Source organism: Vibrio sp. 10N.261.51.F11, assembly GCF_041471665.1.
GTDB lineage: Bacteria > Pseudomonadota > Gammaproteobacteria > Enterobacterales > Vibrionaceae > Vibrio > Vibrio crassostreae_C.
Genome location: NZ_JBFROW010000099.1, coordinates 1 through 41,068 on the forward strand (window position 1 = coordinate 1; position 41,068 = coordinate 41,068).

At 44.6% G+C, this 41,068-nt stretch carries 39 protein-coding genes, 3 pseudogenes and 1 riboswitch; of the genes and pseudogenes, 11 read left to right on the forward strand and 31 right to left on the reverse strand.

Annotated features, from left to right (window positions below; all coding sequences use genetic code 11):
- Positions 1 to 186, forward strand: a 186-nt coding sequence (locus tag AB4351_RS21590) for a transposase (protein ID WP_372127134.1), incomplete at its 5' end; no start/stop codon positions are given.
- Between the two features lie 582 nt (positions 187 to 768).
- Positions 769 to 1,944, forward strand: a complete 1,176-nt coding sequence (locus AB4351_RS21595) for a threonine/serine exporter family protein (RefSeq protein ID WP_017064690.1) — start codon at positions 769 to 771, stop codon at positions 1,942 to 1,944.
- A 312-nt stretch (positions 1,945 to 2,256) separates the two neighbouring features.
- On the opposite strand, the gene AB4351_RS21600 is transcribed toward AB4351_RS21595, so the two are convergent.
- From AB4351_RS21600 to AB4351_RS21695, 20 genes and pseudogenes are all read right to left on the reverse strand, one after another.
- A complete protein-coding gene (locus AB4351_RS21600) occupies positions 2,257 to 3,240 on the reverse strand; it encodes a GTP-binding protein (RefSeq protein WP_108202790.1) in 984 nt (327 codons plus the stop codon).
- 92 nt (positions 3,241 to 3,332) lie between these two features.
- Entirely contained in the window at positions 3,333 to 5,009 is a 1,677-nt protein-coding gene (locus AB4351_RS21605; RefSeq protein WP_017062008.1) for an amidohydrolase family protein, read from the reverse strand.
- Positions 5,010 to 5,118: 109 nt separating this feature from the next.
- The gene (locus AB4351_RS21610) at positions 5,119 to 5,754 is read right to left on the reverse strand and encodes a hypothetical protein (RefSeq protein WP_017064692.1); all 636 of its coding nucleotides are present in this window, start codon (positions 5,752 to 5,754) and stop codon (positions 5,119 to 5,121) included.
- Positions 5,714 to 5,836, reverse strand: a pseudogene (locus AB4351_RS21615) (carboxylesterase family protein); the annotation flags it as partial. The gene AB4351_RS21610 and the pseudogene AB4351_RS21615, both read right to left, overlap by 41 nt.
- A gap of 44 nt (positions 5,837 to 5,880) precedes the next feature.
- The gene (locus AB4351_RS21620; protein WP_017062010.1) at positions 5,881 to 6,165 is read right to left on the reverse strand and encodes a hypothetical protein; all 285 of its coding nucleotides are present in this window, start codon (positions 6,163 to 6,165) and stop codon (positions 5,881 to 5,883) included.
- 377 nt (positions 6,166 to 6,542) lie between these two features.
- On the reverse strand, positions 6,543 to 6,665 hold the full coding sequence (locus tag AB4351_RS21625) for a hypothetical protein (protein ID WP_372127136.1): 123 nt from the start codon (positions 6,663 to 6,665) through the stop codon (positions 6,543 to 6,545).
- Between the two features lie 18 nt (positions 6,666 to 6,683).
- A pseudogene (locus AB4351_RS21630) lies at positions 6,684 to 6,869 on the reverse strand (transposase); the annotation flags it as partial.
- A gap of 111 nt (positions 6,870 to 6,980) precedes the next feature.
- Complete coding sequence (locus AB4351_RS21635; protein ID WP_372127163.1) at positions 6,981 to 7,115, reverse strand: hypothetical protein; 135 nt, start codon at positions 7,113 to 7,115, stop codon at positions 6,981 to 6,983.
- The gene (locus AB4351_RS21640) at positions 7,084 to 7,227 is read right to left on the reverse strand and encodes a transposase (RefSeq protein ID WP_372127138.1); all 144 of its coding nucleotides are present in this window, start codon (positions 7,225 to 7,227) and stop codon (positions 7,084 to 7,086) included. The genes AB4351_RS21635 and AB4351_RS21640 overlap by 32 nt, the downstream gene beginning before the upstream one ends.
- Positions 7,206 to 7,460, reverse strand: coding sequence for a transposase (locus tag AB4351_RS21645; protein WP_083190239.1), 255 nt, complete (start codon positions 7,458 to 7,460; stop codon positions 7,206 to 7,208). Before AB4351_RS21645 ends, AB4351_RS21640 begins: the two co-directional genes overlap by 22 nt.
- On the reverse strand, positions 7,403 to 8,143 hold the full coding sequence (yegS, locus tag AB4351_RS21650; RefSeq protein ID WP_108111935.1) for a lipid kinase YegS: 741 nt from the start codon (positions 8,141 to 8,143) through the stop codon (positions 7,403 to 7,405). The genes AB4351_RS21645 and yegS overlap by 58 nt, the downstream gene beginning before the upstream one ends.
- Before the next feature lie 19 nt (positions 8,144 to 8,162).
- Positions 8,163 to 9,068, reverse strand: a complete 906-nt coding sequence (locus AB4351_RS21655; protein ID WP_017064697.1) for a LysR family transcriptional regulator — start codon at positions 9,066 to 9,068, stop codon at positions 8,163 to 8,165.
- Between the two features lie 78 nt (positions 9,069 to 9,146).
- A complete protein-coding gene (locus tag AB4351_RS21660; protein ID WP_171733652.1) occupies positions 9,147 to 10,529 on the reverse strand; it encodes a BatD family protein in 1,383 nt (460 codons plus the stop codon).
- Positions 10,526 to 12,232 (reverse strand): VWA domain-containing protein, encoded by a 1,707-nt coding sequence (locus AB4351_RS21665; protein ID WP_372118153.1) that lies wholly within the window; start codon positions 12,230 to 12,232, stop codon positions 10,526 to 10,528. Before AB4351_RS21665 ends, AB4351_RS21660 begins: the two co-directional genes overlap by 4 nt.
- Complete coding sequence (locus AB4351_RS21670; RefSeq protein ID WP_102332862.1) at positions 12,225 to 13,304, reverse strand: VWA domain-containing protein; 1,080 nt, start codon at positions 13,302 to 13,304, stop codon at positions 12,225 to 12,227. The genes AB4351_RS21665 and AB4351_RS21670 overlap by 8 nt, the downstream gene beginning before the upstream one ends.
- Complete coding sequence (locus tag AB4351_RS21675; protein ID WP_372127141.1) at positions 13,297 to 13,839, reverse strand: DUF4381 domain-containing protein; 543 nt, start codon at positions 13,837 to 13,839, stop codon at positions 13,297 to 13,299. The genes AB4351_RS21670 and AB4351_RS21675 overlap by 8 nt, the downstream gene beginning before the upstream one ends.
- The gene (locus AB4351_RS21680; RefSeq protein WP_372127143.1) at positions 13,840 to 14,802 is read right to left on the reverse strand and encodes a DUF58 domain-containing protein; all 963 of its coding nucleotides are present in this window, start codon (positions 14,800 to 14,802) and stop codon (positions 13,840 to 13,842) included.
- Positions 14,803 to 14,814: 12 nt separating this feature from the next.
- Complete coding sequence (locus AB4351_RS21685) at positions 14,815 to 15,798, reverse strand: AAA family ATPase (protein WP_372127145.1); 984 nt, start codon at positions 15,796 to 15,798, stop codon at positions 14,815 to 14,817.
- Positions 15,799 to 15,928: 130 nt separating this feature from the next.
- Positions 15,929 to 18,337: a tetratricopeptide repeat protein gene (locus tag AB4351_RS21690; RefSeq protein ID WP_372127147.1), complete on the reverse strand. Its 2,409-nt coding sequence runs from the start codon at positions 18,335 to 18,337 to the stop codon at positions 15,929 to 15,931.
- 192 nt (positions 18,338 to 18,529) lie between these two features.
- A complete protein-coding gene (locus tag AB4351_RS21695) occupies positions 18,530 to 20,077 on the reverse strand; it encodes an arylsulfatase (protein WP_372127149.1) in 1,548 nt (515 codons plus the stop codon).
- 346 nt (positions 20,078 to 20,423) lie between these two features.
- Here AB4351_RS21695 and AB4351_RS21700 point away from each other — a divergent pair, with 346 nt between their 5' ends.
- Together AB4351_RS21700 and AB4351_RS21705 are read left to right on the forward strand one after the other, a co-directional pair.
- The gene (locus AB4351_RS21700) at positions 20,424 to 21,986 is read left to right on the forward strand and encodes an arylsulfatase (protein ID WP_372127151.1); all 1,563 of its coding nucleotides are present in this window, start codon (positions 20,424 to 20,426) and stop codon (positions 21,984 to 21,986) included.
- A gap of 293 nt (positions 21,987 to 22,279) precedes the next feature.
- Positions 22,280 to 22,945, forward strand: coding sequence for a DUF2057 family protein (locus AB4351_RS21705; RefSeq protein ID WP_102320967.1), 666 nt, complete (start codon positions 22,280 to 22,282; stop codon positions 22,943 to 22,945).
- Between the two features lie 179 nt (positions 22,946 to 23,124).
- Here the strand turns inward: AB4351_RS21705 and AB4351_RS21710 are convergent, their stop codons facing one another.
- From AB4351_RS21710 to AB4351_RS21720, 3 genes and pseudogenes are all read right to left on the reverse strand, one after another.
- Positions 23,125 to 24,147 (reverse strand): adenosine deaminase, encoded by a 1,023-nt coding sequence (locus tag AB4351_RS21710; RefSeq protein WP_102428306.1) that lies wholly within the window; start codon positions 24,145 to 24,147, stop codon positions 23,125 to 23,127.
- 90 nt (positions 24,148 to 24,237) lie between these two features.
- Positions 24,238 to 24,337: riboswitch (purine riboswitch) on the reverse strand.
- 75 nt (positions 24,338 to 24,412) lie between these two features.
- Entirely contained in the window at positions 24,413 to 24,907 is a 495-nt protein-coding gene (locus tag AB4351_RS21715) for a GNAT family N-acetyltransferase (protein WP_017060016.1), read from the reverse strand.
- Between the two features lie 166 nt (positions 24,908 to 25,073).
- Positions 25,074 to 26,057 (reverse strand): annotated as a pseudogene (locus AB4351_RS21720) (DUF2860 family protein).
- 204 nt (positions 26,058 to 26,261) lie between these two features.
- On the opposite strand from AB4351_RS21720, the gene AB4351_RS21725 reads away from it, so the two are divergent.
- Entirely contained in the window at positions 26,262 to 26,759 is a 498-nt protein-coding gene (locus tag AB4351_RS21725; protein WP_017064709.1) for a fasciclin domain-containing protein, read from the forward strand.
- Between the two features lie 127 nt (positions 26,760 to 26,886).
- Here AB4351_RS21725 and AB4351_RS21730 read toward each other — a convergent pair whose 3' ends face one another.
- The 6 genes from AB4351_RS21730 to AB4351_RS21755 form a co-directional block, all read right to left on the reverse strand.
- On the reverse strand, positions 26,887 to 27,183 hold the full coding sequence (locus AB4351_RS21730; RefSeq protein ID WP_017064710.1) for a hypothetical protein: 297 nt from the start codon (positions 27,181 to 27,183) through the stop codon (positions 26,887 to 26,889).
- Positions 27,184 to 27,314: 131 nt separating this feature from the next.
- Positions 27,315 to 27,572, reverse strand: a complete 258-nt coding sequence (locus AB4351_RS21735; protein WP_017060020.1) for a hypothetical protein — start codon at positions 27,570 to 27,572, stop codon at positions 27,315 to 27,317.
- A gap of 165 nt (positions 27,573 to 27,737) precedes the next feature.
- On the reverse strand, positions 27,738 to 28,220 hold the full coding sequence (locus AB4351_RS21740; protein WP_372127153.1) for a GNAT family N-acetyltransferase: 483 nt from the start codon (positions 28,218 to 28,220) through the stop codon (positions 27,738 to 27,740).
- Positions 28,221 to 28,318: 98 nt separating this feature from the next.
- Positions 28,319 to 28,633, reverse strand: a complete 315-nt coding sequence (locus tag AB4351_RS21745) for a cupin domain-containing protein (protein ID WP_102332873.1) — start codon at positions 28,631 to 28,633, stop codon at positions 28,319 to 28,321.
- A gap of 61 nt (positions 28,634 to 28,694) precedes the next feature.
- Positions 28,695 to 29,198, reverse strand: coding sequence for a YgjV family protein (locus AB4351_RS21750; RefSeq protein ID WP_372127155.1), 504 nt, complete (start codon positions 29,196 to 29,198; stop codon positions 28,695 to 28,697).
- 123 nt (positions 29,199 to 29,321) lie between these two features.
- The gene (locus AB4351_RS21755; protein WP_065584627.1) at positions 29,322 to 30,122 is read right to left on the reverse strand and encodes a PhzF family phenazine biosynthesis protein; all 801 of its coding nucleotides are present in this window, start codon (positions 30,120 to 30,122) and stop codon (positions 29,322 to 29,324) included.
- Positions 30,123 to 30,697: 575 nt separating this feature from the next.
- Between AB4351_RS21755 and AB4351_RS21760 the strand changes: the two genes are divergently transcribed.
- The gene (locus AB4351_RS21760; protein ID WP_017060025.1) at positions 30,698 to 31,729 is read left to right on the forward strand and encodes a PotD/PotF family extracellular solute-binding protein; all 1,032 of its coding nucleotides are present in this window, start codon (positions 30,698 to 30,700) and stop codon (positions 31,727 to 31,729) included.
- A 3-nt stretch (positions 31,730 to 31,732) separates the two neighbouring features.
- Positions 31,733 to 34,165, forward strand: coding sequence for a putative bifunctional diguanylate cyclase/phosphodiesterase (locus tag AB4351_RS21765; RefSeq protein ID WP_372127157.1), 2,433 nt, complete (start codon positions 31,733 to 31,735; stop codon positions 34,163 to 34,165).
- A gap of 230 nt (positions 34,166 to 34,395) precedes the next feature.
- Here the strand turns inward: AB4351_RS21765 and AB4351_RS21770 are convergent, their stop codons facing one another.
- The gene (locus AB4351_RS21770; protein ID WP_372127159.1) at positions 34,396 to 35,421 is read right to left on the reverse strand and encodes a GGDEF domain-containing protein; all 1,026 of its coding nucleotides are present in this window, start codon (positions 35,419 to 35,421) and stop codon (positions 34,396 to 34,398) included.
- 9 nt (positions 35,422 to 35,430) lie between these two features.
- Positions 35,431 to 35,886 (reverse strand): hypothetical protein, encoded by a 456-nt coding sequence (locus AB4351_RS21775; RefSeq protein WP_372058255.1) that lies wholly within the window; start codon positions 35,884 to 35,886, stop codon positions 35,431 to 35,433.
- Positions 35,887 to 36,347: 461 nt separating this feature from the next.
- On the opposite strand from AB4351_RS21775, the gene AB4351_RS21780 reads away from it, so the two are divergent.
- From AB4351_RS21780 to AB4351_RS21795, 4 genes are read left to right on the forward strand one after another with little or no spacing between them, the layout of a single operon-like run.
- Positions 36,348 to 36,722 carry a cytochrome c gene (locus tag AB4351_RS21780; RefSeq protein ID WP_029235248.1) on the forward strand — a complete coding sequence of 125 codons (375 nt, stop codon included), beginning with the start codon at positions 36,348 to 36,350 and terminating at the stop codon, positions 36,720 to 36,722.
- 37 nt (positions 36,723 to 36,759) lie between these two features.
- Positions 36,760 to 38,184 (forward strand): cytochrome-c oxidase, cbb3-type subunit I, encoded by a 1,425-nt coding sequence (gene ccoN / locus AB4351_RS21785; RefSeq protein WP_371721761.1) that lies wholly within the window; start codon positions 36,760 to 36,762, stop codon positions 38,182 to 38,184.
- Positions 38,185 to 38,799, forward strand: a complete 615-nt coding sequence (locus AB4351_RS21790) for a cbb3-type cytochrome c oxidase subunit II (RefSeq protein WP_017064719.1) — start codon at positions 38,185 to 38,187, stop codon at positions 38,797 to 38,799. It begins immediately after the preceding gene.
- Positions 38,796 to 40,952, forward strand: coding sequence for a c-type cytochrome (locus tag AB4351_RS21795; RefSeq protein WP_372127161.1), 2,157 nt, complete (start codon positions 38,796 to 38,798; stop codon positions 40,950 to 40,952). Before AB4351_RS21790 ends, AB4351_RS21795 begins: the two co-directional genes overlap by 4 nt.
- The last annotated feature ends 116 nt before the right edge of the window (positions 40,953 to 41,068 follow it).

The window sequence follows — 41,068 nt, forward strand, 5'->3', positions numbered from 1 at the left end:
ACCCTAGAAGGGATAAACAACAAGATAAAGCTAATCAAGCGAATGGGGTATGGGTATCGAGATACCGACTACTTCTTGGAAAGCCGCGATGAACCACAAATAAGCGGCTCTTTTTTAACCCAATTTTCTGCTCTTAAACCTTATCGACTGTATCCGCCCCATGAACCCACGGGACGATATTGTTAATACGTGAGCGCCGCAATCACACTGTTAGCGCTAAGGAACCTTTGAAACCGTCATCAAAGCTCACTCATAATAAGCTATTATTTACAGTAGATTTCGGTTAATTTTCCAAAGGCCATTATGAAAAACAAACTGAGTTTAGCAATTCAAGCATACTGCAACTGGATTGATTCAAACATTATTGAAATTGCTTATGTCGGTTCCATTCTAGTTGTGATTCTAACGCTCATCATCAATCTTATTTAGGCTTCCATTTCCTAAATATTAGTTTCCTTTACTCATTACCGAGCTTTTCTAAAAGCCTCAGAGTTAAATCAATCACCTCATGGATTTGGAGTTTTACGCCTTCAAATAGCTGCGTGAGCGGATCTATTTTTGAGGTTGCAGCTTCAACAATGACTGATTTACCTCAACGATAAACTGATAACCTCTCATTCAATGAATCCTATCTTTTTAACCATTGCCTTGTTCGTTTGTAGGGGCCCGTCCTCTATACACGACTATTGGTTACGCTTGAATGAGGATACTATTGAATTAGAATGCCCCTCAAACATATATCGCCTTGGTGATTGAGAAACAAACAGAATGAAACAAACAAATCATATCGAACAATGCCAGCAAGAAATTTTGAGCTTTTCGGACCGATTACATCAATCTGGTTGTGCGCCTTACTCGGTAGCTCAATACACTCAAGCTTATGCAAAACGCCAGAACATTGATGTCTCTATTGATGTGACCCCGACAAAAGTCATCACTATTTTTGAGCAACCCACGCAAAAAGTCGTGATGGAAAACAAAAAACCACCCTCGGTTAACTTACGTGATTTAGTCGCAACGCTTAAAGGGTTTTCGACTCATTCCCATTACGAAGGTTCAGAAACCTACTCGAATCGTACCTTGTGCTTTGCCAATTTATTGCTTCCGCCATGTTATTTAATGTTAGTTGGCAGTACTTATCTGGCGGTCGGTTTATCCATTATTCTGGGCGCTATAGCCTGGCTAGCACAAATTTTCCTGACTGGGCCAAGAAGCATTCTTGTCGAGTTCTTTGTCGCCTTAGTAGCCAGTTTTTTAACCGGTATGATAGCGGCACAGGTTCCCGGCTTACCAACATTGGCACTGTGCATTTCTTCCATTGTCCTTTTTATTCCTGGGTTAACCGTCACCAACGGCTTAGCCAGTCTTGCTCTCAATGACTTTCGGTCAGGTATCGAACTGCTTGCACAAAGCGCACTCATAGTAATGAAAATATTCATCGGCATTGTTATGGGGTTAGGCTTAGCCAACATAATCAATCAACCATTATCGGTACCGGTATTTATTGATGAAATCCCATTCGTTCTTCATGTCACCGCACTGATCGGGATTTCTGTCGCTATTGGCCTTATTTTCAACGCAAGTATGACAGAAATTCTCTTAGGCCTTCCTGTCGCGGCAATTGGCATGTGGGGGCCACATTGGTTTACTTCCGATTGGGTTGTAGGTACATGGGTAAGCACAATACTCATTACGCTTTACGGGTTGGGGATGGGAAAATTGCGTCACGTTCCACCACTCATATACATTATTCAAGGGATCATCATTCTTGTCCCCGGTAGTCGAATCATTGTCGGAGCAAGTGAGTCCTTCTTTGCGACCTCCATTTTACCCATTCCGAATATTGGTCTGTCCGCCTTGCTGATGTTTGGCGCGATTATGGCGGGACAAATCATGGTTTATTCTATATTTAGTCGTCATTTTGATTCCATCATTGAGGACTAACCATCGAGCTAACAATCGCTGATCAACACGCCCCAATAACCCACGATTGAGTCTTTATCTGCTTTTTGACGTTAACCGATTCTGAGAAGGTACTGATGAACAGAGTCTCGAAAATCGATAAGACTATTTTGTTTCAGATGGCGAGGGGAATGAGCAATATGGATTTGGAAAAACCGAATAGAATCGAAAGTAGCCAATAATTCAATAAGATAAGGATGCTTAGGATGAGTCAATGCAAAGTAGGCAGAGGTAAGCTAGGTATAGGCAAGCGCTAGGTTGATAGGCTTGCCATCTACTCCATTTCCGCTCTAACTACGCCACCAGTGCGTTCAGTTTTTTACGCATACTCTCTTTATCAAGGCCACCTTTAGGTCCAATGAAGACTAACCGTGACGAACGAGATTCATCATCTTCCCATGCATCTCCAACCGTCACATTGGCTCGCTGGCCCGTGCACTGAAATACACAGCGATGATCAGGACGATCGGTTAAATTTAAAATACCTTTCATGCGATAAGCATCAATTGAAAACTGTTGCAGTAGAGGATACAAACTTTGTAGATTAAGCGGTTGATCAGTTTCAAAGCTGAATGTTTCGAAATCATGGTTCACGTGATGACAGTGCTCATCATGACAATCATGGTGCTGGCATTCCCTTTGATCACCCGCTATTTTGTTAGTGACAAAGCGCGTACTTTCAGGGGCATCAAATAAGATAGGTAAATCCACTTCGCCGAATGAAATATCAATCAATTTAGCAAACGGAGCTTGTACTCGGCACCATGCTTTGACTTGCTCTAGTTTATCAGCATCGACTAGGTCAACTTTATTAACCAGAACAATGTCAGCCACTTGAATTTGCTGCTTCGACAACGTCTCCATTGGGCCTTCTAGCCCTAAAATGTTTTCCGCATCGATCGTCGTCACGATTGCATTTAAAGGTGCGTGTGCTTGCAGCTCCGGATCTTCAAATTGAAGTGCCACTTCTTTGGGTTCTGCGATACCTGAAGTTTCAACAATAATATGGTCTGGGCGTTCCTCTAATGCGAGTAAACGCATTACCGAAACGACTAGTCCTTCTGCAAGGTTACAACAGATACAGCCATTCTCTAGGCTGATCATATTTTCACTTTCAGATTTAACTAACTCCGCATCAACATTGATTGATCCAAAATCATTGACGATCACAGCCATGCGCATTCCATTTGCATTGGTTAATATATGGTTTAGTAGGGTCGTTTTCCCTGCTCCTAAAAATCCGGCTAAAATTGTTACTGGAATAGGCTTCTTGCTCATAGCATGCTCTCTTTCGATTTTCGTTGTCTATATTTACTCGGTAAGCAATAAAAAAGGTTGAGCTAATGCCCAACCTTTTAAGTCAGGATAACTTAGCCAGTAACTTTGTTGCGAACCGCTTCACCTGGGTTTGAATCTAACAACATTTCACCAGCTTCAATGATAGGTGTCCCGTTTACAAGTACGTATTTCATGCCTGTAGAAAGGGCATTTGGTTTATCAAATGTTGCAACGGCTTTTACTTCATCAAGTTTGAAAATAGCTAAATCAGCATCTTTACCTACTTGAATACGACCTTTATTTGCCATTTGTGGCACAGCATCCTCAAGAATACGACATGCGTTTAAGCTAGTTCTTTCCATCGCTTCTACTAGTGTTACCGCTTTGTATTCCTCGACATATTTTTCAATAAAACGAGAGAAACAAGCAAGTGAGCGAGGGTGAGCTATTGCGTTGCTTGGAAGTGGCCATACATCACCTTCAATTAATACGCCTTTATCATCCATCCAAGGCATTGCATCTGAAGCGATAGCTGCACCTGGGAATAATACTGAACGGTCCATTTTAGCGCGATCTTCTTTGTTCTCATCGGGTTTTAAGAAGTGCATGACAACCACGGTACCGGGCGCTGATGCTTGTAGTTCAGTGACTTTTTCTTGGTTTAGTGCTTTACCATTCGCTTCCATGTAGCTAGCGCTTGGTACACCCCAACGTTGTAACCAATCGTCACCACGGAAAACTTCTGCGCCAATAACGGAAGAGCCAGCACCATAAGGATAAGCTTCAGTAGTAACGGCTAAACCTTGATCAATGGCGGATTGAACTAAATCGGCACAATCTTCGATATCTTGTACTGACGTGCTGTTGAGGTGACAAATGTGCATGTGTGCACCCGTTGTCGCCGACAGGCTAATGAGTTCTTGGTATGCTTCAAAGCTTGATTGTGGCTCTGCGCTGTTTAGGTAACGAACGTGAGTGTAGGTTGGTACTTCATAGCGTTTTGCTAGTTTAGCAAGATCATAGTACTCTTTGTGGCCATAACCTGGTGCGTAACCCGCGTTAATACCAATGCCTAAGCCCCCCTCTTTAAGACCTTGCTCAACCGAGCCCAGAATTTGTTTTAATTCATCTGGGGTTGCTAGGGTATTTTGCCAATTGTTTTTAGAAAAAGCTTTCTGGAACCAAACAATCGTACCATCAGGAGCAGGCATCGTAGGTTCTTTTGCTTGAATACGAGCGTAAGTCCATGCTACAGAAGCGCCGTAATTAATCGGGCGACCTTCAGCAGCAGTAATATCGTAGTACGTTCCGATTGGGAATAGACCAGATTCCATCTCAAGAGCGGTGGTTACGCCATCGAATGCTTGAGCACGGGCAGCAGGAAGTTGTTGTCCGTGAGCGTGCATATCGATAAAGCCAGGTGCAACCACGAGACCTTCAGCATCGATGATTGTTTTGCCTTGCAGCTTTTTGTCTGAGATTGCAGCAATACGCTTACCTTTAATACCGACGTGACGAATTGCGTCGAGTCCAGTTTCAGGATCAACAACACGGCCATTTTCGATAACGATATCAAATGGCCCTTTCTCGTTAGGCATCAGTTTGATGTTTTGGCCAACCAGTTTTTCAGGGGCTGCATGTAAAACAGAGGCAAAAGGCAGTGCCGCAGCCCCAACCGCTAACTTAGTCAAAGTCGAACGTTTATCTGTATCAACACCATCAAGTAATACTTGCGTAGCGTCCAATTCATTTGGGTCGTAATTTTTCATATTGATACCTGTTATGTTTGTTGTAAAAGAATATTAGTTCATGATTGCTATGAAAACTATGCTGCATGTAGAAAAATCAATCGATTGACTAACACCCACCTTTCCATCATTAGAATCCACTGCCAACCGTTATATAAAACGCGCTGTCAACGTCACTAAAAGCGAGGTCTACCCCCATGTGTAACCCATATCGGCAAGCTATCTGATAGCGAAATCCAGCACCATACGCATCGACACTTTCATCGTCTGACAGACTGCCCTCTACTGTCGCTTTACCCAGTCCATAAAACGCAGAAACGGTCCAACGATTATCAATCGCATTATCGTATTCCGCGACAACACCCAGCCCAGAGGTCACCGAGCTTTCGCCCATAAAATATTGAATAACGCCATTGATAGCGTTATTCACATCTTCATTACTGGTCTCAAACTCTACCGAGCTCTGGCCAATAATCTGTTTCACACCCAGCATCAATGGTGTGTTTGCCACTCGAAACTGGAGCTGCTGAAGCGCAGCGACTCCCGAGTTTTTTGTGCCGAATTGAATCGTTTTGTTGTACGACGCACCTATACTGAACTCTTTGAAAATATCGAGGTTCGCCTTTCCAGCGCCAACGCCACCCGTATATCGAATGGTATCTTTTAGCCACGACGGTATCACCGTTAATGTCGGTATCAGAACCTGCGCCATATTCAAAGTCCCCACCATGAATAAAGACATACACGGGTAATGACTCTGAACCATTGATCTCCGAAGGACGCCAAATATTAAGATTCAAGCAATCTTCAGATTGCTCTTGCTGGGTTATTTTAAGCTGTGGGCACACGGCGCCAAATTGTGTCGCATCTATAGCGCTATCAGCATTGTGTTCTAATTGACGGAGTGACTGTGCTGAAAACGTTGTTGATCGGCGTAAGTGATTCCTTTAAACGCTTCAATGGATACGCGTTGCTCGTCACCTGCTAAGGTATTGATCACAACAGACTCTCTATTTGCGAAAAGAGTCGCGTCCCCGATGGATACTGAAACCTGCTCTGTTGGTAATGTCTGAAGCGGTTCTGGCTTAATAGGACGTGAGCTGGTTTCATCACTACCCCACGCAGAAAGAGCAACAGTGATAGCGATAACCATGAGTGAGCGATGCGTTAAATTCATGGTTGTACCCATAAATGTGTTCGGCCATCTGACCTGATATTGGTATCATCAAACCTGAGAATCCCTATGCTCAGCCATGCTCATTTCTGGAGTATTTGAAGTATTTTTTCTTTATGGTGCGATATTAATTCACTCTTTAAATTTGAATAAATCGCTTATGCAGGACGTGATCCTACATATATTCACTACCGTGAGTGGATGTCGCTTTTTATTTATCACAAAGACTTCTTGTTGTACCTTCTTTGGCTGACTATCTAGGGTTGATAAAATTTCAACGGGTTCTTGAAACAGCTCTATAGGGGGTTGCTGTGACTCTCCTTCTGAAGCTTCAAACTCATCAAAGAACCCAAATATGTTATTAGAGTCCGATGGCATAGTTAGCACCAAACGTAAGTTTCGAGGCCAAAGCCAATATTGTTGGGGTCTGTTTTGACTTGACCCGAAGAGGTCCAAGGTAGAAGTGCGTCGATATCAGGCTCTGCTTTCGCGAGCTCTTTCATGCACTTGACCATGTAGTCTTAGAGGATAAGACCGTTGGCTTTTGCAGTCTCGACGATACTGTAAAGCATCGCGCTCGCCTCAGCACCGTTTGTGTGTTGGAGAATAGCCAATTTTCCCTGCCAAATAACCAGCGGTTTAATTGCGCGTTCAGCGCGATTATTATCGATAGATAAGTGACCATCGTCGATATAACGAATGAGTTTAGGCCATTGCCCGAGCTAGTACTTTATTGCTTTGCCTAGTGGGCTAGAGCCTATCACCTTCTGGGTTGTCATCCATTGGTAAAGCTCATCCAGTATCGGCTTGGCATACGCTTAACGCTCTGCTTTGCGTTCTTCGGCAGGCGCACCTTTTAAGCGTGATTCTATCCCGTAGAGCTTTTGGGGTTTAGCCAGCACTTTATCAGCCTTGCCCGATTTACCTTCCCCTTGAAGCTTCTTCGCGTCCATGAACTTGCGTTAAGCACCCCACATTAGTGACGTGATGCAGACCATGATAAGCCGTGTAGCCATCGGTTTGTAGATAACCGTTGTAGTCACCTAAAAAGTCCACGGGGCACACCCTCGCGCGACTGTTTTGATAGTCGTACAAGGCGATTTTTTCACATTCGGCAGTGCCGCTTCGGGCGAGTCAGCGCCTGAGCAGTAAAGCCACATATAACACTGCTTCTCTTCTTTGAGCACATTGAGCGGCGTTTCATCCGCCTGAACCACCACTTGTTGAAGTAGGTTCTCCTTCAAGGCCACATACAGCGGGGCGAACTTCTCACTGACTTGGATAACCCACCTTGCCATGGTGGCGCGTGATAGCTCGATACCCGACTGGGTAAACAGCGATCATCAATCAATGCATTGGGTGCTAACTCTTGTCCTCCACCCGCTAAGCGACCATTACAAAAAGCACCAACAAGGATCTCGCCGGTAAAGCTGCCTTTGTCTATGGGCAACGTGCCACTGTAGGGCTTAAAGCCAAGTGCTTTCACCACACCTGTTAGTGTATACGCACCGCCACCGAGAAAATCTTTAAGCTCGACTGGCGTTTCAGCTGTGACTTCAGCACCAAAACCCGCCGCAGCGACATTCATAAAATAGCGGTCATTCGCACGCGCGCTATCCACCGCAAACGCCTTGCCTTCCAGCGCTAGTTCAAAAGCACCCGAAATATCGTTAGGTATTCCCGTTGCGGTAGCAAAATCATTCGCAGTGCCCATTGGGATAAGCGCCAGTTGTGGTCTTTCACTGGCACGGAACTGGTTGAGCGCGTTAACGGCTTCATTCACCGTTCCATCGCCACCGACAACAATCAGACGCTTAACACCATCGCATATTGCCTCGCTTACCAAACGAAACATGTCCGACGATTCCCAAGTCACTCTAACTTGCAGGTCAATATCATTGTCCCTCGCCGCAAAGATGGCTTGCCTTAATTCCGGGATATTGGCTTTCTTTCCGTTTAAAATCACGCGAATGCTGTCCATGGCTATGTCCTTGTATAGGCTAACTTGATAACTCTTTTGCTGCCGCTTTGATCTTAGCTCGTAACCACTTATGGCTTGGTTCATTAGTACGGCTTGGATGCCAAATCATACACATATCGAGGTCTTCCAACTCGAAGGGCAATGGCAGTGTTTTTACCGCGTACTTTTCAGCAAAACAACGCACTGATGAAATAGGCATTACTCCGATGTACTCAGAGCCTTCGATAACAGGAAGCATCTCTACAACGCCCGCTGCGCGATACACGATTCTACGTTTCTCAAGGTCACTATAGTGCTCAGAGCTTAATAAGCTTTTGCGCGCATGCCACCTAGAGACCACCACATGCTCGAGTGCTAAGAACTGTTCCATATCGATGGTATCGCCAACCGTAGGATGATCACTACTACACACCACCACCAGCTCTTCTGTAGAAATCACCTCGTGCTTAAGCATGGTTCTTCCTTTAGGCGTCATATCAACAATCACGTCGTGTCTTTGCAGCCTTAAATCAGACTCATAGTCTTCGGTAAACAGAGGATGAACCTCTAACGCGATACCTGGTGCGACTTGGCTGATTAACCGCATGACTTTTGGCATCATTTCGTAGCTCGCCGCCGAGACGCAGGCAATGGAAAACACGCGGCCTGAGGTTTTAGGATCGAAGTCTCTTGATGCGGATAAGGTAGAAGTAAAGTTTTTAAGTGCAGCGGCCATTGCAGGATAGATATCAATAGCAAATGTGGTTGGCTCTACGCCTGATGTGGTGCGATGAAACAGTGGCTCATCATAGATATCTCTCAACCTTGCAAGTGCTTTACTCACTGCTGGTTGGCTTATATCCATGCGATTAGCAGCTCTAGATAAGTTCTGCTCTTCATAGATAGCAACAAATATAGGAATTAGATTTAGTTCGGTACTTTTCATACAGTTCCATATTAAAGAAGCAGGTTCCCCATAGTAGAGAACCTGCCGATTATGTTCGATGCGAATGACTAAAGTTTGCTACTTAGTTCTATCTTTTAAGTCTGGCAAGGCTTTAGGGATTTTCAAGCGAGCAGCAATTGAACGAGAATTGCTTGAGTTTGATGTGTCACTGGGCAAGTTACGTAACCCTTTCCATAAACGAGTGAATACGTTTTTATCTTCACATCCTTGTTGAAGGGCTTCGCTATCTTCTAGCCAACGCTTTTGTCCATTTGATTTACCATGTTGCGCTTTATCCAGTTGCACTTTATTCAGTTCTAACTGAGAGGTTTGGTTTCGCAATTGACGGTAGATAAAGGTTCTTAATGCAGCCCAATTACCTTGCTTAACTAAACGACGTAGTACCAGCCAACTCGGTGTTGGGCGGTTTGCGTAGTAACGCTTAACCGAAACAATCAACGCAATGCAGACTAACAACACCAAACCAACACTAATAAACACCGACATGTAGGCTTTGATGAAAGATTGGACTGTGTGTTTGGCTTCAAACACTTCGCCTTTTATCACCACGTTTTCAAGGCGTTGATTTTTGCTGTCCCACCACTGAAATGAAAACTCTGGCAGCGTAAACTCACCACCCTGCTGAATCACATATACAGTCTGTTCAACTCGGCTTGAGCGATAATCACCACGTTCTTGAGTGTCATCCAAACGGTTGGGCTGTGGGTAAGCTTGGAACTGCTTAGTGGACTTATTGGTTAGCACATCTGGCAGCAACACAGAAAAGCTGTCTTTTGCCTTAATCGTGATAGTTCGAGTAATAGCATCGCCAACTTTTAGCTCTTCACTTGAGCGTTGCCATTGCTGCTCTATATCTACTTCTGTCGCAGAAAACCAAGGCGTTTCATTATCGAGTAAACCTGAAGGCAACGAAGCTTCAAACTTAATCGGCTGCGTGTAAAGCGTACCGCCCACGTTTGAACCATCAGGAGCAGAAACTTGGATACGAACCGGTACGGTTGGAATAACAAACTCACCGGAAGTCATCGGATAAAGCGTCACTTCCCAACGCTGACGTGACCATGTAGTACCACCGACTCTTTCTGTGTAGTTCGTCGCGAGTTGGTTACGCTGCTTAGCGATAACGTTAGGGATTTCGATACTGCCGATTCGAGTGCCGCCCGTTAACCAGCGCGGTGTCGCCACCTCAATGTTCAGAATGACCTGCTCATTTACGCTGACTTTGCCCGGCGTTATTTTGTCGCCTGACTTGGGTTTCTCGCCAATCCAAGCGATAAGCTCAACGTCACCACTTTTTTGCAGATCGAAGATATCGGCAGCAGAAGCAACAGCAGGAAAAAACCAACTCAACATAAGAGTCATCGACAACAACCATGTGCGGGCTGTGAATCGCGCTCGCTTTGATTGAATCGCTTCAAGAGCTAAATCATATCGACTCATTGCGTTTGCTCCTGTTTTGACGCTTGTTCGATGGAAGGCGCAGGATCTCTTAACTGAATTTGGAATTTGGATTTCAAGAAGAACTTAGGATCGGCTTCTACTCGCTTTAACCACTTGTCGGCAAGCTCTTGGCTGCCCAAAATCTCATTCGCGTTAAGTGTTTCCTTAAGCATCAATTCCGCTACCGTTTCTTCTTCAGCGCCATCACCCGTTCGCGGCTGATCGTCTTCGAGTTCTAAAGATTCTTCAGGGCCATCTGTGGTTCCAGACTGGCTTTCACTGGTTCGGTTTACCTCTTCGACAATTCCACTAAGCACAGCAAGATTGTTCTCCACATCCGTTCTTAGTTCTGGTGACAGATCCTCTTTCTCACTTAATGATTTCAAGAGGTCTCGTGCGGCAAGGTATTCACGCTGCCTAGCTAACGCACTCGCTGCATTGTACAAACCAAGGTCAGTTTTGGTTTGCAAAAACGCACTGTGAGCGAGCTTAAAATCACGAGCATAGTAATAAGCCGCGCCCTTTCGCATTGGGTCAGTAAAATGTTTGGCAGCTTGAAGATATTCTTTCTGATTCAACAGGCGTTGACCTTGTTGGTCGGGCGTTAGCCATAAGTCCCACCACCATTGAGCTGTTTTGTCCCAAGTAGTAACCGACTCCACCACAACTGGTTTCTCAGCGGTTAAGTTGACTGTTTTCGCCAAAGTGTCTGGTGAATACATGCTGCTTGTGATCATCAAACCAACGACACACCACTGCACCAACCACCCTTTTCTGAACCATAGCAACATAATGAAAGCCATTGGAATAAGCAGTCCATAGCCCATGTCTTTCCAAGGCATTGAAGATTCGCCGTTGAGCTGCATGTTTCTTTCAACCGCTCTGTTCAGTTGTTGGATATCCGAATCATCAACGGTCACTTCAATCACTCGTCCACCCGTCTTACTCGCTAAGTTACGCAGTGAATCTAGGTCGACAGGGTTATCGCTCACCACATTACTGTTTCCTGCGGCGAGAATGAGCAACTGATACGGATTGTCGTTAAAGAAACTCTCGTACGCCCTAATGGTGCTTGGGTTTACACCATCTGATACCAACAGTACAGAAGAGCCTAACTCACCAGACAGTTGCTGATTAATCAGTGGCAGTGCTTCCTCTGCTGACTTACCTGAAACAGGCATGATATCGGGTGTGATAGCCGCTAGAAACGGTTCAAACACCTTGCTGTCTTGCGTGACGGGCATCGCCACGTGTGCGCTGCCTGCATAAACCACTAAGCCCGTATTACCGCCTTTGCGAGCTGCCAATAAGTCTCTAATTTTCTGCTTAGATCGTTCCAAGCGACTTGGAGGCAAATCTTTAGCAAGCATAGATTCACTATTATCAAGCACAACCAACATCGACGCTTTGTCTTCACCAAAAGGCGATGCTTCACGTTGCCATGTTGGGCCAGAACAGATAATGATGGCGATAGTTACAATCACCACCAATAGCTTCAACGGCAGTTGCTTGCGCCAGCCTGTTTCGCCAATCGTCAATGCATCACGTAAATGTGCAGGTATAATGTCTTTCCACGTTGGTTTGGTCTCTTCTCTCCAACGAACCCATAACAGGAAAAACATTGGAATAAAGGCCAACAACCACAATGGTCGGATAAAATGAAACTGGGTAAAAAACTGTTGTATCGTGAGAGAATCAGGCATCACTCTCTCCTTTCAAATTCTTAACAGAAGAAGCGAGCAGCGATCTTCGGCGTATCGTTGCTAAGCTGAATGCGGTCAAATACATCACTACAACAATCGCCATCAAATAGTGGTGCAGCCCCTGTTTAGGGCGATAAGTGGTACTTTCATATAACTGAGGTTCAAGCTCACCAATCTGAGCATAGGCTTTGGTCAGTTCGTCGCGGTTAAGTGCTTCAAAGGCTTCGCCACCTGACTCTTGAGCGACACGCTTGATGGTTTCCATATCCAGAGCAACCTCTCCAACGGTTTGCGGATCGCCCATCGCAATAACGTGAATTCGAACGCCTTTAGCCTTGGCGACTTTTGCGGCATCGATAGGCTCAACAAAACTTCCTGTATCATTACCGTCTGTTAATACGATCACGACTTTCTCTTTTTCGTTGGTGTCGACGTTTGAATCTTGAACGGCAGCACTTTGCTTTTCACTTTGTTCAAACACCTTGATCGCCAAGCCAATTGCATCGCCCAAGTGCGTACTTTGCCCTGCCATCGCGACATCGGTTTGATTAAGCAGTTCAAGCCATACATCTTGGTCCGCGGTAAATGGCGTTTGTACAAACGCTGCATCACCAAACAAGATCAAACCGAGTCGGTCACCTTTTCTGGTTTTCGCAAAATCAGCCAGCACCTCTTTGGTCGCATCTAAACGAGAGATTTTATCGCCTTGTTTAGAAGTGAAATCTTGCTCCGCCATTGAGCCAGACAAATCGACCACCACCATCACATCACGACCCAATTGTTCGCGAACCTGTGGCTCACCAAGAATGGTTGGTTTCGCTAACGCACACACGACCAATACCCAAGTAATAATGAGCGTGGTTCGTTGCCACCAGCTTGGAGTTAACTGGCTTGCACCTTCTGACGGTGCTTCCCCAATCGCTTCTACCAATTCTCGAAAAAATGGCACCTTAATCGCCATTTGCTTAGTTCGATAAGCTGGCACCGCAAAGTAGACCAACAACGGTAAAGGCAGCGCAATAAACCACAGCGGATGCGCAAATTCAAAACTGGCAGATAAAACATCAAACATTGTCTTGCCCCTCAACCGTTACCTGTACATTCGGCTTGTGAAGTTTTAGCCACATCATCGCGGTTTGAATTACCTCTAAACGCTGTTCAAAGCTCAAACGCACATTAGAGTCAATTAGGCTTAGCATCCATAATTCCGAAACTTCATCGGCAAAGAACGCATTGCTGTTTTCACTCGTGTTGGCGCTAACAGGCAGATAAGCGTTCAAACGGTTCACATAAGCTTGGCCAAACAACTTGGCATTACTGCTGTCTAGGTAACGAAGCACCACTTTGAGGACTTTAAAGGTTCGTTCGGTTGAGTTCTTGTCTCTTGCATCCAGTACCATGAGTTCTTGAAGCGCTTCTTTGCGATAACGGTTATTCCACCACCTTAACGCCAAGCGATAAGCCAGATAGATAGCGACCAATAACAGAATAACGCCAAGGATCTTCCAGCCGATCGTTTGAGGAGCCCAGCTCACAATGTCAGGAATCGCTACATCGTGCAGTTCGCGGAGGATATAGGTACTTGGGGGAGTATGTTCAACAGCCATTTAGCGCCCTCCCACTAGTTTCTGCAGCTGTGATATGTGATTGCCCGACGTGTCTAATTCTATATAAGGGAGGTTTTTCATCGCCATCAATTTAGCAAGGGACAGTTTCTGAAGTGCCGCTTTTTGGGCAAGGCTTTCACTTGCGAGGTTAACCTTAGATTGGCTATCCAGATTAAGTTGAAAGCGACCATCACCCACCACCCAGTTCGCGCTTGCCAGATCTTGAGGCAATGATTGTTCTAATGGATCGGTGACCATAATGGCTAAGATGTCGTTGTGTTGTTGCAGTTGCTTTAGTCGGTCAAGCTGTTGCTCTTGGCAATCTCGCCAATCACTAATAAAGATTAAGGTCGATTGCTTTAATCTCATTCGTTTTATCAGTTCAATCCACTGGCTAAATCCAACACCTTCGCTATCGCTCACACTGACACCTAAGCTTTGATTAGCCTTGGTAAGATGTTTTAACTGAGCCAATAAGTCCGATTGAGAACGCTGCGCTTTGGTATGAAAGAGCTTTTGGTGCGACGCCAAAACGAAACCAACTCGATCACCATCTTTCAGCACTCGCCATCCACACAATGCCGCCACTTCGGCAGCCACAACAGATTTCATGGTGTTTTGAGACGCAAAGAACATCGAACTGCGCTGATCGACACAGATCATCACATTACGGTCTTTCTCTTCGGTATAGCTACGAACATGAGGCTTACCCGTTCGCATCGTAACTTTCCAATCGAGATTACGGATATCATCACCCAATTGGTAATGACGTAATTCTTCGAAGTTCAAACCACGACCACGGAACAAAGAGTTATGTCTGCCCGAAAGTACGCTGCCCGCTTTTAAATGAGGTAACAGTGAAAACGACTCAGCTTGAGCCTGAATTCGCACTAACCTTGAATAATCACAATACAGTCGTGGATCAAGGCCTTGCGATTTGGGAGCTTGTGTTGGCTTCGCCATGACGCCCCCTAATTATCCGATCTCAACATTATCAAGCAGTTCTTCAACCACTCTTTGATGGTCAACGCCATCGGCCAATGCATCATAAGAAAGTGAGAATCTGTGGCCTAATACGGTAGGTAGCATCGCTCGCACATCGTCAAACGTGACATGGTCACGTCCTTGCAACCATGCATAAGCGCGAGCACATTTATCCAACGCGATGGAAGCACGCGGACTTGAACCAATCTCAATCCATTTAGACAAGTTTGATTCTGGGTAACGCTCTGGCTTACGAGTTGCCATCACCAAGGCCACAATGTAGTTCTCAACTAAATCAGAAACGGCAATGTCTGGAAGTTGGCGCCGAGCTTCAAGTACCAACTCAGGTTCAATATGTTGTGGCGTGACTAATTCTGAACTGGTCTCGCTACCGAGTTCCTCACTGCGCACAAGTCGAATGATGTCGCGTTCAGCTTCATCTTCTGGATAGTCGACTGTCACTTTCATAATGAAACGGTCCATTTGTGCTTCAGGCAGTGGATACGTACCTTCTTGCTCAACTGGGTTTTGTGTGGCTAGCACCATGAACAAATCTGGCAGGATGTGAGTTTGACCACCCACCGTAATCGTCCCTTCCGCCATCGCTTCAAGCAGAGCAGCCTGTACTTTTGCAGGCGCACGGTTCACTTCATCGGCTAATACAATGCTGTTGAAAATAGGACCCGGTTGGAAATGCAACTGAGGCTTTCCATCAAGCTCTTGATACACCTCCGTGCCCGTCACATCAGATGGCAGCAGGTCTGGCGTAAATTGAATTCGACCAAAACTGGTGTTCAGTAGGTTCGCCAGCGATTTCACTGAACGAGTTTTCGCTGTACCGGGAAGTCCCTCTAAAAGCACATGCCCATTAGTCAATAACCCTATCACCAGAGCCCGAACGACGTGGCTCTGACCGATAACACTTTTCTCTGTTTGTTCAATCAGTTGGTTTATTGCTTGTTGCGCATGGTTCATAGGTCTTCCCTTAATTCAATCTGGCTGCGTACATCCTACTCACAAGCTCCATAACTATTAGTTATAAACGCGATAATTGGTTACAAGCGGAATAAGCAGCAAGCTCGATAGCCAAGCTCACCTCATCGCTTTATTTAAACCTAGCTTTCAATTGGTTAATGGCTTCCGGCGGTGCCACTTTGCTCAATGATGAAATACATTGCTCAAACGCCTTTGGTACGCCCGGTATATGACTGTTTCGCGCCAACACTTCACACTGGGCATACAGGTGCTGTGGGTTGCGGCTAAATTGGTAAGCCTTATGCAGTGATTGACTTGCCGCAAGCACATCCGATTTTTCCAAAGCCAATCCGTACACATACCAATATTGAGGGTCGGTTTGCGCAGTTTCAGCGGCTTGTTTAAGGTAGTCCGTTGCTTGTTCGTAATCTTTCACACGAAGCAGAGACAATCCTGTGCTGTATGGCAAAACACTCGATTTAGGCTGAGCTTCAATACCTTGCTTCAAGGTCGACAACGCTTTTGCCTCGTTACCTTGCGCTCGATACAAATCCGCTAAATTGGCGTAGCTGTTTTCGAAATAAGGCTCAATCTCGATAGCGCCTAGATAAAACTCAATCGCTTTGTCGTGCTGGCCTAAATCTCGGTAAACGTTGCCTAGGTTAGTACGTCCAAATCCTCTGTCGGCATTAAATTGCTGTATTTCAATGTACTCTTCTAATGCAGGCTTGATTTGGTCTTTCTGCAGAGGGTTCATTTCTCCCCAATAACGCACTAATGCGCCTGCGGTTTCTGAACGAATCGACAATACAGGGTCTTTCAGTAGCGGCTCTAGAATTTGCCAACGGTCAGTGAATGGGAAACCAGACGAGCCTTGTACCACACCCAAACGGATCATTTCATCATCATGTTTCACCGCTCTTGCCAGCGAAATAAGCGTATTCTTACCCGTATTACCGCCCAAACGTTCTAAGCTCGATGCACGAATGATATTGCTTAAGCTAGAGTCCTGAGCCGAGTATGCCAACGCATCCTCTGCACCTCTGTGCCCTATCGAGTCAGCATAAAAGGCAACGGCAAAGTGCTGCTGATTACGATACTTAGAATCTGGGAACCACTCACCGATTTGCTTATCTGCCCACTGGTCGGTTTGATCTGCATGACAGCTAGTGCACACGTTCGGCGTTTTAATGTGTTGGCTAATATCAGGACGTGGGATATGCCAACTGTGGTCACGCCTTGGGTCGACCTCCATGTAAGTCGTCTCTGGCATGTGACAAGTCGTGCATTGTGAAGCTTCAGTATTCGCTTCGTGGAATGTGTGCTTTTCAGGCGTGTATTCTGATGCAATATGACATTGGCTACACACGGCTTCTTCCGCAATTTTTAGTTCAGCGGTATGAGGATCGTGGCAGTTAGTACATGTGACGCCTTTTTCAGCCATCACGGATTGAAGGAAAGATCCGTAAACGTAATCTTCATCGTAGATTTGACCATCGTTGTGGTAAAGCTCTGGGGTAATCAAGCTCAAGCGATACTTATCAAAGAAAGACCCGTTAACGTGATCACCCGTTTCATTTAACTGAGTACGACGGCTGTGGCATTGAGCACAGGTTTGAACTTGATTGGTATGGATGATGTCTTTTGGTTGCAGGGTTGAATTACCCTCTTGATAGATCCACTCTTTGACCGACTTCGACAAGTCGCGGTCAAAACCATAATGCGCCGAGACTGGAGCATCCTTTCCACCGTTAGCTTTTGCTAGCTGAGCCTTTTCAACGTGCTCACTCGCAGGGCCATGACACGCTTCACAACCGACATTAATCTCAGACCAAGTAGTGTTGTAGGTATTACTCGCGCTGTCGTAGTTTTTCTCTAGGTTCGTTGAATGGCAATCAGCACACATGAAGTTCCAGTTTTGACCACTATTGGTCCAGTAGAATTCATCGGTGTTGGTGGTATCAGGATAGAGGTGAAACCAGCGTTGACCGCCTTCGCCCTCAGTGCGAGAATCCCAAGCGAAAGGAATCAACTGTACACGGCCGTCTTCAAATTCAACCATGTATTGTTGTAGTGGTTCAAAGGCAAAGGTATAGCTGATTTTGTAATCTTTAAAGTGGCCGTCTTGCCCTTCAATATTGACCCAGAACTCTTCGCCCTTGCGGAAAAATCGGTTGGGTTTTCCGTCATGAGTGACCGTTTGATCGTTGAAATCACCTAATACAGATTCGTCTGTAGCGTGCTTCATCGCCATATCATGATGAGAGCCCTCCCACGCTGCGACTTCTTCACTATGACAATCAACACATGCTTCCGAACCGACATAGCTGGCTTTAGAACCGATAGGTAAAGCGTCAGAGCTAACGGGTGACGCTACAAAGTTGGCCTTTGAAATATCAGAGTTGATATTAGGGTCTTGCTCGTTGGCATAGGCGTTCAGACTGAACAGCGACAACATCAGTGAAGACAAGATTGCGGATAATACTGCGACTCGCTGGTGTTTCAATCCGTTTACCAGTGAGCACAACCATGCAGACATAACATTCCTTGTTTTTATACATCCTTATGCTTAATAAGGTAGACGTAAAAACAACGAATTTACAATTATTTAGTGGCAATGAGCTCGATAGTTGTGACTCATATTCACGACCGGGATTTACTCATCGGTATGCGCATAAAAAAAGAGCTCCTAAGAGCTCTTCAATCTGTTCAGTTTCACTCAAACAATCACTTACTTGTTATGAGATTCCTGCAGTTTTTTCATTACCTGATCCAAGCTAAAGCTCGCAGCTTTTTGACGTGGCGGATATTCAGCAAAGGTTTCTAGGAACTTGCCCACATACGCTTGTGCTGGAACGAACATATAAGCATGGTCTAACAACCAGTCGTAATATGTGTTCGATGTAATGTCTGCGTTTTCGTATGGGTCCATACGCAGGTTAAACAGCTTAGGAAGACGTAACGTCACGAACGGTTCAGCCCAAATTTGCATGGTACCCGTTGCACGCTGCTCCATGAACACCGCTTTCCATTGGTTGTAACGAAGCGCCGCTAAATCACCATCATCGGTAAAGTAGAAGATCTCCGAACGACGGCCTTTCTCTTCTTCACCCGTTAGGTAAGGAAGGAAGTTGTAACCATCTAAGTGAACCTTAAACGTTTTATCACCGGCAGTATGACCTTTGAGTAGTTTCTCTTTGATTTGGTCATCACCAGCGGCGGCAACGAAGGTTGGCATCCAGTCCATATGGTGCATGATTTCGTTAGATACGGTTCCTGGTTCAATCTTACCAGGCCAACGAACCATTGCTGGTACACGGTATGCGCCTTCCCAGTTGGTGTTTTTCTCACCACGGAACGGGGTTGTACCCGCATCAGGCCAAGAGTTCATGTGAGGGCCGTTATCCGTTGAGTAGAAAACAATCGTGTTGTCTTTGATACCCAACTCATCCACTTGCTTCAATAGTTGCCCAACGTGTCGATCGTGCTCAACCATACCATCAGCGTAGTTACCGACACCGGTTACGCCTTTACTGTCGGCTTTCACGTGCGTTCTAAAGTGCATACGTGTCGCGTTCCACCACACGAAGAATGGTTTGTCCGCTTTCACTGCGCGATCCATAAAATCAAGTGCCGCGTCTAGTGTTTCTTCATCAACCGTTTCCATACGCTTACGCGTCAGTGGACCGGTATCTTCAATCTTGCCATCAGCGAATGACTTAATGACACCACGAGGGCCAAATTTCTTACGAAACTCAGGATCGGTTGGGTAATCTTCATTCTCTGGTTCTTCTTCAGCATTTAGGTGGTAAAGGTTGCCAAAAAATTCGTCAAACCCGTGTGCTGTTGGAAGGAATTCATCTTTATCGCCAAGGTGGTTTTTACCAAATTGACCTGTCATGTAACCCATAGGTTTCAGCATTTCTGCGATTGTCGCGTCTTCTGCTTGTAAGCCAATGTCTGCGCCCGGCAAACCTACTTTACTCAAACCCGTTCGTAATACACTTTGTCCCGTGATAAAGGTAGAGCGACCCGCAGTACAAGATTGCTCTGCGTAATAGTCCGTAAACATCATCCCTTCTTTCGCGATGCTATCAATATTCGGGGTTTTGTAACCCATGAGACCGAAGGTGTATGCACTCACATTGGATTGACCAATATCGTCCCCCCAAATAACCAATATATTTGGCTTTTCAGCCGCAAAAGTGGCGCTGGACGCGGCCATCATCGCTGTACCCAAAATCGCTAATCGACGTTTAGCGCCATATTTCGCTGTCATAGAAACCTCTTCGTAAGTTATTTGCATCCTGCCCTACAACGTATAGTCCATTTTTTACACATGCGCGAGATTCCCTAAGCTATTAATCTTTTTGTCATTTTTATTGAGATACGGATACAGAAATCATCGATAAGGTTTACGCCAACAAACATGATAAGGATCACACATACAAACTAAGGCTTTATTCTACGTACCCACTGGAGCTGATATTAATCAATAGGTTACCTAAGCATCATAACGATTGGTTATAAGCACTATAAAAGGACGTAACGGAATTTTGAGAATAACATTTGCTCATCGATGCGTTGTTCTAACGCATTAATCTTAAAAGTGAATCGGAGTCCTTATGGGTACTAAAATTAATAAACTAGCATTAGGTGTTGGCTTATTAGCAGCTTCTTCAGCGGCAACAGCAGCAGAAAAACCAAACATTCTTGCTATCTGGGGTGATGACATTGGTGTATTCAACATCAGTGCATACAACAACGGTATGATGGGTTACGAAACACCTAACATCGACCGTATTGCTAACGAAGGCGCACTATTTACTGACCACTACGGTCAACAATCGTGTACTGCTGGTCGTGCTGCATTCCTAACAGGTCAAGAACCTTTCCGTACTGGTCTATTGACTATCGGCATGCCAGGTTCGGACCACGGTATCCCTGATTGGGCTCCAACGATCGCAGACCTTCTTAAAGAACAAGGCTACATGACAGCTCAGTTCGGTAAGAACCACATGGGTGACCAAGACAAACACCTTCCAACGAACCACGGTTTTGACCAGTTCTTCGGTAACCTGTACCACCTAAACGCGGAAGAAGAGCCAGAGACATACTACTACCCTAAAGACCCTGAGTTCCGTAAGAACTTTGGCCCTCGTGGTGTAATCAAATCGACTTCAGACGGTAAGATTGAAGATACAGGCCCTATGACGCGTAAGCGTATGGAGCATGCGGATGAAGAGTTCCTAGAAGAATCTCTAGCATTCATGGAAAAAGCAGTGAAAGCTGACAAACCATTCTTCATTTGGCACAACACGACTCGTATGCACGTGTGGACTCGTCTACAAGAAAAATACCAAGGCGCATCTGGTATCAGCATCTACGCTGATGGCATGTTAGAGCACGATGACCAAGTGGGTATCCTTTTAGACAAGCTTGATGAGCTTAAAATCGCAGACAACACTATCGTCATCTACTCGACCGATAACGGTGCAGAAACGGTATCTTGGCCTGATGGTGGTGCTACTTACTTCCACGGTGAAAAAGGTACAACGTACGAAGGTGGCATGCGTGTTCCTCAGCTAGTTCGCTGGCCTGGCACTATCAAACCGGGAACTAAGATCAACGATATCATGGGGCACCAAGACTGGATCCCTACTCTACTAGCAGCCGCTGGTGATGATAAAGTGGTTGAGAAACTTGCGTCTAATAAAGGTGCAACTTACAACGGTAAAAACTGGCGTGTTCACCTAGATGGTTACAACTTCCTACCTTACTTCCAAGGCAAAGAAGAGAAAGGCCCTCGTGACAGCATGCTTTACTTCTCTGCTAACGCTGAGCTAAACGCAGTACGTTGGAATGACTTCAAGATTTCGTTTGCTGTGATGGATGGTAACATTGTGGATGCAGTTCGTTTCCAACCAAACTGGCCTCAAGTTGTTCACCTACGTGCTGACCCATTCGAGAAAGCACCGCACGAGTCTGGTATGTACCTACGCTGGATGGCAGACAACATGTGGTTATTCGTTCCAGTAGGAAATCAGGTTCAAGAGTTTATGACGACGCTACCAGATTACCCTATGCAGAATAGCCAAGTACTGAACCCAGGTAACTTCAACCAGAATGCATACATGCTTCAAGGTAAACTTAAGCAACTAGAAGCGGCAGCAGCGCAAGCTAAATAAGCTACTCTAGATTAAAAATGTAATAACGAAGCCGTGGTGACTGAATGCAGTGACCGCGGCTTTTTAGTATCCAATACAAATAACATAAGACGCGAACCGCCAACTAGTACAATTCACACCCAACCTACCCTCTCATTTTTCAAAAATACAAACTCACACTAGTCAATGTGAGCCTTAATATATGACCGTTGCGTTAAGATTTCGCAAATTTTTTCAAATCCTTATGACATGACTTGAATTGGAGTTCTTACCATGCGATTGTAGTTCAACTGCCCATAAACAACTGTATGATTATGAAAACATTAAAATCCATCGCGCTGCTTTCCACAATTATCGCAGCACCACAAGTGTTAGCTGACGTAACAATTGAAGTTCCTTCTAGCGCAGATGCTTTAGTCGAAGTCTTAGCTGTAAATGAAGCTAAACCCGATCTTGACGGTGGTTTCTTCTCTTCGAGCAAAACGATCACCGTTCCAGATGGCGTAAACCAAATCGTTTTCAAATATCAACTGGCTTTCAGCCAAGGTAACGACCGAGAGTTTGTCGATAGCGATACCATTATTGCTACTTTTGATGCGACAGACACAGCATTGACGTTTGACATGCCTAAGTTCCGTAACACCAACGAAGCGAAAAAAGGCCTTCAAAACTTAGATTGGAAACTGGTTGATGAAAACCAAAATGCAATCAGTGTTAAGCAAGACAAACTTATCAAAGATGGCATGCAGATTGGTCGTAAGTACCCGCAAGAAGCGAAGGAGTACAACCAGAAAGGCGGCATCGCTGCACTTACAGTAGGTTCTAGCGCGGGCGTAGCAGCTGCTGTCGCACAACCGGTAACGCTTCCAACAAAGATTGACGGAAATGCAGCAAATACAGCTGAAGAGATGCTCTATTTCTGGTACGAAAAAGCGGATGCTGAAACCAAGCAGAAATTCAAAGACTACGTGAACAAGTAGCTCAATGAGCTTAATTTAGAAATGAAAGAAGCTGGCAAACTGCCAGCTTCTTTTTTGTCTTCATCTAGATGATTTAGGCTTATAGAGATTAAGCAGACTCAGTCGATAACACTTTACCATCCACTTTAGTTGGCCATCCTAGCGCTTTATACTCAGCTGCTAGTAAATGGGCACAGCGGCTAGAAATTCTGGTCAGAACCAGCTTTAGCTAAGTAACCTTGAACAAGCTCTCGATATTGCTGCTTCAATGGCGCTTCAATAAAGCTCGCGTCTATCGCATTCAAACTAAACAGCGCTAACTCCTGATGCGTCATCTCATGAGCTTTGCTCACCGCATTAAAGTTATCCGACATGTAACCACCAAAATAAGCAGGGTCATCCGAGTTAATCGTTACAGCCACACCCTTTCTGAGCAGTTCGACAATGTTGTGGTCTTCCATCACATCGAATACACGCAATTTAATATTCGACAGTGGGCACACCGTCAGTGGCATTTTGGTTTCAATCAGCTCTTCGATTAGAGCTTCGTCTGTCATGCACTGGACACCATGATCCACTCGACTCACGCTGAGCATTTCAATCGCATCGACAATGTTTTGAGCCGGCCCTTCTTCTCCTGCATGCGCCACCGTCAAGAAGCCCGCTTGTTTTGCTTGTTGGAATACACGCTTGAACTTCTCTGGTGGGTGTCCTAATTCAGAAGAGTCCAGTCCAACCCCGACGATCTTATCTTGATGCTTCAATACCTCTGCGAACGTTTGAATGGCGCTCTCTTCAGATAAATGGCGCAGAAAACATGCGATGATTTGAGAGGTAATGCCCAACTCTTTATGACCCTGTTCAAGCGCACGATGAATGCCGTTAATAGCGGTGTCGAATGCAATGCCACGATCGGTATGTGTCTGAGGATCAAAGAAAATCTCAGTATGGATAACATTGTCGGCTTTACAGCGTTCTAGATAAGCCCATGTTAAGTCGTAGAAATCCTGTTCTGTGCGCAGTGCATCAGCACCTTGATAATAGATATCCAGAAATGACTGTAAATCATCAAATTCGTATGCGCGTCTTAGTTGCTCTGGGGATGAATAAGGCAGCTCAATGCCATTGCGTTGAGCAAGCTGGAAAAGTAACTCAGGTTCGAGCGAACCTTCAATGTGTAAATGCAACTCTACTTTTGGGAGCCCTTGAATAAATGCGTTCATATTTCACCTACTATGGATTTTAGGTGTGCACTTACTCTGAATAATAGACAGGAGGTTTTCTTGAACGCCATTACAAAGAGTAAGAACACAATTGTGATCTAAACCCTTCGTAATCAGCACTTTGCGGGTGCTGGTAGAGACCCCCAAACCATATCATTGGGGTTATACGAAGCAAACGGTTGCTACTATACAGAGTTTAATGGGAATTTCACTAATCAATTGCTCATTAACCGATTTCTAAAGCAGGAACCTGTTTGGTTCGATCTCAACGGTAATCTGGTCGTATTCTCGACATCAGCAACATATCGATGTACTTACCCGCTTTGAACGTACTGAGTCTTTTTGTGCCTTCTAACTGAAAGCCTACACGTTCATACAAAGCAATAGCGGCGTGGTTATCGGCATGAACCTCTAACTCAAGACGCACGAGATTAAGCCAGTTATCCGCCTGATTGATCGCTTCTTGCATTAACGCCTTACCGACCCCTTTACCATGCATATCCGGGTGAATAGCAATACCAAGACCAGCGCAGTGCCTGTCTCTTACCTTGGTGGTCATGAATAAAGTAATGTGACCCACTACTTTGCCGGAGACTTCCGCAACCAGAGTGAAATGGTCTGAATGACCAAACAGTCGCTCCACTTGTTCAGAACTAAGATAAGGCTTTTGTGAGGTGTTTTCTGAAACTGAAGGGCGGCGATAAATATCGAAAATATCTTGGCTATCCGTTGCTTCTAAATGTCTAATTTGTATTTCCAAAGCGCTTCCTTATCCTATTATTTCTATCCATAAGCTAATTTTCATATTACGGATAGCAACGGGAACCTACAACCTTTAAAGGTGTAAGTGCCCGAAATAATTAAACAAATAGTAAGACTGAACTTAAACTTCTGCTTTGATGAGTATTTTTAAAATAGTGTGAATATCAGAATTTATAATCCACACCCACACTCGCTAATACTTGCTCGGAGTTATAGAAATCGATATTAGAATCTATGCTTCTTAAACCCAGTAAAGTAATGAACGCCCAATCTTTATAGCCCATCAAACCACCAAACTCATAAGCTAAGAATGCACCGAATTCATTCTCTTCACGTACTTGCCCGTAAATTGGATTCGACTCATCATATTCACGATCACTTGCATCTAGGGTGACAACAAAACCATGACGACCGATTCTCTTCGCGTAGTTTAATTCAATACCATAACTATCGAAGCTGAGTGCTCCTCCTTCTGCGTCTGAGTGGAAATACACCATTGAAGGAACAAATAGACCTGCGTGGTTTGGTAAGATAAAGCGGTATCCTGCTTTGGCGTACACATAGGTTCTTTCCCTATCCAGCAGCACAGTATCTTCCGGAGATAAGCCTTGGCTACCAGATAGCTCTTCATCAACATCTGATTGCCCAAATGCGAGATCCGTTCGAAAACCAGTTCCACCGATATTAGTGAGCTGCAGTCGTCCTACATTACCTTTCACATCCGTTTCATTTCGATTAACGCCAACAGCATACGGATCCGTCCAAGCCTTACCCGAGATAAGCGTAGGAATAACAGAAAAATCCAATATGGTGCCACCAGAAAGTTGATATCGATAACCGATCTCAAACGCAATGGTACCTGTTGCAATATCCTCTCGTGTCGTACCCGCATACACTTAGTGAGTCAGCGATTCGCCAAAAGTATATTGAACAGTACCCAAAAAGCCGAGTAGCCCTTGGTTTTCACTCTCCCCTTCCTGGGTGTTGGTGGCTTGATTCGAATCTTGTTCAGTACTCAAATTACTACTGTCAGAGTAGAAACCGGCCAATACACTGAAGTTACCGCTGAAGCCTTCACTTGGAGCAAGGCCACTGTATGCAGGCATTGAAGCCAATGCAGAAAAGACTACTGGTAAAACAAACCTCATATTCACATCCATTACTTGAATAATCACCAAATAACTATAAGCATCAAAATGGAATTATAACAAGCATTTGACAACATAAATTTATTCGCTTGACGCTGTCGATATCGCTAACCATTCACTCAAAGACACAACAAATTGATCTATCACGATTGGGCTTTCGTAATACCTCTCGAAAATAACGGACAAAACTCAAAGGAAGACAATATGTTTAATAAATTAATCAAAACCATGTCAGTGCTAGTTGCGACGCTTCTTTTTACGGCTTTTGCTCACGCTGATCACCACGGAATGAAGAAAGATATCGTTGACGTGGCGGCTGAAAACGGCTCTTTCAACACCTTGGTAGCAGCGGTAAAAGCGGCAGGCTTAGTTGAAACATTGAAAGGTGACGGTCCCTTCACAGTGTTTGCGCCAACGGATGAAGCGTTCGCTGCGCTACCAGAAGGAACGGTTGATATGCTGTTGAAGCCAGAAAACAAAGACAAGCTGATTGCAGTACTGACCTATCATGTGGTGCCAGGGAAAATAATGGCGTCTGAAGTGATGAAACTTGATAGTGCCGTAACAGTGCAAGGCGAAGCGGTAATGGTAGGAATTGATCACGGCAACGTGATGGTCAACAAAGCGCAGGTCGTGATGGCAGATGTTGAAGCAAGCAATGGTGTTATCCATGTGATTGATGCTGTATTACTGCCTAAATAATAAAGATGAACACAAATCAAAGGTTCTTAGAGGGTGTGACAGGCTCACACCCTTTTGACGTTTAAATACCAAGTTAAGATCGGTATCAAACTAGCCGAACCTGCCTTTATATAAGCAAGAACCCGGATTACATAAACAAGCGCCCGAATATCAGAAAGGCCGCCATCGATACCACCTTCGTGAAGACCACTACCCAGATGCAGTCACCAATACTAGAGTGCGTCGCTTTCCCGAGTAGGAACACAAACAGAATCAACCCTAACACCCAACCTACTGTTGGAATCAATGACACCAGAGCAACGATAACAGCAATAGTAAGAAGGGATTTAAAATCTGCGACCACGAAAGACATTTTAGAGGCGATGTACATACAACATGCGGTGATTAATGCGTCCATCACAAACGCTAAAGCTTCAATACCCACTTTACTTCCTTCACTGATATTAGTTGAAGTGAATATTATCTCTAAAGAGATGATTTTTCTTGAATAAGAGAACAAAAAGCAGGTGAAAACTGTGTCAAAAATGAGATTACCGTTCGTCTGAAGGCATAGGTTTATTTGTTCGAGTCTTCTAAGCCTTTGACCAGTGCTCGCGACCGAGTCTGATTTGCTTTTTGATAGGCATCAAAGCCATCTTCGCGTTTACCTCCGAACAAACAAAGAAACGAGTTGATGACAAATGAAAAGAATGAGATGACGACAACAAAGAGAGGAAATAGCCCCGACACCCCAGCATCTAAGGCAAGAACGCCAACAGCGAAGGACAACATCGACACCAATGTATATAGTTTAGATCTACTCACATGACTCATGAACAACACTCCTTGTATTCATTCAATGTTTAGATTAGACAAATTATCTTGCACACAATTTGAACTCATCAACAATATCAATAGATCAGGAAAAGTTATCCTTAAAAAGGTTTTTTAATATTTCAAACTCGGTTTCTGTATCCCTAAGAACACGAGTCCGCCTATTCAGCTGCCTTGTCCATCTTCAACTATCTTTTCCATCACGTAATTGGTCAGCTTTACACCACGCATTTCGACTTCCTGTTCATTCACCACCTTAAAACCAAGATGCTCATAGAAAGGCCTTGCGGTAATACTTACTTCAGAGAAATATCTCGATATACCACGAACTCGACCCACAGTGAAAACATGTTCCATCAACGCTTTCCCTACCCCCTTCCCTTGATATTCGTGGTGACAGAAAAAGTGATCAATCAAGCCACTTGGTTGCAGGTCAGTATAGCCAACTACGCAACCATCGAGTTCAGCCACAAAGGGTTGTAACCCATTCATACGCTTTTGCCATAACGCAAAGTCAAAGCTACTGGGTGCCCAAGCTTCGACTTGCTGTTGAGAATAATCTCGAACATTCACGTTACGTACGGTATGAAAGAAGATCTCCCACAGTGCTTTGTCATCATTCGCTTGATAGTTTCGAATTCTAATCACAACATACTCCTTTTTGTCTTAAGTCCTTTCTGAGGTGAAAATAAACAGCTGAATCAGCAAGCTTTATAACCTAACAGCCTCAGCTTTAGAGCAAGATATCAACGATAAAACACAGCGAGCCAGATCGTCACCGCATCTTTATCCGTCCTCAGCACCTTGTGTTTTTCACCTGCGGAAATATTGAGATAATCCCCTTTAGACAAGGTAACAATGCGACCATCTTCAAACTCGATGACGCCTTGACCTTCTATCACCATCACCCATTCATTCTCATCTTGATCATACCAACCCTCTTCCGGGGAGCTGTGTCCATGCGACAATATTCTTTCAATTCGAACACTGTCGTTGGCAATCAGGTCATTGAATATTTCATTGGGTATTGATGAAGGAACATCATTGTAAATGTTTGGCATCAAGCTCTCCTAGCTAGTATTGAATTGATTAATAATTTGGGCCTTAGCTTCAGTTGTAAACCTAAGCAGTGGCACTCTTTCTGAAGTAAAAACGGTAATAGCCCACCAAGTTACTGCAGATAAACAGCGCCTCCATAACAACCGCTGTTGGCGAACCAACTAAATAATTGTGAACCAACCAAAAGCTGGTTCCGATGATCATCAATTCTCTTAATCGACGGTCATCTTTATTGAAGGCTGCAAAGGTCTGAAATACGGAGGCAAAGCAACTCAATATGCTGGTCAGCCCTGAGTAAGTCACTGCGGTTGCGACCACCGACATCGAAGAAAACAAATATTTAAACTTAGACGAGGTAGAAAATACGCTCGTCAAATAGCGAATCGTGGCAATCGTCATTAAGCTCGCCGCTGTCCATTGTTCAAGAAGGATAAAGTGACTCGAAATAAGAACGCCAGCAAAGAACAGACAAGTGACGATTTTCTTCCTTTCCTTGAATTGGAATGACAGAAGATCAAAACAAATGGCTATCGCGATTAATACTTGGGAAAGATAAAAGGCAGACACGGTGATTCCTTCAATAATAACATTCCGTCCTAGCCGCTTCTTTCACGGTGAATAATCGAATAAAACATACTAGGCGGTTACAACAAAACAGAGCAAACAGCGCTCTAAAGCTTCTATAAAAATCTAAAGCTTCAACACACCACTAATCACAGTGGTCGCAGAGCCGATTAACTTTATTCGCCCATTAGCCAATAATTCAGTCGACATATAGCCACCACGACGAGACGCCTGATAAGCACTGAAACTGCTTTTGTTGAGCTTTTCTGCCCAGTGTTGCGTCAATGCGCAATGTGCCGAGCCAGTCACAGGATCTTCATTAACCCCAACCCAAGGTGCAAAGTAGCGAGAAACAAAATCAAGTTCCGTATTTGCTGCCAATGCTGTCACCACTACACCTCGCCCTTGAATACCTTTTAACGCATCAAAGTTTGGTGAAAGCTCCAATAACACTTGTTCGTTGGAAACTTCGATTAACTGCTTAGAGTCAAATTCTCTGAATGAAACTACTTGATGCGGATCTAAACCTAGGTGTTCAAGCAGCGTGAGGTTGGGTTCAGAACGCAATGATAGCTGTGTACTAGGAAAATCAAGCTCGATAGACGATTCACAAACGGCGGCAGATAATTCCCCAGATAAGGTGTTAAACACGACCTTATCACCTGTCTCAAGCAGTCCTTGTTCTTTCATCACATGAACCGTTGCCAGTGTGCCATGTCCACACAGCTTCACTTCGACTTCGGGAGTGAACCATTTAAGCGTCATAGTGTTAAGCGCGAGAAAAGCCGTTTCAGATACCGCCATCTCTTCAGCGATTGAAAACATTAACGACTCATCCAACGGCTCTTTGGAGATACAGACCCCGGCAGGGTTCCCTTTAAACGCTTGAGTTGTAAACGAATCTACTTGATATATCTCTAAATCCACAATGGCTCCTAAATGCACAACATTTCCCAAACCGGCAATCATGGCTCGTTGGGACATAACCTAGATATTGCTGCCCACAATAAGCACAATCACCTTGTGCTACAAGTCTTTAGCAACAACTTTATCGATACTTATTGAGAAACGAAACAAATGATAAACAAAACGTTATAGAAGTGTTTTTAGGGATAAAAGAACATTGAACATAAGAGTAAATCGCGATGGCAAAACAAAGGAATAACGACGATTAATGCGAGCAAAAACCCGAAAAAGGTAATCACCGCATCATTATTTAATGCTTAATATTTGCATAATAACTTGTAAGAATGGATATTATGATGAATATTAATTTAAATAATCCATTCACGGACAATAAACTGGAATACGTACTTGTGTTGAATACGATACGACGGAGTCATCCTTGCCTCACACGATAAAGGTTCGGTATCAAGTAGGAGTAGCAAGTTGCTATTTGCATGAAATGCATGAAGTTGAAGTTAAATTAAGTGCCTAAATTTGAATCATGTCGCAAATTTTGGGCTACGATTTAGTTATCACGTACGAAAGGGAATCCGTCAGTGAAAGCGTTTTGCGTATCAATACTTGCGTCAACATCCTTTTTGGCTAGCCCTGTATTTGGCCAGCAGCATGATATTTATCTCTACAATTGGGATGAATTTTTATCTGACAGCGTCGTTACCCAGTTGAGTGATACCTACGGCATCTCACTAAAGCAGCAATATTTTTCTGACGAGTCCATTCGTGATGAAGTGCTATTGAGTGAACGACGAGGTGCGTTTGAATTGGTTGTCATTGAAAGTATGAAACTGAAAGCGCTGGCTAAACAGAACTTATTCCACAACCTGAGCGACTTGCAGCAATCCCTTTCAAGCAACTTTGACTCAAGATGGGTGGATGGGTGTGGCGAATATGGAATCCCCTACGCTTGGGGGACATCCGGCATCTTATACCGAAGCGGAAAAGTTGAGACTCCCAAGTCTTGGGGCGCTCTTCTAGACCCTGAAACCAAAACCAGCGGCCGAATCAGCATGTATTATGAGCCTACGGATTTGGTGAGTGCTGCGCTTCTGATGAATCAATTTGAGCCGTTTACCAACAACGAACAAGAACTTCGAGTCGCTTACAAAACGCTACAAGCACAGAAGCCTCACCTTGAAAGTAATGAATACGTTGTCGATTATATTCGTCATCCCGAACACTTAGCCAACATCGACCTCGCCTACGGATACTCAGGTGACAGCTATGTGCTTAATGATGCCGAACCTGAGGCATCTTGGGCCTACACAGTACCTCTAGAAGGAACAACCTTATGGTTAGAGTGTATGGCTGCAATTAACAACGGAGAGCGATCTCCACAGGCAACCACGATTCTCTCCTTCTTATCGCAACCCGAAATCGCCGCTCAAAACGCAATGGATTCATGGTTTGCAACGCCAAGTTCAAAAGCAAAAGCACTCACTTCTCAGGAGTATCAAAACGATCCCGAGCTTTTCCCGAATAAAGAAGTATTAGATCGCAGCTACCTTTATCAGCCGTTAGAACCGAGTAGCATTCAAATTCGCAATCGTATTGTCGACAGTTTGAGATAACTCATGCCAGTATTGAAGAAGCTCTATTTTGTACTTTTACCAACGCTGACATTTGTGCTCCTGATAGCAGGAATCGTGATGTACAACTTCGCATCAAATCATGCTAAGCACATGTATTTGGACAAGGTGCAATCTGATGTGAACACCGCTTTAGTCGCGGCGGAATACGAGCAGCTCGGCTTGTCCTTACTAGTTAAAGATATCGGTTCTTCGTTGCAGTTCCTCCGCTACATTCAAAATCCTGGCGACTACACGACTCTATCGCTATTGGAAAAACGAGTACTCCGAGTATTAAGCCAGAATAACGTCAATCAATTTGGGCAACGCAATGTTTATATCGTGGACCCTAAGTTCAAATTAACGCTTTCGACTCTCAGAGCCGATCCTTTCGAGGGGCTAAAGATCCCTGACAAGATTTACGAAAGAGTCTTCGATATATACACCTCGTTAATAAGCAAAAATGAACTCTCCTACGAAGGCTTCTCTTATATCTCGATCAGTGGAGAGCTCAGATACTCGTATGTTGCAGCAATTGACCCTTACCTCCTTCCTCAAGACAAACGTGCAAGTAACAGTTTAAATCGCTACATCTTGATTGCTGACGGGCCTCTGATGCAACTCTCTAGCCTGCTAATCAAATACAATGACGATGACAATATTCAGTTCTTAATCGAGCCATCCTCAGACGCTGCCAACATTGAAAATACCCAATTCGTTATCAAATCAATTGAGCAAACCCAAGATAATATCAATGTGCAGATGACCAGCCGACATCTCATCGCGCAAGTAAATATTCGAGAACAAAAGTTCAACCATGAGAAAGCCATCATCGCTAAACAAACCTTGTTAGGTGGCTTTGGTACTCTCTTTACGATCATGTTGATCGTACATTTAGTGGTACGTTACCAACTCGTGCGACCGCTTAAAGACTTACTTCAAGAGATATCGATCGGCGGGCTCAAACTTAGATACTTCAAACGCTCATCAGGGCAAAGTGAAATTGATGGTTTAAAGAACGCGTACATAGACTCATTAACAGAGTTGAAGTTCGAAGCCGAATTCGACCAACTCACCAAGCTAGCTAACCGACGCTCTTTCATCAGACACCTTGATGTACGACTAAAAAGCTCGATGAGCCCACACTGCTATGTGGTTTGTTGGGACATCATCGATTTTCGTAAAATTAACGATCTCTACGGGGCAAAAGTTGGTGATAATGTACTGATAAGCTTAGCTAAAGCACTGAAAGAGACACTACAAAACCAACAAGCCTCTTTGGGCTTTAGTTGCAGTGATTACTCTTTAGCCAGACTGGGAGGGAATCAGTTTATCGCGATCTTGGAGATGGGTAAGAACCAAGTGATAAACGAAGAAATTGAGAACATCAACAATACGCTGACCGGCACCACCTTCCTTGACTACTATGGGTTTCGATTATCACTCGCAACAGGTGTTTTACCGCTCGACACGCCAAAGTTCGATGAGATTTGGCACCGATGCATCGATGAAATGTTAGCTAATGCGAAGTCTCATAGTGATGGCGAAAGTCGTATTGTTTATGGCGAAGAGTTGTTACATACCTTGGAACGCCATGACGTTGTAGAGAAAAGACTCTTAGAGTGCTGCGAAAGTGACAACTTTGAACTTCGCTTTATGCCTATTTTTAACGCCAAGACACTTCAGATAGATGGCGCGGAGTGCCTGATTCGTTGCCCAGCCTTATTCGATATCGATGCGGGACCAGAAGAATTTATCCCAGTTGCAGAAAAGAGTAACCTTATTGCCAGGCTCGACATGTGGGTCATTGGCACCGCGATCAAAAGCTATAAAGAGCTTTCAGAACTTCATAAATACAAGGGTACTCTGTCAATTAATATCTCGGCGATGGAGCTCTACAACCGTAATTTTGCCGACAACATCCGTAAAGTACTCGAACGTTATCAAGTGCCACCTGGCAACATTATTATAGAGATTACCGAGACCAGTTACGTGAAAAGTACCAAGCTTACGGTGCAGACTATCGAGAGCCTCAGAAGCTTAGGTTTAAAGGTCTCCCTTGACGATTTTGGTACGGGCTACACAGCGTTTAACCAACTTCTCCACTACCCTGTGGATGAGCTCAAAATTGATAAGAGCTTTATCGATAACATGGTAGACGACAAGGCCGACCGCAAGATGGTCGAATCTATGGTTAACTTAGGCCACTCTTGTGACACGCTAGTCGTCGGAGAAGGTGTTGAGTCGATAGAACAGTATCATTACCTCAGAAAAGCCAACTGTAACCTAATACAAGGCTACTTCTTCAGTCAGCCACTCACTTATCTGGAATTCATCGAGTTTGTTCGAAACCATAACCCGCAAGCAATTTTAAACCCGCAGTCTGTTAGCAGTTCGAGATCTAACGAGCGAATCGTTGCACTCACTCAAAAGCAGTAACCTTAAACCTAAACCTAAACCTCAAAGCCTCTCTTCCTATTCAAGCGCGGAAAGCCACTATAGCTATAACTAGTAGTAGAACTATCTTCATCAGAGCAGGAGCTCTCTATTGGCTGCACATTGAATGAGGAGGCAAATAAAGAATGGCAAAAGCCATGATAGTGAAGCGGGAGAATGGTGAGCGTACAGTCAACAAAACCTAATGATCTAACTTATCGCTGATGCGGGGATTAACTCTGCATTGTCGTTAGTAGCTCCATCATATCTTTAGAGCTGATGTTCTTCTTATGCCTGACTACAGCGTCAATCATCAATTCTAAATTCCCCGCAGAGATATAATCCTTAAGCACGTCATTGAATTTTTCCTGTATCTCATCACTTGTGTACAATTGCTCAGGAATGAAGAATAGAAACTGACTGCCACTACTACGAAACGAGATAGTACTTTCCGGTACCTTTGCCGTCAGGGACTTAGCAGCTGAACTCACCACCAAGTCTCCATATTCAAGTCCATACTTTTGGTTTATCTCACTAAGGTTTCTGATTCTTACAAAGTAAAGGTCGAAATCACCGTTTGTTGGATAGCTGTTCTTAACAAACTGCATGAGCGAGACTCGATTGCGAAAGCCAGTAATGAAGTCGGTAGAATGAAGTTTTCGTTTGATTGCAAAGTCGACGTAAAAAATCGCTCCTGTCACAAGCAGTAGCAACACCAGAAATACGCTGCTTATCTGATGCATCATCACCAACTTGTCGACCATTGTGGTGTTTTCTTCAATAACCGGGCTTTGAAGTCGAAACTTTTCGTTAATAAATTCGACCAGCGTGTTGTAACAAATATCAATTTTCTTCTGCAGTGATTCCTTAGGCAAAGCGCCTTGATTCACCAACTTAATTGAGGATTCTAGCGACTTAAATTTCTCAAACTCTCCGGTGAAATAAGGTTTGAAGTTGGCAGATTTAATGAAGTTAGAAGATTCGGTACTGTTGATCAGAATATCAAAGCGGCTCCACGTAATATCATAGGCTAACCACAAATCGTCGTAATTGAGATTATCCGAACGGCTCACCATCAAGAAATTCGCGTATTCCTTTACCAATTGGAAAACAAACCATGTTGCCTCATTTTGGCGATTAGAAAAGCTCTTGTTGATGTCATTAATTCGAGTAACGCTGTAGATATTGACGGATAGAACAACCACGGCCAAAGACAAAACAACGACTTTGATTGCGGCCATAGACAACAGCTTCTTCATAATTAGCCTCTACAGGTGAATATCACGAATCTGCCAAATCATCTTGGCATGGAAATCAGGGGTATTAGTCTCAGGATTCGCAGAGAGTGGGTAAATCAACCAAAACGGGCCTTTCTCTCTCACAGACATAAACTCCCCATTCTTTTTAATCGCAATGATGGGTTCATAGGTATCAAAATCTTCTTTGGGCACCGCAATTTTATAGTCATTCAATGCTACGAAAGTGACTTGTGATGATATCGGTAGATCCATATTTTCAAGCACCGTTTGTAACGTCACACCACTATAAACGGTCAGACCCTCAACCCATGGCAAGGTGGTGGTAATTTCTGTCTGAGGAAGTGACAGGAGTTGCTCTCTACTAAAACCATGCTTTTGCCCAGAGTGGTCGAAAACCGTTAACTCTGAGGCTGCAAAAATCGAAAACGAGCAAAGCCAAAGCATCAACAAGAATACAGTTCTCATTCTAAACTCCATTTAAAAGGTCACTAAATTGAGTCTAGTATAAATTGACCATTTAACTTGTACCGATACCACTCAGATTGATTGGTATCACTTTATTCCGAATGCTCCTACACCTCGCTGTTTTTCAATAACTTCGCCGTTTCTCTGTCTCTTCCATCACCGCTCTCGTTCAGCGCTCCCTACCCGCTTGACGTATTTCTTCTCGACTGGTTAATAAGAAAAACTCGTATTTTACTCTGCGTAAGTAAACCAATCAGCCTTATGAATACGTATCAAACAACAAAATTAACAATAAATATGAGTAAGTAAGTAGCGAGAATGCTGGTTGCTGCATAACCTTTAATCGAACGTAAGCAGCTTTAAGAGACCTAATAACGAGTTCCAGTCGTTTCTTCTCCACCAATTGATCTCGTGTATTGACCTTAGAAAGCTTACTCATTTCATAATCAAGGGAATCGAGAATGAGTTTGAATATAAAAAAATTTAACCCCATGGCGACACTTTCTACCCTAGTAATGACGCTGGTCATGTTTCCTGTTTCTGCTGAAGTTAATCAAGAACAATTCGAATTAGGTAAACAAAAAGCCAAAGTGTGTATGACCTGTCATGGCGCTGATGGCATCTCAACACAAGATCCCTACCCGAACCTTCGCGGTCAAAAAGTGGGTTATCTCATCTCTTCATTGAAAGATTATCAGACTCGAGAAAGAACCAGTGGTTTAGCGATTCTCATGCAGCAACAAGCCGACACGCTCTCAGACCAAGACATCCGTGACATTTCCTATTTCTATTCTGTGCTCGGCAACGAAGCAGGCTCGCTCAGCGATTCAAATTAAGTCAGCGATTCAAAACCTCTAGGCAAGGAGCCTTGTTATGGAACAAGTGACAACGCAATACAGCATTAAGGTCGTGAAGTACTTCATCATTGCATCCTTAGTGTGGGCGATTGTAGGTATGATCATCGGCGTGATTCTCGCCGCGCAATTATATTGGCCAGTCTTAAACTTTGATTCTCAGTATTTCCAATTTGGTCGACTGCGTCCGCTACATACCTCTGGAGTAATTTACGGCTTCGTCGTGAATATCTTGATGGGGACGTCTTTGTACATTGCCCAGCGAACAGGCCATTGTGACTTGTTCAACAAAAGCCTTTCATGGATGGTATTTTGGGGCTGGCAATTCATCCTGTTACTTGCGGTCATTTCCTTACCCGCAGGCCACACTACCTCAAAAGAGTATGCGGAGCTTGAATGGCCAATCGACTTGATGATTGTGTTGGTTTGGGTGCTGTACGCGGTGTTGTTCTTTGGCACCCTTGCTAAACGAAAGGTCAGCCATATCTTTGTGGCTAACTGGTTCTTTGCTGCATTCATTATCGTCGTTGCAATGATTTTCATCGTGAACAACCTCGCGATGCCTGTGTTGGCGATGAAGTCCTACTCTGTGTTTGCAGGCGCTCAAGATGCGATTGTTCAATGGTGGTGGGGACATAATGCCGTCGGCTTCTTGCTGACCGCTGGTGTGATTGGTATGAACTACTATTTCATACCTAAAGCAGCGGATCGACCTATCTACTCGTACCGTTTGTCTGTGATCCATTTCTGGGGCTTGGTCGGCTTTTACACGTGGGCCGGAACGCACCATTTGGTTTACTCTTCCGTTCCTATCTGGATTCAGAACATCGGCATCGTGATGTCATTGATCCTTTGGCTCCCTTCTTGGGCAGGTGCGTTCAATAGCGCAATGACCCTCCTACAAAACAAAGAAAAGCTGAAGTCCGACTACATTCTTTTATTCTTTTTCTCAGCGATTCTTTACTACTGCTTGGCGACATTCGAAGGCCCGCTACTCGCTATTCGCTGGTTCAACATGTTGGCACACAACACCGAATGGATCATAGGACACGTACATTCCGCGGCTCTAGGATGGGTTGGAATGTCAGGGATAGCGGTTTTTTACTACTTCATTCCACGCTTGTGGGGCCAAACCGATCTTTGGTCACGACGACTGATTAAATGGCACTTTTGGCTCGCTCATGCTGGCGTCGCCATCTATGCGATAGCACTTTGGATCGCAGGCATCGGTGAAGGCTATATGTGGCTCGCTCAAAATGAAAATGGCGAACTGATTTACAGCTTTGTAGAGGCTATGGATTTTAAAGCACCTTGGTTATTCATGCGTTTCTTTGGTGGCGCGCTGTTTGTACTTGGATTGTTCTTAATGGCTTTCAACTTGTACAAAACGGTTCGTATGCCCGTAACTCATGATGCTAAACACACTGTTAATGAAGGAGCTTAAATGATGAGTAAAGACTTTACACATTCAATCGTCATTTTAATTTTGACCACTGTTGTCGTGGCCTCCTTCTCTTTATTGGTCTGGGTAGTGCCAAGCATTGTCCGTGGCGATGATATTGCCAAAGGCAGCTTAGCGATGCCTCTCACACCGATTGAGTTAGCAGGCCGAGACATATACATCAGTGAAGGCTGCCATGTTTGTCACACACAAATGGTTCGCCCTCTAGAGCCAGAAGTGAAGCGTAATGGTCGCCCGAACCAAGAAGCAGACGATATCTATGAGTTTCCTAACTTGTGGGGCTCTAAACGTACTGGTCCTGACCTCACTAACTTAGGTAGAAAGTATTCTGACCAATGGCATGCTATTCACTTAATTGACCCTCGAAAAGTCGTACCGACCTCGATCATGCCCTCTTACCCGTGGCTATTTGAGCAGACTCTGACTGGCGATGATATTAGCGCCAAAATGGAAGTGTTACGTACCTTAGGTGTGCCTTATACCGATCAAGAAATTGGTGATGCCCGTTTGCAAGTAAGAGGCAAAACCAAAGGTGAAGCTCTGATTCGCTATTTACAAAGCCTGGGTAAAGATACGTCACAGGAGGTATCACAATGAGCACATTCTGGAATCTATGGGCGGTACTCTTAACCTTAATATTCTTTGTTCTGATGGTGTCTGTTGTCGTTAAATACTGGCGTAGCAATCACAAGGCCGATCACGACCACACCATTGGCATCTTTGATGGTATTGAAGAGAAAGATGCGCCTCCACCTAAGCTGTTATTTATCAGTTATGCAGTGGCATTTCTTTTGTCTGCGGGTTATTTGGTGCTCTACCCCGGGCTTGGCGAATGGGAAGGCTTAGTCGATTGGGAACAAAGCGACGATAAGCTCAGTTCACCATCCACCACTCTCAATGAGCAATTTGCACAAACCAGCGAAACCACGTTAGAGGGATTAGCTTCTGTCCCAGAGATCGTGAACAGCGGTAGGATTCTATTCCAAACTCACTGTGCCGCTTGTCACCGAGATAATGCACAAGGTCAGAAACACTTCCCTAATCTTATCGACCAAGAATGGTTATACGGCGGCAGTGATGAAGCTGTGATCCATTCGATTGCCAAAGGGCGAAATGGAGCGATGCCGGGTTGGAGTGAAATCATGCGCCCAGACGAGGTGGCAAAAGTCTCCTACTATCTAGCCTCCCTCAACCAACGTCATACCGATGTGCCGGAGATTAAAGTCGAGCTCGGTAAAACCTTGTTCGTCCAATACTGTTCGTCTTGTCATGCCGATGGTGCTGTCGCTAACCCAGCGATTGGCGTACCTGATCTTTCCGATGATATCTGGCTTCACGGAGGGAGTATTGAAGAGATTCAGCACACCATCAATTACGGTTTGAACAACCTAATGCCTGCGTTTGATGAGCAGCTCACCGAGAACGAGATACTCGCGCTTGGGGCTTATATCCGACACGCTGGTGACGTAGAGCAACAACGGCTCGCGAGTTTGAAAGCATCATCTGTTGAGCGCGGAGAATATCTCGCTTATGCCGGTGACTGTGTGGCTTGTCATAGTGCAGAAGGTGGCGAACCCTTTGCTGGCGGCCTACCCTTTGTCACCCCCTTCGGCACCGTGTATTCAACCAACATAACGCCACACACTACCGAAGGTATTGGGACTTATGACTTCGATGATTTCCGAGCGGCGTTAGTCGCAGGTAAAGGCAAGAATGGTTACCTGTACCCTGCAATGCCTTACACCTCCTATCAATACCTCACCGACCAAGACATGGTGGATTTATGGGAATACATGCAGTCAATCACCGCCGTGCCGCGACGCAATGATGACAACAGCATGATGTTTCCATCCAATATTCGCTTAGGTTTGCTTGGCTGGAACATCGTATTCATGGATACCGACCCTATTGATTATGAAGTGCCAGAGGAACTCAAAGGAGAAATTGAGAATGTCGATAAGTGGCAACAAGGCAAATATTGGGTCGCAGGACTTGGTCACTGTTCGGAGTGCCATACACCTCGAAATATTGCCCAAGCACTGATACCAGAACGTATTTTCCAAGGTAACTTGATCGACGGTTGGAACGCGCCTGATATTACAGCCAATGAGCTCTATATCGATGGTTGGGATGAAGCAACACTCACAGACTTTTTACACACAGGACATTCAGACAAAGGCACCGCTTTTGCGGGTATGGCTGATGTAGTGAAAAACAGCCTAAGCTTGATGACGCGTGAAGATATTGAGTCGATGTCCTATTACCTACTCAGTGGGGACATCAACAACACCATTGCCAGTGATGCCGTTCAGTTACAGCCTAAAGGGTTTGATGAAGCTGCGTATGCCAGTGAAATCTACACCACGTATCGTCAAACCTGTGGGGCCTGTCATGGTGACGATGGTAAAGGTCGCGATCCAATCGCCCCTACTCTGTTGAACAACGGTATTATCATGCACAGCGACCCATTCAATACCATTGCGGTAACGGTGCGCGGCTTGCAACCCACCTATCTCGACAAAGACAGAAATTTCATGCCAATGGCAAGTTTTGAGGATGTACTGTCGGATCAACGCTTAGCTGAGTTAATCACGTTTGTGCGTTTAAACCTTGGCGACAGAAATGAACCGGTCACGGCTGAGCATGTTCGAGAGGTAAGAGAAACACTTGAAGCAGCAGGCTATGCAGGTGGATTACACACCACACCTGAAATGTACGAAAATCGAGATAAGAACATTAACATACGATAGGCGCTGTAGCTGTGCGTAGCCGATTGGCCCAACAAGCAGCGAACAGCACGTAACTTTTATGTTTGCCTAACAAGCCAAAAGGAGACCACTGTGTCTTAATGCCGATCAGTTAAAGC

Excerpts from the sequence above, each read along its gene's own strand:
- AB4351_RS21620 (WP_017062010.1), bottom strand. The coding sequence starts at position 6,165 with ATGAATTTAACGCATCGCTCACTCATGGTTATCGCTATCACTGTTGCT.
- AB4351_RS21670 (WP_102332862.1), bottom strand. The coding sequence starts at position 13,304 with ATGTTTGATGTTTTATCTGCCAGTTTTGAATTTGCGCATCCGCTGTGG.
- AB4351_RS21635 (WP_372127163.1), bottom strand. The coding sequence starts at position 7,115 with ATGGACGCGAAGAAGCTTCAAGGGGAAGGTAAATCGGGCAAGGCTGAT.
- AB4351_RS21700 (WP_372127151.1), top strand. The coding sequence starts at position 20,424 with ATGGGTACTAAAATTAATAAACTAGCATTAGGTGTTGGCTTATTAGCA.
- AB4351_RS21770 (WP_372127159.1), bottom strand. The coding sequence starts at position 35,421 with ATGAAGAAGCTGTTGTCTATGGCCGCAATCAAAGTCGTTGTTTTGTCT.
- AB4351_RS21605 (WP_017062008.1), bottom strand. The coding sequence starts at position 5,009 with ATGAAAAATTACGACCCAAATGAATTGGACGCTACGCAAGTATTACTT.
- AB4351_RS21745 (WP_102332873.1), bottom strand. The coding sequence starts at position 28,633 with ATGCCAAACATTTACAATGATGTTCCTTCATCAATACCCAATGAAATA.
- AB4351_RS21710 (WP_102428306.1), bottom strand. The coding sequence starts at position 24,147 with ATGAACGCATTTATTCAAGGGCTCCCAAAAGTAGAGTTGCATTTACAC.
- AB4351_RS21695 (WP_372127149.1), bottom strand. The coding sequence starts at position 20,077 with ATGACAGCGAAATATGGCGCTAAACGTCGATTAGCGATTTTGGGTACA.
- AB4351_RS21680 (WP_372127143.1), bottom strand. The coding sequence starts at position 14,802 with ATGGCGAAGCCAACACAAGCTCCCAAATCGCAAGGCCTTGATCCACGA.
- AB4351_RS21765 (WP_372127157.1), top strand. The coding sequence starts at position 31,733 with ATGCCAGTATTGAAGAAGCTCTATTTTGTACTTTTACCAACGCTGACA.
- AB4351_RS21600 (WP_108202790.1), bottom strand. The coding sequence starts at position 3,240 with ATGAGCAAGAAGCCTATTCCAGTAACAATTTTAGCCGGATTTTTAGGA.
- ccoN (WP_371721761.1), top strand. The coding sequence starts at position 36,760 with ATGGAACAAGTGACAACGCAATACAGCATTAAGGTCGTGAAGTACTTC.
- AB4351_RS21675 (WP_372127141.1), bottom strand. The coding sequence starts at position 13,839 with ATGGCTGTTGAACATACTCCCCCAAGTACCTATATCCTCCGCGAACTG.
- AB4351_RS21610 (WP_017064692.1), bottom strand. The coding sequence starts at position 5,754 with ATGGTTCAGAGTCATTACCCGTGTATGTCTTTATTCATGGTGGGGACT.
- AB4351_RS21735 (WP_017060020.1), bottom strand. The coding sequence starts at position 27,572 with ATGAGTCATGTGAGTAGATCTAAACTATATACATTGGTGTCGATGTTG.
- AB4351_RS21775 (WP_372058255.1), bottom strand. The coding sequence starts at position 35,886 with ATGAGAACTGTATTCTTGTTGATGCTTTGGCTTTGCTCGTTTTCGATT.
- AB4351_RS21780 (WP_029235248.1), top strand. The coding sequence starts at position 36,348 with ATGAGTTTGAATATAAAAAAATTTAACCCCATGGCGACACTTTCTACC.
- yegS (WP_108111935.1), bottom strand. The coding sequence starts at position 8,143 with ATGGACAGCATTCGCGTGATTTTAAACGGAAAGAAAGCCAATATCCCG.
- AB4351_RS21660 (WP_171733652.1), bottom strand. The coding sequence starts at position 10,529 with ATGAGTCGATATGATTTAGCTCTTGAAGCGATTCAATCAAAGCGAGCG.
- AB4351_RS21685 (WP_372127145.1), bottom strand. The coding sequence starts at position 15,798 with ATGAACCATGCGCAACAAGCAATAAACCAACTGATTGAACAAACAGAG.
- AB4351_RS21690 (WP_372127147.1), bottom strand. The coding sequence starts at position 18,337 with ATGTCTGCATGGTTGTGCTCACTGGTAAACGGATTGAAACACCAGCGA.
- AB4351_RS21790 (WP_017064719.1), top strand. The coding sequence starts at position 38,185 with ATGATGAGTAAAGACTTTACACATTCAATCGTCATTTTAATTTTGACC.
- AB4351_RS21725 (WP_017064709.1), top strand. The coding sequence starts at position 26,262 with ATGTTTAATAAATTAATCAAAACCATGTCAGTGCTAGTTGCGACGCTT.
- AB4351_RS21705 (WP_102320967.1), top strand. The coding sequence starts at position 22,280 with ATGAAAACATTAAAATCCATCGCGCTGCTTTCCACAATTATCGCAGCA.
- AB4351_RS21595 (WP_017064690.1), top strand. The coding sequence starts at position 769 with ATGAAACAAACAAATCATATCGAACAATGCCAGCAAGAAATTTTGAGC.
- AB4351_RS21625 (WP_372127136.1), bottom strand. The coding sequence starts at position 6,665 with ATGAAAGAGCTCGCGAAAGCAGAGCCTGATATCGACGCACTTCTACCT.
- AB4351_RS21795 (WP_372127161.1), top strand. The coding sequence starts at position 38,796 with ATGAGCACATTCTGGAATCTATGGGCGGTACTCTTAACCTTAATATTC.
- AB4351_RS21665 (WP_372118153.1), bottom strand. The coding sequence starts at position 12,232 with ATGCCTGATTCTCTCACGATACAACAGTTTTTTACCCAGTTTCATTTT.
- AB4351_RS21645 (WP_083190239.1), bottom strand. The coding sequence starts at position 7,460 with ATGGCAAGGTGGGTTATCCAAGTCAGTGAGAAGTTCGCCCCGCTGTAT.
- AB4351_RS21655 (WP_017064697.1), bottom strand. The coding sequence starts at position 9,068 with ATGAAAAGTACCGAACTAAATCTAATTCCTATATTTGTTGCTATCTAT.